Genomic DNA, 55,010 nt, shown 5'->3' with positions numbered 1-55,010 from the left:
GCGATCGCCTGCCGGCACATGAACTCGGCAGCATCTTGATCCGTCAGCCAGACGCCGCCCGCGACGGTGTCGTACATATGCCAGCGCCAGTCATCCTCGCCCATGTTCCCGAGCGCCGCGCTGATGCCGCCCTGCGCGGCGACGGTGTGGCTCCGGGTCGGGAACACCTTGCTGATGCAGGCGGTGGTGAGCCCACCCGCGACCATCCCCAACGTCGCGCGCAGCCCCGCGCCGCCGGCGCCGAGGACGACGACGTCGAATTCGTGGTCGATGATGTCATAAGCTGGGGTCACGACCCTCCTCCACCCGTGAAGACCTTCAAGATAGCGAGGACACCAGCGAGACCCAGGGCGAGCGCCAGCGCGAGAAGACCGATCTCGGCGAGGAACCTGTCCATGCGGCCATGCACGTAGTCCGCCATTATGGACCGCAGCCCGACCAGCGCGTGGAGCAGCATTGCTACGACGAATAGTAACATCACGAAGGCGTTGAACGGCCGTGTGAGCCAGCCAGCGGCGATGTCGTGCGGCGCTGCCGCCATGTGAAGAACCGAGGCGACAAAATACAACCCCAGCGGAATCAACGCCAGGGCGGTCAGTCGCTGCAGCCGCCATTCCGCCAGCCCGGTACCGGCGCTTCCCAAGCCGGCGACGCGGCGACGCCGAGAGTCGTCCCGCAAGGCGGTCGCACCCGCCGCAGCGTCATTGTCGCCCGCGCCCATCTAACCGGCAATCACGAAGAGCCAGGAGGCTGCGGTCAGCAGACCGGTCGCCGCCAGAACGGCGTATCCGCTCCGATACGCCGTCCGTAGCTCGAAGCCGAAGCCCGCATCCCAGGCGAGATGCCTGACGCCGTTGGTCAAATGGTAGAAGAACGCAACGGACCAGGCCGCCAGCGCGAGAGTTCCCATCGGGGACGCGATAGCCGTCCGCGTCGCGCGGTATGTCTCACCCCCCGCCCCGATTGCGACCAGCCACCAGACGACCAGGACGGACCCGACCGACAGGACGATGCCCGATGCCCGATGCGCGATCGAGAGCACCGACGTCAGCTGCGGCCTATACCATGTCAGGTGCGGGGAGAGCGGTCGTTCGATCGGCATAGTGAATGGCTTTCGTTGCTGAGCGCGACGATCAGGCGAACTTCAAGGCGATGGTGGCCGCGACGATGACGAGGATCAGTCCGATGCGGATCATGCCTGCAGGCTCCCCGAACCAGATCATCCCGGCAACGACGGTTCCGATCGCACCCGTCCCGGTCCAGATCGCATACGCCGTCCCGAGCGGAATCGAGCGGATCGCGAGCTGCAGAAAAAACAGGCTGCACAACAGGCACGCGAAGAACCCAATCGTTGGAACCAAGTGCCGAAAGTTCTCACTCAGCCGAAACGTGGTCGTGAACGCGACCTCGAAGGCGCTGGCGAATAGAAGGAACACCCAGTTCATGAAGCGCACAGTGTAGGCGGGTCCTCGCGCGGGTGCGGCTAAACCAGTATAGATTAGTCGGTACCGATTGAGCGAAGCAGCCCGAAAGAGCGCATCGAACGCTCGATCGACGTGGGGTCGAGGCCGCGGACGATGAACACCAGCTTCGATCGCCGGTCCATATCCGGCCACGCAGCCAAGTGGGTTGGAACGTGAACCAGCTGCTGCACGCCATGAACCGCGACGGGGCCCACGGCACCCTCGATGTTGAGCAGCCCCTTCACTCGCAGGATGCGGTCGCCGTGGCAGTGGAGCAGCATCGTCAGCCACAACCCGAACAGCGTCCAGTCGAGCGGATGGTCGATGATCAGCGACAGTGAGGCGGCTTGACCATGATGTCCTACCGGGCGGTCGATCGTGGCACATAGAGGACGCCCGTCGGCGAGCAGCGTTTCGGCGTCGAGCTCGTCCGTGGCGGCGACTACAAGTGCTGCATCAGGGTTGATCGCGCGCAGTTCGGCAATGAGTGCCGGAAGGCTTGCCGGCTCGGCGATATCGGTCTTGGTGATCACGAGCCGATCGGCCACGGCAACCTGCACCAAGTTCTCGGGCTGTCGCATCAGCGTGTCGCGTCCGGCAACCGCGTCGACCGTTGTGATCACCGCACCCATCCGAAAATGATGGCGAAGTACCGGGTCGGCGGCGATCGTAGTCATCACCGGCAGCGGGTCGGCCAGCCCGGTCGACTCGATCACCAGTCGCCGAAACGAGGGAACCTCGCCACGGTCGCGGCGCGAATGCAGCGTCCTAATCGCCTGGGACAGCTCTCCTCGGACCGTGCAACACACGCATCCGGACCGGAGCAGCACGACCGTCTCGTCGATGCGCTCCAATAGATGGTGGTCTAGCCCGACCTCGCCGAACTCGTTTATCAGGACCGCGGTGTCGGTAAGCGCTGGATGCCGGAGCAACCGGCCTAGAAGGCTCGTTTTGCCCGAGCCCAGAAACCCGGTCAGCAGGATCACCGGTGTCTTCATGCGTCAAGCAGCGTCGAATGCGTTGGCGAGAGGATCGGCGGGATGCCCGAGCAGCGTCTCCACCACGATCCACAGATGGCCTAACGTATCGACGATCTCGGTCCGTCCTGTGCGGGTCGACAGCAGAAACGCCGCGCCGTTCCAATCGGCGAGCTCGAGTCCGAATGGGCCGAGAATCCGCCGAGCGTGCGCGATCCGCCGCGCTCGTTCGCGACGGCGTTCGACAGGACCCGTGTTGCGGGTGAACGTCCCCGGCCGGTCATGGGCATCCGCCCAATGCTCCGCTCCGCCCAGCACCCCACACAGCGAACACATATTATCTGCGCGGCGAGCGGCGAGCGAAGTCGTCGGCTATCTCATCCATCGTCACGAAGTGCACGCCCGGCCGTGCCGTCATATACTCGTAAAGCCGTTCCAACATCAGCAGTACGTGCGGCCGCCCCGAGACGTCGGGATGGATCGTCATCGGGAACACCGCATAGTCGTATTCGCGATAGACCCAGTCGAACTGGTCGCGCCACATCTGCTCAATGTCGCGAGGATTGACGAAGCCGTGGCTATTCGGCGCTTTTTTTATGAACAGCATCGGCGGCAGGTCGTCCAGACACCAGTTGGCCGGAATTTCGATCAACTCGGTTTCGTGGCCCCGAACAAGCGGCTTCATCCAGTCGGACGGCTGCTTCGAATAGTCGATCTTGGTCCACGTATCGCCGACACGGACGTAATACGGCTGATAGTCGTTGTGCATCAGAGAGTGGTCGTACTTGATCCCACGTTCGAGAAGCAGCTCGTTGGTGACGGTCGAGAACTCCCACCAAGGCGCTGCATAACCGGTGGGCCGCTTACCCGACAACGCCGTGACCAAGTCGATCGACCGATCGAGCACCGCCACCTCCTGCTCACGGGTCATCGCGATCGGATTTTCGTGACTGTAGCCGTGGATACCGATCTCGTGGCCGGCGTCCGCGACCGCCTTCATCTGCTCGGGAAAGGTTTCGATCGAGTGGCCGGGAATGAACCATGTCGTCCTGATCCCCCAACGGTTGAACATCTTCAGGAGACGCAGGCTGCCGACTTCGCCGGCGAACAGACCGCGGGAGATGTCGTCCGGCGAGTCCTCGCCGCCATACGAGCCGAGCCAACCGGCAACTGCATCGACATCGACGCCGAAGCTACACAGGATTTCCTTGGTCATAATCGGGTCCTCAATGATTGAGAGCGGGTCGTATCAATGGCTCGGCGGCAAGCGCGGCGGCGAGCAGGTGATTGTCGCGCCCGGGGCCGCTCGACAGCATGAGCGCGGTCGGGAGCCCTCGCTGGTCGCTGCCGCTCGGGATCGACACACTGCACCAGTCGAGGAAATTGCCCAGGGCCGTGTTGCGCATCGTCCGCATGTTGGTGGCGGCGAATAGAGCGTCGTCGGTCTCGAGCGGAACGAGCAGCGGTGCGACGTGCGGAACGGTGGGGAACGCAAGCAGCGTGCCTCCATCAAACAACGCCTCAAGTTCCGCAGTCAAGCACAGCCGCGCCGCGCGTATCGCCGCCTCGGCCTCCGCATCGATATCCGCGCCACGGATCATACGCGCGAACACCTGCCGGTCGATGCACGCCGCGTCTGTCGCTAACCGGTGCGCATGCAGGCGGTACGCCTCGAGCGTGACGAGCGTGCCATACCGTTCGTTGAGCGCAAGCACCGCGTCGAGGGTCGGAATGGCACGATGCTCGACCTTCGCACCGGCATCGGCGAGACGGACGAGCGCGGCTTCGGCGTTCATCCGAACTGCGGTCTCGGTGCCATCCCATACCGCGTTGGACGGCACGACGATGTGAACCCCTTGGATCGTTCCACGGCGCAGTTCGGGGGCGCGGATCCCTCGCGCGGCGGCGTCGACGACGATGGCGTCCGAGAGCGTGCCGCAGATCACGCCCGCTGTATCGAGCGTCTCCGACAGCGGGAAGCAGCCATCGAGTGGCCAACGCTGACTCGATGGCTTGAAGCCGACGACCCCGTTGAAAGCCGCCGGCACACGTATCGACCCGCTCGTGTCGGTGCCGACCGCGATTGGCACCAGCCCTCGCGCGACTGCGGTGCCGCAGCCCGACGAAGAGCCGCCAGGGACACGCGGCTCGTCGGACCAGGGATTTCGGGGCGTTCCGAAGTGCGGGTTCAACCCGAGCACCGAGAACGCGAACTCCGTGAGATTGAGCTTGCCGACCGTCACTGCACCAGCCTGCGCGAGGCGATGCACAAGCAGCGCGTCCTCCTCGGACGGCGTGTTCCCGAGGGTGTGGGATCCGGCCCGCGTCACCTCGCCCTTGAGATCAAACAGATCCTTCCAGGCGATGGGAACGCCGTCCAACAGTCCGATATCGTGGCCATCTTGATAACGCGTTGCCGATGCAGCCGCCTCGTCGGCGGCACGACGCGCCGTCGTCAGGACGAAGATCGCTTCGTCAGGGGCGCTCGCGATGCCTTCCAGAACCCGGCCCGCGATATCGCGGGGGTCGTCTGATCCGGCGGTGAACCGCGCGATCTGCCGTGCGATGTCGACTTCCATCACGGATGTTCCGATCGGCTGCCGCCGGCGACCGCAAGACTGCTCTCGATGCCACGAAGCAGGCCGACCGACATCAAGCCGACCACGTTACTGTCTGTTTTGACGTCGACGACATGCTCGACCGACTTCCCGGCGCCGTCCCATCCACGAGAATGATCATCAGACTCTCGCAAAGCACCAGAGCGGCGCGGCCTTCAGGGTTGGAATGGGAGTGCATTCGCCCTTTTTAGGGGTCCCCATCAAATGAGCAGCGAAACCAGTTTAGTTTTTCCAATCGTCCGAGGTGGCTACGACCGACGCGTCCGACCGATGTGGACCTACCGGAACATCGCCGGACAATGTCCGAACCAATCGGGTCGGACGCGGACAAAATCCTCGCCGTTCGCCAGAGGAACGATGCACTGATCATCTTGTTCGGGGGCGTTCCGCGATGGCAGACGCGGTGCCGGAGCCGTCGCAACGGCGGCGGCGCGCGATGACGCATGTCGACCATCGCCGAATTCCTGAAATCCACTCCGAACGGTGGGTTCGCTGACGTCGAGATGGCCGCGAACGACGATCGCAACCTTTAGAGCCACGTCGCGCGCTTGAAACGTAAATACAGGGTGCCGCAGGCAACCGCCATGCCCGCAAGGACCACGAAGTAGCCGTAGTGCGTCTTCAACTCCGGCATGTAAACGAAATTCATCCCGTAGATACCAGCAACCGCCGTTGGAACGGCCAGTATGGCTGCCCAGGCAGCGAGTTTCCGCGTGATGTCGCCCGTCCGCTGCTGTTCCAGCAGGCTGCTGATCTCGAACACCGAAGTAAGGACCTCCCGTAGGCCGTCGACGGTCGCCAGGATGTGTCCGATGTGATCCAAGACATCGCGGAAGTAGGGGCGCACGGTCGGGTCGAGACAAGGCAAGTCGAGACTGACGAGTTTGCTCGCGATCTCGCCCATCGACCGCAGGACGCGGCTTAGGCGCGTGAGGTCGTGCCGCATGTCGAAGATGCGCAGCACATCGCGACGCTCGAGGAAACTGTCGAGCGTCCGCCGCTCCATCGCAATCACCTCCTCTTCCAGCATTTCGACCAGAGGCAGGTAGTCATCGACGATCGAGTCGAGAATCGCGTGGACGACATAGTGGACACCGTGGACTAGGAGAGAAGGTGCCGCCTCCAGGTGATCACGAACTCCCACCTGATCCTCGGTCAGTGCTCCGAGACGAACAGTTATGACATGACTGTGGCCGACGAATACCGCCGTCTCGCTGAAGTAGACCCGCCTGTCGTTAAGACCGGCGGCACAAGCGATGACGAACAGCTGATCGCCGTATACGTTTAGTTTCGGTGACTGGTGCGCTTTCAGGGCGTCGGCGACTGAAAGCGGATGGAGCCCGTAGCGAGCCGCAAGCGTCTGCATCTCCTGCGGGCTAGGGTCGGCGACGTCGATCCAGACAAAGCTGGAGCGATCGTCGGGGTAGTCGATCGTCTCGTCCAGCATGACCGAGCGCCCACGCGCGCCTCCTTGATACAGGCCCGCTGAAACGATCGCCACTCGGGAAACTCCTTGCCGGACATGCCGACGAACGAAATCGCGCGACACCTCTTCGTGCGCTCGATGCCATGCAGCCGACTGTCGGATTTTGGGCCGCCGCCGACGCAGCGGTCCTCCAGTCCGAAGATATCCGGCTGACAGCCAAACACTGCTTTCTTCATGACCGCGCCACGCCGCATGTGTGCCTCAGGCGTGGACGGCGCCTCGATCGACCTGAATGGACTGCCCGGTGATGCTCGCCGACAGATCGCTTGCCAGGAACAGAAAGGCGCCAGTTACGTCGGCCGGCTCGATGAACCCCGGCAGCGACTGTTGCGCAGTAATGCCGTCGAGGATCGAGTCCCTTGTCTGCCCGGTGGCCTCGACGAGGTGATCGAGCGAACGCAGCGCCGCCTCCGTGCGGACCCACCCGGGCGCCACCGCATTGACGCGAATGCCGCGCGGACCGAGTTCCTTGGCCCAGGTCCGCACAAGGCCGAGCGTAGCGTGCTTGGACGCGGCGTAGGCTGAGAACCCCGGCTCGGCGGTTCGCGACCAGATCGACGCGGTGCAGATTATCGACGCGCCGCGTGGCATGCGAGGCAGCAAAGCCTGCGTGATCGACCAGGTGCCGACAATATTTATCCGACTGATCCGCTCGACGAGTGCCAGGGTTTCGGGCGACGGGTCGGCGATCCAGGTGAGGCCCTCGAGCCCGGCGTTGTTGACCAGGATGTCGGGCGCCGGGACCTCGATCGCGAACCTCTCGACCGCGGCGCGGTCGGTGATGTCGCAACGATGACCGGTGACCCGCCCGCCCGTGGGTGACCGCATCCGGAGGGCCGCCTGGTCCACATCGTCGCTTTCAGCGACGATGTGGACCTTCGCTCCGGCGTCGGCGAAAGCCTTCGCAATCGCGTAGCCGATGCCCCGGCTTGCACCCGTGACAACGGCGGTCCGTCCCGACAGGTCGATGATCGGGATGGCCATGCTCAGCCCACCTTCGTCAAGACGCCGGCGATATCCGAGTTGCCGAGCGGCAGCACGCCGAGCTGGAAGAACAGCCCAAGCGTGTCTTCGTGATAGACGTACTCGACGACCTTGCCGGCTCTGAACCGGAATATCTCGGCACCGTAGATGTCGACGGCGCGCCCCGTGCCGGGTATTCCGTAAAAGTCGCCCGTGTGGGTGCCCTGCAGCCGGAAGCGACTCGCGACCTGGTCCCCTTCAGCGATCAGCTCGACGACGTCCTCACGGATATCGGGAAAGGCCGTGCGCCAGAAACGGACAAGCGTCTTGAACCCCTCACGCCCGGTCGGCCATCCGGGCAGGAAATGGCCATGCTTCACGTCGGATGCGAAGATCTCGTCCACGCTGTCCATATCGCCTTGGTTCCAACAGCTGGCGTAGATCCGCTTAACAGTGGCCTTATCGCGGTCTTGATCGGTCATCGAGGCTCTCCCGGGTTGAGGTTGCAGGACATGTTTCGAGGGAACCGGGTAACGGACGGGTGCCTCCGCCCAACCGAGGCCGCCCTGCGAAGTTCTCCATCATCGACTCTCGCGTTATGCGGGCAATTCGCAACGGCGTTAGCGTGCCGATCGAATGGTCCATCGACCGCCCCAGACAGGGTTGCGACGCACTTAGATCTCCCGGCAGCAGGAAGGTCTTGATCTGCCATCTGCCATCTGCCGTCGGGCAGGTCGCGATAGCGGATCGCCATCCCTTCCTTGACGGCGAACACCGAGCCGGGTGCATCGCCTTCGCTCGCCACGTCGATATCCGCTGCGAAGCATTCCTCGCCGGTCGTAAGCGTTTCCAGAAAATCCCGGTCGGATCGCGACAGCTTAGTGGAGTTCGACAGCTTGCGAGCCAGCGGATTGACAGCATCGTGCCGCGGCCACCCTCCATCGACTGCCCACAAGGCCGAAGACTGGCCACGAAGTCCTCCCTCGGCGAGTTCTAACGCCATTTGCGAAGTTGTTCCACCTGCCACGAAGCAACTAGACCGGTCCACCAGCGTTAAAACGCCATCCTGCTCGTCTTCTGTTCGACGCTCGTTTAAATATCCTACTACCGGGCGAGAACCCTTCTAAAACTGTGTGACGGGTGATTACAGCGCAGGAAACGCCAATTAGTGCTGCAAAAGGTGCGTTTCAGACGAGACTGCTGTCGTCTGCCTGAAGGAAATTCGTTGCCCACCGGGCATGGGATCCGTATCAGCGGGCTGCAGTGTCGGCAGGGACGCCACCTTGGCTGCCCTGAAGGTTGCGGACATCGGCGGATCTGGTCCGGAGCGCCGAACGCCGTGGCAAGCCCCAAATTTGTCGCCGTAAGATGTCCGACATCGGATGACCGGGGACGGACCTGCTTGACGATGGCGTCTCGGTCGACCCTGGGACTATGTCCGGCGAATGCAGGAAGCTGGCACCGAGGCTGACGAAGCATGACTGATTACGAACCTCGCGATGAGCTGAAGGCTCAGAGCCGATGAACGCAGATCCTCTGCCTTTGACCAGTTGGATCGGTGCCTTCCTCCTGGCCTTTCCCGCGTTGTTCTCGATCGTTAATCCGTTGGGCTCGGCGCTCATCTTTAACGACGTGACTGCGGACCGGTCGCAAGCCGAGCGGCATCATCTCGCCACCCGGATCGCGCTCTACTCGGCAGCCGTCCTGCTCGGGTCTCTGTGGCTCGGGGGCTACCTCCTCGCTTTCTTCGGCGTAAGCCTCGGAGCGTTGCGGATCGCGGGCGGCCTCGTCGTCGCCGTCCGGGCCTGGGAACTGCTCATGCAGCCTCAGGAGCACGAAATACGCAAGGCCGATGCCGCCGCGAGCGCGCAGGACTGCTTGGACGATGTCGCCTTTTTTCCGCTGACGATGCCGTTCACCACCGGACCGGGCTCGATCGCGGTGGCGATCGCACTGTCTTCACAACGGCCTGCCGAAGGGGTCGGCACTCTCTCCTTCTTCGGCGGGGTGAGCGCGGCGGCACTGTGCATCGCCGCCCTGATATGGCTCTGTTACCGCTGGTCGGACCGCGTGGGGCGGATCCTCGGCCCCAGCGGTGCAAGGGTCGTCTCCCGTCTCGTCGCCTTCCTGCTGCTCAGCGTCGGGGTGCAGATCATCGTCACGGGCGTGGAGAGCCTCGTTCCAATCATGATGAGAGTCACGTGATCCCCGACCCGGTACGGGATCATGATGTCGCAACGCACGCGAACAGTGCAGACCCTCGGACGACTCGCGGATCATCCCCTTCTCCGCCGCACGCGTCTTTGAGACGAGTCAAGCAGGGACGCATCGGGTATTCGGACCGCACGCCCCCGGGGGGGGCAAGGGCGCGCGGTCCGGCGGTTGTCAGCGCAGGCGCTGACGACTGCTAGCTTCCACCAAAGAACGGCCGGCCAACCAGAGGCAAGCCGCGAAGAGCACGATGTCCTTAACGAGGAACGACCCCGGTGCCGTGGACAGGTTCAGCGTGCCCTCATGGCCCGCCGCGATCACGCCGGGGGTGGTGAACATGCAACTTAAGGTGAGGATGAAGGACCAGGCACCCATCGCCCCGCCTAGAACCGAGGCACGGGGGTCGACGAAACGGGCTGCGATCAGCAGGCCCGTGACGATCTCGAATACGCCCAGGAACCTGGCACCGCCCTGTACGCCGAATAGCGCGTAGAGCCACGAGATCAGCGGATTATTGGAGATTATCGGTTCGAGCCCCGCCGCTTCGAAGGGTGTGAACTTCATGCCGCCGAACCAGAGGAAGATGATCGTAAGAGCGATCGTGATCGTCCAGCCTCCGGCCCTTTCGATCGTGGCACCGAGGCCGATGACGGCCCTCTCACTTCCGGGATCGGTCTGGGTGGCGGGTGCACCGTATTTGGTCGTGTCCATGGCGTGTTCCTCTGTGCTGCATGGTGCGAGGGCTCGACGCGGCGTTGATGCCCGACGACGGGACGGCGCCGCTCGAAACCAGGTCCGGACCTTCGTTCGGCGGGGAAAACTGCGGTAGGCCGCCGCGCCGGCGGTTCGTGCCGATCGCCGTAACGAACGGAATCCGATCGGGCGGCCGGGGAACCAGGCGCGTAAAGTGCATGGCCGATTCGATCACCATCATGGACAAAACACCCGCGGGAATCGTGATCGAGGTCGTTTCGACCGCAACGGCAGACTTTCAGGGTCGAACATCCTGGTGCCTCAAGCATTCGCTGCAAGGACCTCGGCCTCTCGATCCAGTACTTCGGTATCATGGCGAGGATGGGCTTGATCACGCAAAGCGTGCCAGGCGAAATTACGAAGCAGGATAGGCTCGAAAATGCCCGCAAAGCGCTCGATCGACGTGGAATCAATGCTTTAATCCGGTGCCGAAGGATTTCCGACAGCCGCCGCCGCATGTAGGAATGGAGTCGCGCATGGATTGAAGGCGCGCCCACCGCCGGTGGGCGGACAGTAGCGGAGCGCGTTCAGACCGTGGCCAGCACCGAGTTCGCCTTTACGAACGACGCCGGCATCGCGCTTGCTGGGATCCTCGAAACCGGAAACGTGCCCGTCCGTGCATATGCCGTCTTCGCGCATTGCTTTACCTGCGACAAGACCTCGCTCGCGGCGGTTAAGGTGAGCCGCAGGCTGGCGCAGGACGGGATCGGCGTCCTGCGTTTCGACTTCACCGGTCTTGGCGAAAGCGAGGGTGAATTCGGACGCGGGTTGTCGGGCGACGTCAAAGACATCGTCTCCGCCGTCGCGGCTATGGCAGGCGCAGGGATGGCGCCTCAGCTTCTTATCGGTCACAGTTTCGGGGGAGCGGCGGTACTTGCGGCGGCTGGGGCGCTCGGGGACGTGAAGGCGGTCGCGGTCATCGGCGCTCCTTTCGACGCCGGGCACATCCTCACCCATCTCGGCGACGCCCTGATCGACGTCTCGGGCGACGACCGCATCCCCGTCTCCATAGGTGGAAGGGAGTTCCTCCTCGGCTCCGAGTTCGTCGACGACATCCGAGCGCAGCGTCAGCACAGCCGTATCGCCGAGCTCGGCCGAGCCCTGCTGATCCTGCACTCGCCGCTGGACGAGGTCGTCTCGATCACCAACGCTTCCGAAATCTTCCAGGCGGCGCGTCACCCGAAGAGCTTCGTCTCGCTCGATCACGCCGATCATCTGCTCCGACAGGGAAGGGACGCCGTCTACGCCGCAGAGGTAATCGGGGCGTGGTCGCGCCGCTATCTCGACATCGCGGTGACCCAACCGGTGCCCCCCGTTCGTGGTCTACGCGTCGAGGAAACCGGCATTGGCAAGTTCCAGGTGAAGGTCGTTAGTCGTTCCGGAAGTTTCCTCGTCGACGAGCCGACGAGCGTCGGAGGGCTGGCGTCGGGACCGTCACCCTACGACCTGATCGCGGCCGGTCTCGCGGCGTGCACGGCGATGACGTGCCGGATGTATGCGGATCGCAAAGGTTGGCCCCTGGAACGGACGATCGTCGAAGTGGGGCATACCGGCAGAACCGTCACGTCGCGAGAGACTTTCACACGCCGGCTCCGATTCGAGGGTCGCATCGACGCGGCGCAGGAAGAACTTCTGCTTGAAATTGCCGATCGCTGTCCCGTCCACCGGACGCTTACCGAGGGAGCGGTGGTGGAGACGGGTCGGATCGTTGGCGAGCGCGACGATGGAGCACCGGACATTCCCGACGATCACGCCCGGCAGGTCGCGGAGGCCTGCACCGATGCCGACGCTCAGTGAGAGCCCGACGACCCTGCCGTCCGCGGGCAGCGATGCCAAGCGGACGATGCTTGGGGCAGGTTCTCAATTCGTTCCACGCCTCTTTGAAGGTCCGCGGAGCCCCATCTCCATCCGTCCAGCGGCCTGGTGCTGGCCACGACCGGACGTCTGCGCGGCCAGCGGGCCCGGCACGGCGGCGGCCTCGGCTGTCGTTCGGCGACCTGCCCTCGGACCGCGTGATCGCGATCGTCTGTCGGCGGTCCCGTCCATCGTCGGCTGGTCAACGCCGTCCGGACCGGACGGCCCGAACGATTTTCAAGGGGTGTGCCGGCCGATTTGGTGAAAAGGAGATCAACTCATGGACGAGAGCACCAGCGAAGACATCGGCGGTGATCCGCCACGCACTCACCCGAAGGCGCCAGAGCCCTGGAAGCCGATGTCGCCGCAATCCAACCTGGAGGGCAGTCTCCAGCGGGAGGATGCCCGTCGCTGCGGTGACGACGAGTTTGACAGCCGCGTGAACATCATAGCGGGAGACAGGGTCCCGAAACACACCCCCGAAGCGGATCGCGCACGGGTGGCGCGCGAGCGCGGACGGCCACCGACCGTTCCCAGAGAACCAGACCGATGATCGTGTGCGGTTCGATCGTCCCGCCCGCGTGATCATGCAGCGCCGGCGTCGGCGGCGACGAGTCCGGGCTCGGCGGGTCCGTCCTGCAGCTCTCTGACCGCAGGGCGTAGACCCGAATAGGGCTGGCCCGGACACTCCTGCTTGATGATACTGTTCGTCTGCCTGACGTCACCCTATCAGGTGCCATGCCGGTCACCTGGCGGTGTCGTCCGGTACCGGTTTCCCAATACGTTCGCCCACCATCTTCTCTTGGGAAACGGAAACCATGGCCACGATCCCGATCATCAGCTGATCTCCGGCAGTGCGGCTGCGGCCGAGCACGGGACGTTCCTCGGCAGGATGGTCAAAACCTGCATCGTCACCCGTGATCACTGTCGATGCATGGCAGGCCTGTAGCGCCTCGGTGTCGGCCCTTGGCGGGTCTTCACCTTCAGCCCGGAGAACACGACTGATCAAACCTACCACGGGATGCCGCAACCTTTCGGCGCCTGATGCACGTCCGCGTCGGCGACGGCGACGGCGACGGCGACCGCGACCGCATAGCAGATTCCCCGGCTGCCGCCCGTGACGATGGCGGTCCTTCCGGACAGCTCGACGGATGGCTTGGACATGTCACTGGTTGCTTACGGCCCTATGCGGGCCGGATCGGGTTCGAAGAAAGGAGAAAGGCCGGTATAGCCCGACTGCCTACGCTGCTCTGGTCAGGACACCAGCTATGTCGGAGTTGCCAAGTGGAAGGACGCCGAGCTGGAAGAACAAGCCGAGCGTGTCCTCATGGTACACGTACTCGACGACCATGCCGTCTTTGAACCGGAAGATTTCCGCGCCGTATATGTCCACCGTGCGCCCGGTTCCGGGAATGCCGTAGAAGTCGCCCTGGTGGGTACCCTGCAACCGAAAACGACTGGCGACCTGATTGCCTTCGGAAAGAATCTCCACGACGTCTTCGCGGATGTCCGGAAAGGCGTTGCGCCAGAACTGCACGAGCGCCTTGAAACCCTCCCGACCCTTCGGCCAGCCCGGTAGGAAGTGACCGTGCTCGACGTCGACCGCGAAAATGTCGTCGATGCTCGCCATGTCGCCCATGTTCCAGCAGTTCGCGTAGATGCGTCGGACGGTCTCCTTTTGGCGATCCTGGTCGGTCATGCTGCTTCTCCTAAGCCGCGGATGCGGCCATTCTCGTTTGAAACCGTGCTTTTCCGCTCGCATCGACTGCTTACGTCGATTCGACGGCTAGCATTGCTTAACTGGTTTGCCTCGCCGACCGGGCGACCGGGGCACCCGGAGATGCGTGTCCGATGCTCGCGCGTGCAGCAGATGGCTCGCGTCTCTCGAGTTCGTCGCAATATCGAACCACGTCGGCGGTCGCACCGCGTAGTTGCAGATAGCTCTGATCGAAGCAGGCGATGCCTTGAAGACCCTGGACATCCAGAAGATGGACGACCCGTCGCTCCATCGAGATCAGACCGCGTAATCGATACTCCTTCAGGATGCGGTTCACGTGGACAGGAGTGATCCCGAGAGTGTCACCGAGTTGGGTCTGGGTCAGCGGGAACTGGAACCGCCCTCCTTCCGCGAGGCCGATCGCCGCGTTGCGCCAGAGCAGCTCGCAAAACAGATAGGCGATGCGTGCTCGGGCGTCGCGGCGCCCGAGCGAGACGATACGCTCGCGCAGCATCGCCTCCTCCTGCATCGAACTCCACCAGAGCGCTGCGGAGATACGCGGTCGGCGCGCATAGGTCTCCATCATGCCGTCCCGGGAGATCGGCGAGATCCGGACGGGGGTCAGGGTGCCGATCGAATGATCCATGGAACGCAGCAAGAACGCGTGTGAATCGCACAGATCCCCGGGAAGGAGGAACGTCATGATCTGCCGTCCTCCGTCGGGCAGCATGCGATAACGGATCGCCATGCCCTCCTTCATCATGAACACCGATCGCGGCACGTCGCCCTCGCCCGCGATGTCGACATGAGCCGGAAAGCATTCCTCCGGCCCCGCGAGTGCGTCTAGAACATCGTGGTCAGATTGCGTCAGCTGCGCGAACTGCGACAGCTTGCGGATCAGCGGGTTGGAGTCCTCCCGTCGGGGGGGGCTTGCGGGCAGAGTCCGCAAAGCGTCCGACCGCACTGCCAGTGCTTCAGTCATCGACCGGCTCCGCCGCCGGCTGCGGCCCGTAAACCCACGCGGGCGCGGGACGCCTACTGTCCGCGCCGCGCTGGGCCAGACTGATCGAGAGCATCAGCACCGACGTGGCCAATAGGACGATGTCCTTGAGGAGGAAAAGGCCGTCTGCCGACATCACCGGGGCGGCGTCGGGAGCGAACACGCCTGGAGTGGTCAGGAGGAAGCTAAGCGTAGTGAGGAAGGTCAGGCAGGACCCGGCAGCGCCGGCCAATGCGAACTTCGATCCAGCTCGCCAGAATCCGACCGCGAGCAGGGCGCCGAAGGTGAGTTCGGAGGCGCCGACCACCATACTGGCACCCTCGACGCCCAGAACGTTGAGCCATGAGGTTAACGGGCTGTTGCTCACAAGCGGCGCAATGCCTCTAGCTTCGATCGGCGAGAACTTCTGTAGGCCGAACACGATGAACACCGTGACGAGAGCGCTCCGCAACAGGTGCTCGGCGAAGCGCTTGAAGGGTGACGAGGGCACTACGACATTCGGCATCATGATCGTTCCTTCGTCGACGGATCGAATGCGGTTCGACGGGTTCCGAACCTCCTTGCCGCCAGCCCGGGCCCGGCTATTGCAGCCAGACGTGAATAGCGCCGGCGGTTCCTCGGAAGCCGCCGTCTAGGACTGGAGAGACGCCGAAGGCAGCGAGCCTGGATTTTCGGACCGCGTGCCGAGGGGAAGGGGCACGCGGTCCGGCGACCGTCAGCGCGAGCGCCGACGCGCGCTAGCTTCGACAAGCGACTGGCCAAGCAACCAGAGACATGCCGCGAAGAGGCCGATGTCCTTGAGCAGGAAGGCACCGGGCGCCGTCGAGAGTTCGAGCGTTCCTTCGTGCCCCATGGCGATGACCCCTGGCGTGGTGAAGAAGCAGCTCATGGTGAGGACGAACGACCAAGCGCCCATGGCTCCACCCAATGCGGACGCCCGCGGGTCCACGACGCGCGCTGCGATCAAAAGGGCCGTAGTGATTTCGAATACGCCAAGGAACTTCGCGCCACCGTGCACCCCGAATAGGTCGTACAGCCAAGATATCAGAGGGTTGTTGGAGATGATCGGGACCAGCCCCTCTGCCTCGAACGGCACGAACTTCAAGCTGCCGAACCATAAGAAGATGATCGCGAGCGTGACGGTGATCGTCCACCCCCCGACCCTCGCAATCGTCGCGCCCAGAACAGGCGAGTCCATCTGACGCTTCGGATCCTCAATCGTGGCGGCACCGGGGCTGATCATGGTCAAGACGTTCTCCTATGAAATTCGCCGTCGGCGCGGTGTCCGGCCCGATGGTCAAGCGATCAGGAAAGGGCCTGGCAGAAGTGCAGACGCCGCCCGAGACGGCCGCACCGACCGGAGTGAAACGGTTGTAAAGTCGGATCGGACGGACCGTGAAGTTGCGACCCCGCGCCGGCAGCAGGCGTCAATGCTTTAGCGGTACCTCGAAGTCGGTCGACGCCCGAACCGCCCGATACCCGTTCCAAGCTCGCGACTGCAGCGGCGCCCGGAGCCGTGAAGTGGCCCTCGAAACTTCGCCTGGGCCTCGTCGTTCCTACTGACATCATCCGAACCTCTCGACGTCGAGATTTCCGCCACTCAGTGATTTCGCCGAACACGGCACTCGCTGAGCGATTTCATGCGGTCGGTACCATACCGGTTGGCTGATCAGGCGCGGAAAGGGCGATGCAGATGATTACGGCGCAGGATACGCTCCATATCGCCGGCAATGGGCGAAGTCGTAACCAGCGCCGGCGACGGGCTCGAAGAAGCGCCGTCCGGCCGCCAAGGGCGCCGACGATGGCGAGGCTGCGAGTCGACCGTCGGCAGCCAGCTGACAACGCGCTTTGCTCATCGTCATCGACATGACTTAGCTCAAAGGCAACCGGTGGTCCTCAGGGTTGGCGGACGTCCCGTTGCGGGCGGATCGATCTCACGGGTCCGCCTGACCGGATTCGTTCACTCCCCGGGCGATAGGCACTCGGCTGGTTCGCGCGGACCGCAGGCAGCGGGGTGACGTACGATAGGCGCACATACGATCCCGGCGGCGATTGCGAAGGGCAGGCCCTGCAATCGGCCGACGCTGCTTAACTGGTTAAGCCTGGAAGATTGCGATCGCTGATAATGCTTTTCAGCAAGTGGAAGGCGCGACCTGAATTTCGCAGATCGGTCGTGAGATCAGTCGATCCAACGGCGGCGCCGACCTGCATTCCGCCTTTCACCCGTTAGGAAGCCGATCCGATGGCGCACGATCCTCGAGAACAGGCAGATCCTGCAATGCCTGGAATACAGACAGGAGTGACATCCTTCCTGGGCAGGATGGTCGAGACGTGCATCGTCACCCGGGACCATCGTCGCACAATGGAGGGCCTTTGCCGGCTCGGCATAGGCCCATGGCGGATCTTCACGTTCAGTCCCGAGAACACGGCCAATCAGACGTACCGTGGCCGACCAGCCGAATTCGTTCTTACTGTCTGCTTCGCCGAGGTCGGCGACATGATCTGGGAACTTATAGAGCCAGTTTCCGGCGACACGATCTTCAGGGACCACCTCGACTGGCACGGTGAGGGTGTTCATCACACGGCTCATGACTGCAACAACATCCCGTTCGAGGCCCGACTGGAGGAGTTCGCCCGGAGGGGCTTCAAGCTGATTCAATCCGGCAGCTGGATGGGCCGAAACCATTTCGCGTTCTTCGGAACCGAGGACGCGACGACAACGTGCTTCGAGACCTACGTCTTCCCCGACGACTGGGCCTACCCCGAACCCGACAGCTGGTACCCGGCGAAACCCTAGCCGAACCGGTGCCGGGATCGGGCGCTTGCGGTCCGCTCAAAGCTCGAGGAGCAGATATGGCCCATGATCCCGACCCAGTCATCATCGCGCTCGGCTCGCCGTGACGACGATCAACGACCTGACCGGGTATGATGAAGACGGGTCGATCACGGACGTCGATACCAAGCTCAAGAAGGGGCGGCTGAACACTTACGACGTGACACTGGCCGCATTCGCCTTCAACGCTCCAGGCTACATCGCGGCCTCCGCGATACCGCTCATCTATGGGGTCGTCGGGCACGCTGCGCCGCTGTCGATCCTCGTCGCCTTCCTGTTCCCAATGTGCGTCCTGGCGTTCTGCCTGATCCGTCTCGTCCGCGAGGCTCCGTCCGCCGGAGGCGTGTTCACCTTCACCGAACGCTTCGTACATCCCGGCGCCGCGACCGTACTCGGATGGACGTATACGGTCATGGCCGCCACGACCGCCCCACTGACCGCGGTGATTGGAGCCCGATACATCCAAGCGCTGTTTCCCGCCCTTCAGGGGGACTACCAGGCGAGGATCATCGGCACGGTGATGCTCGTGGTGTTCTCGGTGGTGAGCAACCGCGGCGTCGAGTTGACGGCGAAGATCGCCGGCGTCCTGCTCGCGTTCGAGATCGTGGTGGTTGCGGGACTTGGCCTCTGTGGCATCGTCGCTCCCCAGGTCCACGACGTGCCGATCCTGTCCCTCTATTCGGTCAGCGCCGCCGGCGGACTGATGGCCGTCGGTCAGGGCGTCCTCTTCGGCGTCTTCATGCTCGCCAACTTCGACTCGGCGATCAACTTCATCGAGGAATCGAAGGTGCCCGTGCGGACAGTGCAACGCTCGCTCATGCTCGTTCTAGGCCTCGCGCTGATCGTGTACAGCCTCGCAGCCATCGGCTGGCAGTTCGCAGTTCCCATCCCGGAACTCACCAGGGCGAGCGCCGCTCCGGGTGGAAGCCCTATCGCCACCGTGGCCGACGTCTATCTTCCGGGCTGGCTGACCTGGATTGCCCCCCTTGTCGTCGTGACGTCCAGTTTCGCGGGCATGCAGGCATCGCTTAACTCGGGGGCGCGGACCCTTTACCGTATGGGGCAGGATGGACACCTGCCGGCGAGGGTCTGTCGCACCAACCGCCATCAGGCGCCATCGACGGCGATCTTCGGGCTCGCCGTCGCAGGCGTACTCGCCGTCTGGCTACGGCCCTTCGCAGACCTCGTCTGGTACATTGACACCTTCACGATTACCCTGGTTCTCTCCTACGTCGCGATGCTCGCGGCCTACATCCGGCTGGTCTGGTCGAAACATCCCGCCGGCACGGCGACAATGCTTTCTGTGCTTCCGGCGTTGGCGCTCGTAATGCTCGTGTACGTCGCGTATTCGGCGGGCATTTCGGCATCCGATCCAAGCGCCAAGTACAACGCCTGGTACATCGGAACAGCGGTTTTGCTGACGGGATGGTTTCTGGTCGTCCTGAACCGCCGACGACGGAGGGCGCACCAGTCCCGGCGCGCCGAAGTCGACGTCGGCGTTTCCAACGTCACGCCTGCAGCCGTCGCTTCGTCGACCTGACGCAAACTCCCTTCATCCATCTCGGAAGCCTTCCATGCACCAGCCCCCTCTCGATGCGTTCGTTCGTCGGCGATCTGTGCGGAACCGAGCGGCAGTGCCGCGCATCCGCGATTCTAAATTTTCGATTGACGGTGGACCACCGTGAATCTGGGGGAACCCGCATTGCCGGATTGCCGCAGCCGCCAGGGGCGGCGACGTTGTCGAGATTTTGCAGGATCAGTGAGACCGGCATCGAGACGGGCTCGAGGCGCCTGAGCGAGAGGAACCAAATTGTCCAAGTACCGGATCGGCATCATAGGTCTCGGCAAGATCGCGCGCGATCAGCACCTACCCGCAATCTCCGCGTCAGGCGCGTTCGAGCTAGCGGCGGTATCCAACATCGGCGGCTCGACAGCGCTGGTGGGCGTTCCCGCCTTTCCCGACTACGTCGAAATGCTAGAAGCCGTCTCGGATCTCGACGCGGTGTCGATCTGCACTCCTCCCGGACCCCGCCGCTCGATCGCCGCAGCGTGCCTGGCGGCCGGCAAGCATGTACTGCTCGAGAAGCCGCCGGCGGCGACGGTGGCGGAGGTCGGCGACATCGCGCGCCGTGCCGCAGCGATCGGCAAGGTGGCCTTCGCCACCTACCACGCGCAGCACAATGCCGCCGTCAAGCGAGCGGCCGACCTCCTCGCAGGCAAGACGGTGAAGTCTCTCGGCGTGATCTGGAAGGAGGACCTGCGGCAATGGCATCCCGGACAGGACTGGATACTGGAGGCGGGCGGCTTCGGCATCTTCGATCCCGGTATCAACGCGTTGTCGATCTTGACCCGCATCCTTCCCGAACCGGTGTTCGTAAGTGCGGCAGAGCTGTTCTTTCCAGCCAACCGCCAAGCGCCCATTGCGGCCAAGCTGACGTTCAGCACCGGGCTCGCCCCGGATGGGCAGCTGACCGGCGACTTCGACTGGCGTGAGACCGGGCCGCAGACATGGTCGATCGCCGTCGAGACCGTCGATGGGACCAAGCTCAAGCTGACTGACGGCGGATCGCGACTTGAGACCGAAGGCGCGCCACCATTCGTCGGTCCGGCCGACGAATACCTCGATATCTATAGGGAGTTCGCCGAACGGCTGGAGGATCGTCGCTCGAACGTCGATGCGGCACCCCTTCAGCTTGTCGCGGACGCCTTTATGATCGCGACCCGGACCGAGGTCGCGGCTTTTGACTTCGCCGGATCGTCGCAGGCGCTGCCCGCGCCGGATCGCCAGAAACCGGACTGACGACGCGCTTCGCGCCCGGCGACGCCGGGCCCAGCAACCACACAGCGCTGCCCAGGAGGTCATCCGATCTGGAACGCACAGCCGCTTCCCCACGCCTGACATGGTGACGTGGCATAGCCGGGGTTTCCCGGGGGAGCCGCGTTTAGCCTTCCGCGAACGGTCCCAAGGCGTGTTAGGTTGGTTCGTCGATGATCGAATAGGACATAATGAGTTCATCGGCCTCCTAGGCGGGAGGGAGATGGCAATCGTTGCCCAACGAATGCGAGGACCATCCAGTAAACCAGAAACCAAGTCGACTATAGTGCAACATAGGGTCGACCAAGGCAGTCAATTGATTTTTTGTGATATAGCCTGTGACGTTCACCAGGATCCGCCGTCTTGCTGGCGCTGCCGGCATTGGAGGGCTGCAGTAAAAGGCCGCCCGACTTTAGATAGGCGGCCCTTTACCTCACTCAAGTGTTCACTGTTTAGGCATGATTGATGCGCGTCGCGAGCTTGTTGCGGCTGCGGAGCGAGCCGCCGATTGCGCCGAAACCGATGATCATCATGGCCCACGTTGCCGGCTCTGGGACGTCACCTGCGACCGGTGTCGTAAAGCTGAAGTTGTCGAAGATTACGCCACCCGGATCGTCCGAGAAGACGATCAGCTGCGTGATGTTCGGCACGATGGACAGGTTGAACACGTCCTGGGTGAGAGGGTCTCCATCCGCGAAAAGTCGGCCAGTAAAGGACGCCGTCGTTGAAGAGCCCTGAAATCCTAGCGTGCTCGTCGTGTCATCATCGGAGTAATTGAAGGTAAGATTCGACACCGGCTTTAAGAAATCGATAATAAGAGTACCGCTGCAATCGGTCTGGAATGCGCAAAGCGCCAGGCCGGTGCTGCCGGAAACAGCGCTGAACCCTCCCGACGACGAGCTGAACGTCACCCCTGGGTAGCTAATCGAACCCTCAGCCTGCACGCCTACCGTCAGATTTTCAAAGTCAATCGTCTCGGCGAGCGCTGGAGAGTTGGCCAAGAGCAGCGAACTTACCGCTGCGATTAACTTCTGCAATGTCTTCATTCGTCACTCCTGAACTCGCGCCGCGCTGCATCTGCGCGGACGCGCGAGGACGCTATGGTAAACGTCAGCGCAGAGGTCAACGGCGCGAGTCGCGGTCCATTTCAGCGCTGGCCAGCGACCAGTACCGCAATCGTGATGGCGACAGCGTTAGGGCACAAATGATCGCAGCGTGTCTGTGACAATGTCCTCTATCCCCTCCGGATTCCAGGGCTTTTCGCCGCAAATGATCCGAAATGGAATTCTGGCTGTCATGCACGCCATCATCGAGTGATTGTGCTACGGAATCGTCATGGGGTTCCGCCCCTACCTTCTCGAAACACTTGTCATCGAGTGTCAACTCCCGGCACGTCAATGCGTCGGGCGGCACCGCGGGGCCGGCAACCGCCGGAGCGACGAGGATGGCAAAGGCGTGCATGTGAGCCGCTCCGTATCTCGCAACGGCTCGCGTATCGCGTATCGTTTTATATCAGGTCAGCATGTGTTTGGCCGTGCCACGACTATTCCGTCCAAGTTCGATGTCGTCGCGCGTTGTTGCATCCGCGACGCCATTCTGAGCAGTCGCTGCTCCGCCGTGCTCATGAGCACCTCATCGGACGGTTGATGACAAGGGAAAAGACCGTGTCACCACAAGCGGTGAGGCGCATCATCGTATCGCGCTGCGACCTGCGGGTCCGCTTGCGTCCGGCCTCTGCTGATCGTGTCTAGATGTTTGATTCCAGGCTTTGATGGCGCATTATTCACGGCCAGCTGGAAGGAAGCGCTATGGCCCGTTTCAGGCTGGTCAAGGATCGCACCGCTGCGAAGAACCGCGAACATTGTCTGCCGCTCGCCGCTGGTGAAGCGGCACGCCGCGCAGCGGTTTTCCCAGATCGACCGTCAGATCGCCGCGATTGACGCTGAACTGAAAACCAGCCTCTTCCGCGAGCCGGAACTCGCCGCACGCTTCAACGTCCTTGTCTCGATCCCGGGCATATCGACGAGCTTACGGCGATCGCCATGCTCATCGATATGCCCGAACTCGACACTCTCGATTACAAGCAGTTCGCGTCGCTGGCCGGTCTTGCACCGATCGCTCGCGATAGCGGGCAGCATCGCGGAAAATGCCATATCCCGGGCGGCCGCGCGGAACTGCGAGGCGCTCTTTACATGCCCGCGCACGTCGCCATCCGGTTTAACCCCGACATGAAAGCCAAGTACACAGCACTCGTCGCCGCCGGAAGAAACCGCCAAAGGTCGCGAACACAGCCGTCACGCGGAAGCTCGTTATCCTGGCAAACTCGCTGCTCAAGGCCGAACGAGTGTGGACGCCAGAACCCGCTTGATCACAACGGATACTCTAAACTCAGTCAGCGACTGGGTAGGCTGATTTCTCGGCATCATCGATCGATAGGCGCTCGACCAGCGTGCCGATCGCCGCTCCGTTGAACGACGCGGTCGAAACGCCGTCGATCTGAATCGCGAATTCGGGCGTCAGGGTTGCCTTTGATCGATGATCGAGGTCGAGTTGCTGCCACGCTTGCACGGCGCTGCGCAGGTTCGTCACCTCGGCGAGTTCGATGTCGCCACGATGGACGTTCTCAAGCGCAGCGCTCATGCGCCAGTCGATCGTCGGTGTCATTGCGTGATCGCCCCACGTCGCTTCGGTCATGATCACCCCACGTCCTGTCGTTGCAACGACCTCTACAGCCGAGCTGCTCGACGCGACAAGGGTGACATGATCAAAATTAGTGTGGAAGAACCCTCGTAGTTCGAAGCCTCGCTCGTGGACATCCATGTAAGGGGCGATTGAGGGCCAGCCTCTCCGGCCGGCTGATGTGCAGAAGGGTGTGGATGGGTATTCGCCGACGACAACTCGACGCGCCCTTCGCGGCAAGCGGCGTCGGGATGCCGTACCGGTCGCCCTGTTCCTCGACGAGTCGCGCCACTTTCTTGCCATGGATTGCCCTTTGATATGAATTGGGCAAGCGCCATCATTGGCGGCGTGTCGGTGGAGGTGCAATTCGATCCTTTCGGCAAGTCATTGACCGCTTAGAATAAAATTCGCCAATGATCTAAATATGCCCCGAAGGTGCCACTCCTTTCTTTCAAGGTACCGCGGCTGGCCCCTTCCGCAAGCCTGCCCGTCGCCTTGGGGTTGTTTCAGCGATTGTCATTCCGTTGCGAATCGAATGGTGTCTCCAGTCCGATCTCCAGCAGCAGCATCCGGCCGAGATGAGAAATCTCCAGATTATGCTTGAAGTCGCCGGTGCGCGTGTCGAATTCGGGAGTTTCACCCGCCTTCACGTTCCCGAAGTTCTTTTTGAGCAGCCCCAGGTTGAACAACCGCGTCTTGCCGATTTCGTAGAGCACGTTCCGATCGATCGCCGACGGCGGGGACTGCATGTGCGGCGGATCCGGTCGGTTGACCTTTTCAAACGCCATCCGGTCTGCTCCGCCGTATGTCCTGCCGTAGGCGTTCAGAATGTTGACCTCGTCCTCGTCCAGCGCGCCCAAAGTGTGCAGGAGCCGCTTGCGCCGGACGACCTCGGCGTCATCCTCGTTTATCCCACGGACGACCGCCTCGACGATCTGATCGATCCTCTCCCGCGAAGTCGCCCGGGCCGACTGGAAGCCGCCTTCCTCGATTAGATCGATCTTCTCGGGGTTTTCCATCAGCTCCGTCCTGACGTCGGCAGTCAGATCGTCAAGGCGAGACGTGAGCGTCCGCAGGTAGACGGCGACGCGGTCGGCTCGTTGACCAGGGATCACCATGCCGACGATCTCCGCCACGAGACCGCCGGCGACTGGCACCGCCCCCACCACGCCCTTGCCGATCGCGATTAACCGGTCACGCCAGTCATCGTCGAGACCGTCTCGTAGGGGTCCGTCATTTGTCATCCTCGCCTCCTTAATTGTCCTCGTAGGTTCAAACATGCTTGACGGATTAATTCTCCAAGCCGCGGCACCATCTTTCGGGGCATCGTCGGTACAATAGGCGCGTCTATCCGCCGCACGTCCATCTTCCGCTGCATACTCACATCGCAGCCGCCTGCCCGGAAATCCTTTATCTGCGTATTTCGTAGCGCCACGACGCCGACTGTCTCCACCTCATTCTTCTCACCAGACCAGAAATCTTGAAAGGCGAGGTTTGGCAACGAGTGGTCGCTGACGCGGCCAATCGAATGCGCCACCAGTCTTTGGATCCGTCCTACAAAAATCACCGTGCTCATTGCCCTGATGACCGCGGTGGCGCCGGCCGGAGCGACCGCCGGGCCGCCGCCCTACGACATTGTCATTCGCCACGGGCAGGTGTTCGACGGGTGATCACTGCTTCAACCACCAAGGCGACCTGATAGCACGATGCCGATGCACGTCGAGCCGTCGACATGGTCGATGCAGCGACCGAATGCCTCTCGGCAAGTGGCTACGCTGGCGTTAGCAGAGGCGAATGGGCGCATGTGATATTTTGGAGAGCGGACTGACGCAGCTTTCCGCAATGGGTCGACGTCGGTCTTTGATGCCTCGGACCGGTTTAGACTTCTCCTCCAATGATTATCTAGGTTTGGCTGCATCTAGCCGCCTGCGAGCCGCCGTCGTGGCGGCCTTGGCGCGTGGAGTTCCGATCGGTTCGGGAGGATCGCGCCTGCTGCGCGGCAACTGCGAAGAGCATGAGTTGCTCGAGGAAGAAGCCGCCCAATTCTTTGGATCCGAAGCCGCCCTTTTCGTGGGGTCCGGTTACGGTGCGAACGCCTTGCTCTTCTCGACGCTGCCGCAGCGCGGCGATCTCGTCGTCTATGACGAGCTAATCCACGCGAGCGCGCATGAAGGAATGCGACTTGGCCGAGCGGAGACAAGGGGCTTTGCACACAACGACGTGGACGCTGCTGCCGACGTGATTGCCGCGTGGCGCAATCGTGGTGGATCGGGAACGCCATGGCTCGCGATGGAAAGCCTGTACAGCATGGACGGCGACCGCGCGCCGCTAACCGACGCTGCCTTGCTCGCCGAACGGCAAGGCGCAATGCTTCTGATCGACGAAGCGCATGCCACCGGCGTGTTCGGCCCTGATGGTCGCGGCTTAGCCGCGGATCTCGACGGGGGAGCCAATGTCGTCGTGCTACGCACGTGCGGAAAGGCGTTGGGGTGCGAAGGGGCCTTAATCCTCGCGCCAGTCACGGTGCGCGACTTCCTGATCAATCGAGGTCGAGGCTTTATTTTCTCGACCGCGCCGTCGCCGCTAATCGCGGCCGTGGTCCGCGACGCGCTGCGCTGCCTGCGCGATGAGCCAGAGCGCCGAGACCGGCTTCACGCGCTTCTCCACTCAGCGGCGCGCGAGTTGTGCCGCATCGGGATGCCCGTGTCAGGATCGCCGATCCAACCAGTTGTCATCGGTGACGACCGCCGGACGATGGAGATCGCCGCCGTGTTGCAGGCGACAGGGTTCGATGTGCGTGGCGTGCGTCCGCCCACCGTCCCGCCCGGTACCGCGCGGCTGCGACTGTCGTTCACGCTCAACGTCGATGAGGCGTCGATTGCGGCGCTCGTGACCGCCCTGCAGGAGCATTTGTGACCACGATCGTCGTAACCGGCACCGACACCGACGTCGGCAAGACTATCTTCGCTGCCGCTTTGACCACAGCGTTGGGTGCTATGTACTGGAAGCCAATCCAGGCCGGGTTGGCCGACGGCAGCGATGCCTCAACCGTTGCCTCGCTCGGGGTGCCGCAACGAGATATCCTGCCTGAGGCCTATCGCCTGACGACGCCTTGTTCACCGCACCGCGCCGCCGAGCTCGACGGTATCGAGATTAATGCTGACCTTCTGACGCCTTTACCTATGCGCGAAACGCTGGTGGTCGAAGGGGCCGGTGGCGTGCTCGTGCCGGTCACGAGGCGGCTGCTCTATGCCGACCTGTTCGCCCGTTGGGGCCATCCAGTCGTGATCGTCGCGCGTACCGAACTGGGCACGATCAACCATAGCTTGCTGTCGATCGAAGCCCTGCGCGCCCGCGCCGTCCCGATCCTCGGCATCGCGTTTATTGGCGATCCAAACGAAGACAGCGAAGCGATCGTCGTCGAACTTGGCAAAGTCAGGCACCTGGGCCGGCTCCCGCGCCTTACCTCGCTGACGGCGACCAGCTTACGGGCAGCGTTCCACGCCAACTTCAGACTGGAGGATTTCCGTTGAGCGAATCCTCGATATGGCACCCCTTCACGCAGCACGGCCTCGCCGAGCCGATCCCGCTTGTCGAACGCGCCGAAGGCGCCGCGCTTTTTACCGCCGATGGCCGGCGGATCGTTGACGCGATCTCGTCCTGGTGGGTGACGACCCACGGCCATGCCCACCCACGCATCGCCGCCGCAATCGCCGAACAGGTCGGTAAGCTCGATCAGATTATCTTCGCGGGGTGGACGCACGAACCAGCAGAGACGCTGGCAGCCGGACTACGCGCGATAATGCCGCCGGCTCTCACACGTGTCTTCTTCTCCGATTCGGGCTCGACCAGCGTTGAAGTCGCGCTGAAGATGGCGCTGGGCTATTGGTTGAACCGTGGCGAACCGCGGCATCGCATCCTGGTGCTCGAGCACGGCTATCATGGCGACACGATCGGCGCGATGTCGGTCGGTGCGCGCGGCGTCTTTAACCGTGCCTACGCACCGCTGCTATTTGACGTGGAGACGATCCCTTTTCCAACCATGGGCCGCGAGCAAACGACGTTGGACGCGCTTGATCAGGCCTGCGCTGAGGGAGCGGCAGCGTTGATCATCGAGCCGTTGCTGCTCGGTGCCGGTGGCATGCTGGTCTATTCGGCGGCAACGCTTGCCGAGATGCGCCGCATCTGTGCGCACCACGGCGTGCTGTTCATCGCCGATGAGGTGATGACGGCGTGGGGACGGACCGGCACGCTGCTGGCCTGCGAGCAAGCGGGCATCGTGCCCGACATCCTGTGCCTCTCGAAGGGACTGACAGGGGGCGCTATTCCACTAGCGGTGACGATGGCGATCGAGCCCATCTTCGCCGCTCACTACGGCACCGACCGGTCGAGCATGTTCTTCCACTCGTCGAGCTACACCGCCAACCCGATCGCCTGCGCCGCCGCGAACGCCAACCTCGCGATCTGGCGGGAAGAGCCGGTGCTTGAACGCGTCGGCAATCTTGCGCGACGCCAGTCAGAGGGGCTCATTATGCTTCAGTCGCAGCCCGGCGCGATTAATGGACGCCAGCTCGGCACCGTCACGGCGATCGAAATTGGGGATAGCAACGGCTACCTGTCTGCTCTTGCGCCGCGCCTGATGTCTTTCTTTCGGGAGCGCGACGTGCTGCTGAGGCCCCTCGGCAACACTGTCTATGTCATGCCGCCTTACTGTATATCGGACGAAGATCTCGACGTTATCTACGACAGCATCGCGGAAGCCGTAACCTCAAGGTGAAGAGCGATCCGTTTTTAAACGCTCGCGCCGCCGTTCGTGCCGTCGACCAAACAGTCATGCAGCTACCAAATTTCAGCTAAAGAACGCGAACGTTGGTAGTTCTTTCTCGCCGGACTAGTAGCGCCGGAGGGTCAGTCCGACCCAGGCACCGACCGATCACGACCGCTTGAAATTGGTCGGATCTTCGATCGCGGTTTTGAACGAAGTCGCAGTCGCCACGCCGCCACGCCGACGCAGGGGATGGTCATGAGCAGCTGGCATGGGTCGACGCCGATCTACCCGCCTGTCGACAGCTTTTTTCAAGCCTGTTTCACCGGTTACGCAGTGGAACAGGGGCATCACGCTTCGACGCTTAGTTAACACCCTGGAGTCCCATGAGACACCTTATTTCGGTGTCTCGGTGTTCACGGGGCCGGCAGCGAGCTCAATCAGTGAATGGGTCAGCCGACGAGGTAAGGACAGCCCTAGTCTGCCCACCTGCCTCAACCCACTTGCGATACGGTGCCACGATCTCCGTTTTGGCGAGGCTTGGGTTACCTGTAACATTTGCTGCCGCCCGTCGGAACTGAGGCTCGAGTTCAGCCATCGCACCCTTCACGTCGCCACGGATAAAGTAGTGCGATGATGGGGGACGTGCAGAAAATTCATCAAGAATTAGGCCCGCCCTCGCGCCCACTCGCTGAATGGCAAAATCGGCACGGTCTTTCGTGGTGAACTCGAAGTCGGGGTGCTTGATTTCGCCCTCAATAAGCGCGCGTAAAACGGGGCGACGCTCCCAGATCTGAAAGACAGTTGGCACGTCAAATATTTCTGAATCAAGCACGAATGCATTGCTTTTCACCGTTTCGTCGTGAATTAGGTGGAAGTTAGGGTCGAGACGATTGATAATTGAGATCTTCCGGAACGACATTGGCAGGATGAATGCAATAAAGACTGCTTGCTTAGCGGCATGGTTGAAAAAGCGAATAGCAATGCTTGCATTTCTTCCAAAGGGGACATTGCCAATGAATACGATCCCCCGTTCGCTCTGGATTTCCGTCTCGAAGAAATCTGACTTGGTGATGCCCTCACCTTTCGGTTCGAGGTCAAAAGCCAACCTGCATGGCGGCATTAAATCCGAAAAAGACCCTGTACCAGCGCTCGGCTCCACGGTTTGATACAAACTTAGATTCATAAACCGATGACAATTGTGGTATAATTGTGCCGCCACATCTTTATCGGTGTAATATTGATCTAGCTGGAATGCTGGTTTCGATCTGTCCTTGCGCAGCGATCGCTTCGTCGCGGCCTCACGGCGGGTTGAAGTTAGACGACCGCGTATCGCGGCATCGGCATCGGGCTTGAGGTTGCTCATCCAAGCGTTTAGGACGGGCCGCCAATCGATGTGCATCAACGTCACATAATCGCTGGAACACAAGTCATGCCGTCACGCAGCAGACAGCGGCTTCCCTCGGGCTACGCGCAACTCAGGCCCGATCTCGGCGCGTTCCTTCGGAGGGAGCGTAAGGAACACGAACTCAAGCAGCAGTCTGTGGCCGACGACATCGGGCTTTCGCGGGAAAATCTGTCACGCATTGAATGCGGTCATTCGTGGCCTGGATACGACACACTTCTAGGTTTGATGATGATCTTCAGTCTTGACTGGCCGCAAATCGCCGTCGAGGGCAATACCGATCGCGTACCCCGGCCATTTCAAGACAGTCGGCGCGCGTTATCTCGGCTGAGGCTCGGCAGTTGTTTACGCGAAGGGCGTCAAAGCGAAGGTTTATCGCTTAAGGGGTTGGCGGAACGCTGTGGTATGTCGGCGGCACAACTTTCGCGGATCGAGCGCGGCGAGGCGTCGAGGAGCCGGGCCTTTGAGGATGATCCCGCCGACGCCGGTTGGCCAAAGGATGACCGCTGTGAGCGATTTGTGCATCTCGAACTGCGGCGCCTTGCCGGCTAGCGAGCTAAGGGGTCGAGATCGTCCTGCCACACCAACTGATCAAGGTTACAGCGGCGCTGCTACTCGACGTGACCTCGAGGGCAATTTGTAGCGCTTCGGCGGTTTGATCCTTGGGCAGGATGACGAATAAGTCAGCGAACACACGCCACGCAAGATTCATTGAAGTTCCGTCGTGACCTTTGACGCGGTGACAGACTGTCAGATATCTTTTCACTACCGCTTTACTAGCGGTAATGCCGGACGTCACCTATGTTCTCGATCGAGTCGTAAATAAGCTGCATGGAGATGCGTCGCGGAGTAGCCGCGTGACGACGCTGAATGTCTACAGCTTGCCACCTGTCCAGTTATCCATAAGCCAACGTCAACACCCACTGTATTTTTAATCAGTGGGATGCTCTTCTTCCATGGCGAGCCCTCGCAGAGTGTCAAACAGTGCATCACCGTCCATCTTTGCGGGATCAAAACCGCTGCCGTTGACGAGAACTCCGTAGCGAGCGGCGTCGCCGATCGAAGCTCCAACGAACCCCATCGACCAGTTCTCGAAAGCTCGGACAGCTACGGGATCGAACGCTAGGAGCGATACATCGCTGTGACGATCGTCCTGCTGAATGCGCTCGAACACGTCCTCAACGGCGGAACGCGGACCTTCAAGGACCTGAGCGAAGCAGCCGGAGTTGAACATTAGCGCGCCGGTAACATCGACACGCTGATTGTTCACCTGACTTTTTGCCAAGATTGAGATTATCGCCGCCTCAACCGCGTCCGCATCGCCGGTCACGGTATTGTGGCTATAATAGACCAGACGATAAAGCTCGTCCGACATGACATATCTCCCCTAAGCAGCTTCTGCTGAGCATGTGGTTGCAAGAAGCGCCATTGTGGCTTCTGCCGAAATCGGCCGACCGGTTAGGTAACCCTGCACTTCATCACAACCGGCAGCGCCGACGCAGGCAAGCTCGCCTTCAGTCTCGACACCTTCCGCAATTGTCTTCATGCGCAGCGCCGCGGCAAGGCCAGTGACGGCACGAAAAATCGCCTGCCGTTCGACGTGAGAATCGATATCGCGAACGAAGCACTGGTCGATCTTGATTTTATCGAACGGAAACTTCTGAAGGTAACCGAGCGACGAATATCCGGTCCCGAAATCGTCCATCGTCACGGCGACACCGACTTCCCGTAGCCGATTGAGCGTTTTCAGGACATCATTGGTATCGTTAAGCAGTGCACCTTCCGTGATCTCAAGCTCCAATCGGTGCGCGTCAAGCTGCGATTGAGCGAGAGCCGACGTCACCGTCTCGGCGAGTTTTCCACCCCGAAATTGTACCGGCGAGAGGTTGACGGCAATCGTGACCGGGACCGGCCACGCGGCGGCTTGCTTGCACGCCGTACGAAGCACCCATTCTCCGATTGCTCCGATGATACTGATCTCTTCGGCGAGCGGAATAAACTCCTCAGGCGGTACGACGCCACGTGTGGGATGGTGCCACCTGATGAGCGCTTCGAAGCCGATGATCAGCTTCGATGCGAGATTATACTGTGGCTGATACAAAAGCTGCAGCTGCTTGAGAGCTAAAGCGCGACGAAGATCGGTTTCCAGCGCTCGTCGCGCCGGCAGATGGTCGGCCATCTCCGGCGCGAACATGCGGTAGCAGCCGCGGCCCTCTGCCTTGGCTCGGTAGAGCGCGAGATCAGCGTTCTTGAGCAATACATCGGGCTCGCGACCATCGATCGGCGCAATCGCGACCCCGACACTTGCTCCGATGTGCAGGAGGTGACCGTCGATCGCATAGGCCCGGCCGATTAGGTCGACCAAGCGTGTCGCAAGCGCTTGCGCACCAGCTGGCTGCGGCGTGTCCGATTGAATGACTGCAAATTCATCACCGCCGAGGCGCGCCACGATATCGCCGTCGCGCGTCGCGCTCTTGAAACGCTCGGCTACCTTCCGGAGCAGTGTGTCGCCGATCGGATGTCCAAGCGTATCATTGACCGCCTTGAAGCGATCGAGATCGATATACAGCAACGCCGCTGCCTGACCCGTCCGTGCTACGTTGGTAAGCCGCTCCACCAAGCGATCCCGTAACGCCTTACGGTTGGCTAGCCCGGTCAATGCGTCACGTCGGGCGCGGTGCAGTTCCGCTTCGAAAGGCAATCACTGCCGCGTCACCATATAGCGCCGGCCCTGCAGCCGTGCCCGGCTCCACGACGGTGAGCGGGACGTCTTGATAAGGGCCAGCGATCGTTGGAGGATTGGCAAGCTGGGCGTGAAAGCGCCGGCCGCCGTCGATGTGCGTCTCGCTCCAGACCAACTTCTTCATCCCGTCAACCGGGGTGACCCAGGGGCCTCCGGTGGCGCTCCATCCGGGTGAGGCGGCGATCGTCAGATCAAGCCCTAGCATTTTCGCTGTTGTGGCGCTGGTGCGCAAAGCCGCCGTCCATTCGGAAGACATGAACGGTGCGGGCTGGGCGACCACGAGCGGGGTACCTAGGCCGGCCTCGAACATTTGTACGCCGCCGACGCCGGCTTCGCACAACCATTCAAGATCGAGCTTGGCTCCTTCGGCCGACACGTTCCCGTTCATCCAGTGCCACCACGCCAGCGGACGCGCGCTTTTGGGCGGGTGAAGGAACCCGTCAGAGAGCAAATCGGCAGCCAAAGTCGGGGTTGGGTCGGAAACCGCGAGAATCGCCAACAATGTGAGTCGAACGAGCATGCCTATCCGTGTAAGCCCAATAGAATGTCAGTTCTAGTTCGATCGACAGACGGATCGCGATCCTCCTTCGTTCCACTGCGTAGCATTCCGGAACCAGGCCGGCGGCCGCAAGCTTAAGCGTGAAAGTAAATGTTAGACAGTATATGACGACACTCGGCATCGACCACGTCAACATTATCGTCCGCGATCTGGCTATATCGGCGCGGTATTACGCCGATGTGCTGGGGCTCGACCCGAACGATCCACCGGCGCCGCACAGGCCGGACGAACTTCAGTGGCTTCACGACGCAACCGGGCGGCCGGTCATTCACCTTCGAGCGCGGCCGGGCAGTTACAGTGTCGGCACCGGAGCGATCGACCATATCGCCTTCACCTGCCGCGATTATCCTGCGGCAATCGCCCGGCTCGAGCGGCACAGCTTGCCTTATACAACCGACGAAGTCGCCTCGATTGGCCTGCGCCAGATTCGTGTGATCGATCCCGATGGCGTCGAACTCGAGCTTAATTTCTCTGACGCCTAGCCGCCTGCCTGTCGCGCCAAGTGTATTGCCTGATATGAGGTTCACGATCTCTGCAGTTTCGATCCATCGTTTAAACCTGCGGCGGTGACAGCGGGTCAGTCGCTGCCATCAAGGATGGCTTTGGACATAGGTGTGCGCAGTATCAATCGGAGTGGCTCATCTCGGTAGTTTGTTAAAAGACAGTATGAGGCAGGTTTCCCGCATCCATGGCGACCATGTTTACATCAATTAGTCCACTCGTCGGTCCACCTTCCGCCGAAGACCGTCTTAGCTGCATGAGATGACGTCGAGCGCGTATGGCACCCGCATCGGTTGCCAGGATCGCCGATCTCGCATCCCAAAAATCCTGTGAACCGAGTGCCTCCTGCGCTACTTCGATCATCGGCTCGTCTTTTTCGACGAAAACTTTCCTCGCTAAAATAGAACAGCCGCTCTAGTCATAAATGAAGTTTGGGGAGGATTACCGATGCGTCGGCTGCGACAGTTGCTGTTCAGCGCCGCAACCTTGGTCGCGGCATGCGGTGCACGGGCCGGCGACCTCCCGGTTATCAAGAACAGGCAGTTGCTTGTCGAGGGCAAGCCATTCCTTGCGCTCGGCGGCGAGTTGCATAACTCAAGTGCTTCCAGCCCGCAGTATATGGAGCTCATCTGGGACAAGCTTCAGCGGATGCATGTCCGCACTGTCATCGGAACGGTCAGCTGGGAAGACGTCGAGGCTATCGAGGGCAAGTATGATTTCGCCGCGGTAGATGCCCAGATCGCTCAGGCCCATCGACGTGACATGCGCCTTGTCCTGATTTGGTTTGGCGCATTCAAGAATGCCAGTTCGACCTACGCGCCCAGCTGGGTACGCCGTGACCTCGCCCGGTTCCCGCGTGCCGTCGCGAACGGGCAGGCAAAGGAGGCGTTCACCTATAAGGGCGCCATGCCGAAGCCCGTTCTATCGGTCTTCTCCCCGGACCTCATGAAGGCCGACTGTGCCGCGTTCGTAGCTTTGATGACGCACCTCGCGCGGGTGGATGCCGACCACCGTGTCATCATGGTGCAGGTGAACAACGAGGTCGGACTGCTCCGCGACAGCCGCGATCGGTCGCCCTTGGCAGAAGCGGCATGGCGGCAGCCGGTGCCGTCGTCGCTAACCCGGTATCTCGCCGCCCATAGTTCCCAGCTAAAGCCTGAACTGGCCGAGGTATGGACCCGGCAGGGTCGTCGTATGACGGGGACCTGGGCGGAGGTCTTCGGCACCGACTGGCAAGCCGACGAAATCTTTATGGCCTGGCACTTCGGGCGATACATGGAAGCGTTGGCAGCAGACGGCAAGAAAGCACTCGCGTTGCCGATGTACACCAACGCGTGGCTCGGCCCTCAGCCGGGCCAGCCAACGGCCGGCCTCTACCCCAGCGGCGGTCCCGCCAAACGCGTGCTCGACATCTGGAAGGCGGCAGCGCCGTCACTCGACCTGCTGGCTCCCGATATCTACCTTCCGGACGCTAAGGTGCCGCTTGCCGACTATGATCATGCGGGCAACCCGCTGTTCGTTCCGGAGAGCTAGTTCAAGACCGGCGACATGTTCTGGGCGCTGGGGCAGCATGCCGCTCTCGGCTATGCGATATTCGGCATTGAGGATGGGCGTGCCGACGGGCAGCTTTCGCAAGCGTTGGCTATACTAAACCCGATGACGGCGGTGATCGCCTCAGCCCAGGCCGAGGGGCGCATTGCGGCAATCCTGCTGGATGACGGGAAACCCGCCGAGTTGAAGCTTGGGGGCTACACGGTCGCGATCCAGCAATCGCAAGCGCTCCTGAAGCAGATGTTGCTGGACGTAGGCTTGCAGGCTCCGCCGCCGCCTGCGCCGCTGCCCAGCGAGACGGACGGACCCGGCAGCCGCCCAGCTCCGGGTGACGGTCGACCGTTTGGGCTCATTATATACGAGGGCCACGACACTTTTCTGCTGCTCGGCAAAGGGTTCACTGCTGACTTTTCCAAGAACGGCCGCTTGGCCGAGGTGGACCGGGTCGAAGAGGGGAAAATTGACGATGCGAACTGGAAGACGACACGGGTCCTGAACGGCGATGAGCGCCTGAGTGTCATCCCCGATGACCACATCGTTCTTGTGCGCATTCGGTTGCTGCCAGGCTGACGCCACGACGGCATGGCTCCACTTCTCCGTTATCATCCTTAAAAAAGCGGCCGCCTAATTCGCGAGGGACGCGATAAGGGGTTCGCCTTCATTGCGGAGCACCGGTGTCATGGCTTTGTGAGGCGCTCGGTGTCTCGCTCAGTGGCTTCCATGCCTTGCTGGTCAGTCGAGCCGCGGCTTTTCTCGGCAACGCGGTGCCGCTGATCACTTTCCGCCTGCGGCTTTGCCGCCACAACACCGGTCGGAAGGCTCGGCGATGCGCGCCGGTAGCGTTGACGTCGGCCCCAGTCCGGCTAGGGATGCCCCCGTGACAACCCTGCCCCACCGCGACCCCGACGAGCACGACCCGAACGACGCGCGGCGCTTGCGCGATGCGTTCGGCGCCTTTGCCACCGGCGTGACTGTCGTCACGACGCGCGGGCCCGACGGCAACCGGGTCGGGTTGACTGCGAACAGCCTAACATCAGTGTCGCTCGATCCGCCGTTGCTGCTGTTCTGTCCGGCGCGGACGGCGTCGGCGCTGCCGACCGTCGAGGCGTCGCAGCGTTTTGCGATCAATGTCCTCGCGGCGGACCAGCAGGCGGTTGCCGACCGGTTTGCCCGACGCGACGTCGACCGCTTTGCCGAGGCGACGTGGGAGGATTGGGACGGGTTGCCGATCCTGACCGGGGCGCTGGCGAACTTCGCCTGCACGATGTTCGCCGATCACGACGGCGGCGATCACCGCGTCATCATCGGCCGGGTCGAACGCCTGCGGATGAACGCGGAGCGCGATCCGCTTCTGTATTTTCGCGGAGCGTATCGACGGGTCCACGTGCCGACGTGAAGCCGGGCGTCATCGCCGATCCCCCGGGCAGTACCGCCGTCGCGGCCGACGACACCGCGGTCCTCGCGAGCGGCGGCCGAACCAGCTTCGGCGGCTTCGTGCTGCGTCTCCTCGCGCGGATGCCGTTCCTGTTCATTGCCGGGCGGCTGTACGGCAGCGGCGAGGTCGGGCGTTTCGGCTATGCGATCCTCGTCGTCGAGCTGACCGCACAGCTGGCGACGCTCGGACTGAAGCGCGGGCTTGCCGAGGAACTCGCGCAGGAAAAGGATCCGCACGCCAACACCGTCGCCGACGCGCTGCTCCTCGGCGCGGTGCTTGCGGCCGCCGGGGCGGTGCTGTTGATGGCGCTGCCGGCGCTCGTCTTTCCGGCGGGCGAGGTCAGCGCGCTCGACCATTTCTTTCCGCTGATAGCGCTCGCGGTCGCGGCGTCGGACATCAGCCTCGCCGGCCTCGCCTTCCGCCACGACATCGCTGCGCAGGTCCGGGCGCGGTCGATCATCGAGCCGTGGACTTTGACCCTGATGGCGGTGCCGGCATGGTATCTTGTCGGGAAGAGCGACGGGCTGCTCGTTGCCTATGCGGCGTCGATGCTCGCGGCGGTGGCGGCGTCGCTGATCCCGTGTATCCGCACCTTCGGCTGGCCGCACCGCTGGCGGCCGTCGTTCGCGCGGTTGATCGCGCTTGCACGGGCGAACGCCCCTCTCGCGGGGGCCGACGTCGCCGACTGGGGATCGCGGCGGCTCGACTTCTTCCTCCTCGGGCGCTTCGCCAGCGCCGAGGTCACCGGCATCTATTTCGTCGCGCAGAACATCGCCTCGCTCGCCGCTAAGCTCAAGAACAGCTTCGACCCGATCCTCGCGCCGCTGCTGACGACGAGCCTCGCGCGCGGTGACACCGAGGCCGTCGCGGGGCATGTCCGCCAGGTCGCGTTCTGGATCCTCGCTGCGCAGTTCGCCGTCGTCCTCGCGCTCGGGCTGACTGCGCGGGCGTCGATGGGGCTGTTCGGTCCGGCGTTCGCCAAAGGTGCGGCGGTGCTCGCGGTGCTGCTGACGGTCGAGCTTCTCGCCAGCCAGGGCGCGGTCGCCGAGGCGGCGCTGATCTATGTCCGGCGGCGGACCAACCTCGCGATCGCGGTCGCCGGGCTCGTCGTCCAGGCGGGGGTGACGCTGGTGTTCGTCCAGCGCTATGGCGCGCTTGCGGCGGCAGGCGGGCTCGCGGTGTCGGTCCTGCTCGTGTCGATGACCAAGTCGTGGCTCTTGCGGCGCGAACTCGGCAGCCCGGTGTCGGGGTGGCGGATTGCGCTGATCCTCGCGGCGGTGCCCGCATTCGGCGTCGGACTCGGCGTCCAGCATCTGCCCGAATGGGCGCAGCTCTCGGTCGGGCTGGTCGCGATCCTTGGCACCTTCGGCGGGCTGGTCTGGTGGCTCGGCTTCGGACCGAGCGACCGCCTGTTGTTCAAGCGGCAGCGCGCCGACTAGGCACTGTCGCTAATCAGGACGGCATGGCGACTGCGGTTCCCGACCGGATCAGCCGCTGCCCGCGGACGAACATCTCGATCCGCCCGCCGACGATCAGGCCAACCGCGAACAGCAGGAAACCGTCGGAGATCGTCCCCGCGTCGATCCCGGTCGCCGACCCCACCAGCGCCATGCGGAGCAGGCTGCGCCCGGCGAACAGCGCGACAAGGACGACGATCGCGACGATCGACGGCTCGGTGACGACGGTGCCGCTGGCGGCGTCGAAGCTCATCGGCACCGTCCGCGCGCGGAACCACCCGGCGATCAAGCCCACCGCGAGGGCGATGGCAAAGGCGGCATAGGTCAGCGGGTGGAATGCGGCATGCGGGGTGTAATACAGCCCCGAGCCGATGAATGCGGTCATCAGCACCGGCATGATCCACAGCCGCTCGATGCGGATGCGCTGCGGCTTGCGGCGGCGGATCACGAGCACGCCGATGATCACCAGCGGGATCAGGATCGGGAAGACCTGGTTCGGGTCGAAGTGCATAGCGTGGCCCCCTTTAGTGCCGGAAGTGCCGCATCCCGGTAAAGACCATCGCGATCCCGCGCTCGTCGGCGGCAGCGACCACCTCGGCATCGCGGATCGAGCCTCCCGGCTGGATCACCGCCGTCGCCCCGGCCTCGGCAACCGCGATCAGGCCGTCGGCGAAGGGGAAGAAGGCGTCCGACGCGACCGCGCTGCCGATCGTCCGTGGCTCGGGCCAGCCCGCGGTGGCGGCGGCGTCGCGGGCCTTCGATGCCGCGATCCGGGTCGAATCGACCCGGCTCATCTGGCCCGCGCCGATCCCGGCGGTGCTCCCGTCCTTGGCGTAGACGACGGCGTTCGACTTGACGTGCTTGGCGACGGTCCAGGCGAACTTGAGGTCGGCGAGCTCGGCGGCGGTCGGCTGGCGCTGGGTGACGACCTTGAGCATATCGTCGGTCAGGGCACCCGCGTCGCGCTCCTGCACCAGCACACCCCCGGCGATGATCTTCGTCGTCAGGCCACGCCGCGCCGGGTCGGGCAGGTCGCCGGTCAGCAACAGGCGGAGGTTCTTCTTGGCGGCGAACACCGCCCGCGCCGCATCGTCGGCCCCGGGGGCAGCGACGACCTCGGTGAAGATGTCGGTCATCGCCCGCGCGGTCGCCTCGTCGAGCGGACGGTTGACCGCGATCACCCCGCCGAACGCCGACACCGGGTCGGTCGCCAGCGCTGCATGATATGCCTCGAGCAGGGTGTCGCCGGTGGCGACGCCGCACGGGTTGGCGTGCTTGACGATGACCACCGTCGGCGGGCCGTCGCGGAACTCGGCGACGAGCTCGAGCGCGGCATCGGCGTCGTTGAGGTTGTTGTAGCTCAGCTCCTTGCCCTGGACCTGCTCGGCCTGGCCGATGCCGCGTGCTGCCGGTCCGACGGGCACGTACAGCGCCGCCGACTGGTGGGGGTTCTCGCCGTAGCGGAGCGTCGTCACCAGCCGGCTCGCCATGATGCGGACCGCCGGGAAGGTCTCACCCTGGTCGACCGTGCTGAACCAGTCGGCGATCATCGCATCGTACGCGCCGGTCGCGGCGAAGGCGGTCGCGGCGAGGCGCTTGCGCGTGACGAGGCTGGTGCTGCCGCCGGTCGTGTCGAGCTCGGTGACCAGCGCGGCATAGTCCTGCGGGTCGGTGACGCAGGCGACAAAGCCATGGTTCTTCGCTGCCGAGCGAATCATCGCCGGGCCGCCGATGTCGATATTCTCGATGACCGTGTCGCGGTCGGCCCCCTTCGCCACCGTCGCGGCGAACGGGTACAGGTTGACCACCGCAAGGTCGATCGGGGCGATGCCGTGGGCCGCCATCGCCGTGAGATGATCGGGGGCGTCGCGCAGCGCGAGCAGGCCGCCATGGACCGTCGGGTGGAGCGTCTTGACCCGCCCGTCCATCATCTCGGGGAAGCCGGTCAGGTCGGCGACCTCGGTTACGGTCAGCCCTGCCGCGCGCAGTGCCGCCGCCGTGCCGCCGGTCGAGACGAGCTCGACGCCGTGGCGGGCGAGCGCGGTGCCGAGGTCGACGAGCCCGGTCTTGTCGCTGACCGACAGCAGGGCGCGGGTGATCTTGATCGTGTCCATAAATTCCTTGCTCAGCGTCCGGCGCGCTTGAACGACCAGTTGATGCTCGCCGCGCCCGTCGCCGTGGTCGTGCCGCTGATGACGAGTTGCCGCGTCGTTCGCGGTGCGCCGTCATGGTCGATCCAGACGCTTTCGTCGACCGTCAACGGGCCGCCGCGGGCACGGACCTGCCAGACGCGGCCGTCGGTGAGCTTGAGCAAGGCCGCCTGGCCGTCGGCGGTCGGGGTCACTTCGATGCCCGGGCCGAGGTGGAAGCGGACGTCGAACGCGGCGCGCGCCCCGCGTCGCCGCAACCGCCGACCGGGGGCGGGCTCGATGATGTCCTCGCCGCGCAGGTCGCTGCCGTTCGCCGACAGGAACAGCCGCCGCCGGTGATGGACGCCGAAGCGGCGGACATAGCCGTCGTGGGCGAGGTCGAGCCAGATGCCTTCCTCGCTCTCCTGCCGGTTGACGACGACCTCCTCGACCCCGCGGCCGAGTGCACCGTCGGGGCGGATCCGCGTCGAATTGCTGTCGGCGAGGACCAGCGTCGAATGCGCCGATGTGGTCCGCAAGGCGGCGGCAAGCGCGACCGGAAGCGGAAGGGGAACGCTGCTGCCGCCGCAGTTGACGATCAGGCGGCTGGCCCCGTCGGACAGCTCGAAGGCGAGAGTCCCGGCATGCGCCCCCGCGGCGGCGCGGGCCTGTGGCGGCGGCGCGGCATCGACGACGATCAGCGTCTTGCCGGCCGAAAGGCGTTGGTAGCCGCCGAAGCTCGTCGACCGGCTTGGGCGCGGCATGATCCCCGATCGCGCCATCGCATGGTCGATGCGCCCCGGTTTCGCCGCCGCGCCGCCGTGCCAGGCGCCGACGCCGCCGTCGCCCATGACGATCGACTTGAGCGCCGGGACCAGCCGCTCGAACCCGGCGAGGACGGCGGCGGGGGGCTTGCGGCCGCGCGCGGCGTAGGTCGACTGGACGAACAGCAAGAGTTCGAGCAGCTCGAGCTGGGTGATCGGGGAACGGTCGGCGGTCGCGCCATCGGGCAGGACGACCGCATCCAGCGCGCGCTCGAACAGCGCCTCTGCGCGTGCGAGCCGCGCCTCGACCCCGGGAATGACGAGCCCGGCGACGATCAGCCCCGCCGCCGCCGTCACGCGCGCCGGTCCCTCGGGCAGCCGGTCGATCGCGCGGTCGAGGTGGCGGGCCCAGCGGGCGAGGGCGTTCAAAACCGCCGAGCGGTAGACGAGGTCGGGCGACGACAGGATGTATGGCGCGTAAGCGGTCCAGAACATCAGCCGCAGCGCGAGCAGATCGGGGCGCCACGCGGTCGCATTGAAGTCGTTGTGATCGGCGAGCCAGCGCGCGACGAGCGGCTCGGCGACGGCGGACCCGGTCCGGCGATCGGCGACAGCGGCGAGATCGCGGAGCCAGACGAAGCTGTGTGCCCAGTCGCGCCACGCCGCGGGGGCTCCCGGATCGGCGAAGTGGACGGTTTTCGCCGGGGCGTTATGGCCGGCGAAGGCAAGCCGCCCGCGGACGATGCGCTCCCCGGCGGCGACGTCGCCCGGGACCGGGTCGGCGGGAACCGCGAGCAGTTTCAAGGGGAAGCGCCCGCGCAGGCGGATGCGGTGGAGCGCGGTGCGGTAGCTCAGGCGGTGCAGCCCGGCGGTGACGCGCTCGGCGAGCGAGACGCCCTTGTCGCCGTCGACGCGGACCAGCCGCTCGCTCGGTGTCGGCTCGGCGTTGGGGGTGAATAGGTCGGGTTCGCCGGGCGGCGCGTCGGGCGGCGGCTTCGCCTCCGTCGTCATGCGGCGCGGAGCCGGGCGATGTTCGCCGCATACTCGCCCGGGCCGCCGCGGAAGGTCGCGGTCCCGGCGACGAGGACATCGGCGCCGGCGGCGATCGCCTGCGCGGCGGTGACCGGGTCGATGCCGCCGTCGACCTCGAGGTCGATCGTCCGCCCGGTCTTGTCGATCATCTTGCGGATCGCCTCGATCTTGCGGAGCTGGTTGCTGATGAAGCTCTGCCCGCCGAAGCCGGGGTTGACGCTCATGACGAGGACGAGGTCGATGTCGTCGATGACATAGTCGAGCATCTTCGCCGGGGTCGCCGGGTTCAACGAGACCCCGGCGCGCTTACCGAGGCCCTTGATCCGCTGGATCGTCCGGTGGAGGTGCGGCCCGGCTTCGGGGTGGACGGTCAATATGTCGGCCCCGGCTTCGGCGAAGGCGTCGAGATACGGGTCGGCGGGGGAGATCATCAAATGGACGTCGAACGTCAATTTAGTGTGTGATCTTAAGGCCTTGACCACAAGCGGCCCGATCGTGATATTGGGCACGAAATGGCCGTCCATGACGTCGACATGGATGTAATCGGCCCCCGCGGCGTCGAGCGCGCGGACTTCTTCGCCGAGCCGCGCGAAGTCGGCGGATAGAATCGAGGGGGCAATACGCACCGGTTGCTGCATGATTTCCTCTAGCAGCGCCGTGGCTTAGCTGAAAGGGTACGCTATCGTTTCGGAACCGTTTATTTCTCCTTCCTTAGCCGGGCGATGAAAAAGCCGTCGGCGCCGCCCGCATCGGCGAGCGTGCCGGGGAGGAGCCGGACCTGTCCGCGCGCATCGGGAGCAATTCCGTCGGGCAGTTCGTCGGCCGCGATCGGATCGAGCACGACACCGCGGGTCCGCCTGAGCAGCGCATCGACCTGCGCCTCGCCCTCGGCGGCTTCGAGGCTGCATGTCGAGAAGACGAGGGTTCCCCCGGGCGCGAGCCAGTCGACCGCGCGGTCGAGCAGCGCCGCCTGGATCGTCAGCAACGGCGCGAGATCGCGCGCGCCCTTGAGGTAGAGGACGTCGGGGTGACGGCGGAACACGCCCGATGCCGAGCACGGAGCATCGAGCAGGATCGCGTCGAACGGCGCGGGCGGTGCCCAGACGAGCGCGTCGACCGTGACGATCCTGGCGTCGAGCCGGGTCCGCGCAAGGTTCTCGCGCACCCGGTCGAGCCGCGCCTCCGAACTGTCGAGCGCGGTGACGTCGGCCCCCATCGCCGCAAGCTGGAGGGTCTTGCCTCCCGGGGCTGCACACAGGTCGAGCGTCGGCGTCCCCGATGCCGGGCGGAGTAGCCTGGCCGGCAGGCTCGCGGCGAGGTCCTGCACCCACCACGCGCCATCCTCGAAGCCGGGCAAATCGGGGATCGAGCCTGGGCGGATCAGGCGGACATGCCCCGGGGCGAGCGATACGCCGCCGAGGGTTTCGGCCCAGTAAGCGGTTTCCTTGGTGTCACGCAGCGTCAGGTCGATCGGCGGCTCGGTGGCGAAGGCGCGGGCGGCGGCGGCGGCGACGTCGGCCCCCCATGCCGCCGTCCAGCGCTCGCCATATGGCTCGGGCAGGGCCGGAACCTCGGGCAGCGCGGCGTTTTCGCGGAGCAGCCGCGAGAGGACCGCGTGGGTCAGCCGCCGCGGCCCGCCCTCGGTCAGGGCGAGCGTCGTCGACACGACCGCGTGCGGCGGCGTGTCGAGCAGCAGCCGCCCGGCAAGGCCGATGCGGAGTGCCATCCGCGCGCGCGCGTCGGAGGGCAGCGGCTTCGGCGTCGCGCTGTCGATCAGCGCATCGAGGTCGGTCAGCCAGCGCAACACGCCGCTGGCGAGGCTGCGGGCAAGGGCGCGGTCGTCAGGGCGCTCGACCCCGTGGAAGGCGTTGGCGATCGATCCGTCGAGGGGTTTGCCCTGCGCGAGAACGCTCGTCAGCAGGCGCAGTGCGGCACGCCGCGACGCGGTGCCAGGGGGATCGGGATCGTGCTTCACGACGGGTTTCCGGGGGAAGCGGATGCTAAGTTCAAAATAAGTTCACACAAAAGCGTGTGGTTTTTCGGTTTCATTCTGCGTCCGACGCGGTTCGGCGGCCATGATCTGCGACCCAGACGCCGTGCGCCCGGCTATCGCCGTCTCTGTCGACTATTGTTCCGCGATCGATCAACCAATGTTCCTCCGGCTCGACCTGCAAGGGTACATTGTCGCCGGGGGTGTAGGACAGCGGAAAGCGACCGCTCATTTGCTGTCATCCCGGCCTACGCCGGGATGACAATCGGATCGGTGACCGCCCGCCTACAGAACGTGGAACAGATACAGCAGGATGATGACCGGGATCGGCACGCCCACCGCCCAAAGAATGCAACCCTTGCCCATGTCTCGTATCCCTGTCTGCTTACACGCGTGAAACGAGATGCGCGTGTCGCAGTTCCGTCATGCAGCGACCGCCGCCGGAACGAACAGCTTCTTGAGCTCCGACTTGAGGATTTTGCCGTTGGCGTTGCGCGGCAGCGGACCGGTCCAGAAGCGCACCTCGACCGGCACCTTGAACCCCGCCAGCCGCGCCGCGACGAAGGCGCGAAGCTCGTCGGCGGTGGCGTGGCCGCCGTCCTTGAGCGTGACAACCGCCGCCGGTTCCTCGCCGAGGCTGTGGTGCGGGCGCGCGACGATCGCCGCGTCCATCACCGCCGGATGGTCGTAGAGCGCGTTCTCGACTTCGACACAGTAGATGTTCTCGCCGCCGCGGATCAGCATGTCCTTGGCGCGATCGATGATGAAGACGAAGCCCTCGTCGTCGATCCGCGCGAGGTCGCCGGTGCGGACCCAGCCGTCGATGAAGGTTTCGGCGGTGGCCTGCGGCTTGCGCCAGTATTCCTTGACGATGTTCGGCCCGCGTCCCCACAATTCACCGACCTCGCCCGGCGGCAGCTCGCGCCCGTCGGGGTCGGTCACCTTGACGTCGCACACCGGCACCGGCGGCCCGGCGCTGTCGGGGCGGTTCTGGTAGTCCTCGCCCATGTGGTGGGTGAAGGTCGCCGACGTCTCGGTCATGCCCCAGCCGTTGCCCGCGCTCGCGCCGCCGAACTGCGCCTTGATCTGGCGGACGAGCTCGGGGGCCGACGGGGCGCCGCCATACGCGACGCTTTCGAGGCTCGACAGGTCGTAGTTGTGGCGGTTGGGGTGCTCGATGATCTGCCACGCGATCGTCGGGACGCCGCCGCAGCCGGTCAGCCGCTCGCGCTCGATCAGCGCCATCGCGGTCTCGGGGTCCCATTTGCGCATCATCACCAGCTTCGCCCCGGCGAAGAGCGACGGCGACAGGATCGCGTGGCAGCCGGTCGCGTGGAAGAACGGCACCGACAACAGGGTGCCCTTTTGCGGCGCGAGCGGGTCGGGCGCGGGCGGGGCCTCGCCGCGGCGGAGGTAGGTCCGTGCGGCCGACAGCGCGCTCGCCATGATGTTCGAGACGATGTTGCGGTGGGTGCCGAGCGCACCCTTCGGCTTGCCGGTCGTGCCGCTGGTGTAGAAGATCGTCGCGTCGTCCTCGGGATCGATCGCAACTGCGGGCATCGTGCCTTCGGGCAGGGCGGCCCAGGTCTCGGGAGTGCCGATGACGTCCTTGAGGCGGCGGACGAGCGGGTTACCCGATTCCTCGTCGTTGCTGCGCGTGACGTAGATGCGCGTCAGGTCGCGGCATTCGGGGAGGTGCGCGGTCAGGCGGGCGAGGCGCTCGGCATCGACGAGGAGCATTTTCGCGCCTGAATCGACGAGGCCGTATTCGAGCTCGGCCCCGGTCCACCACGCATTGAGCGGCGTGACGATCGCGCCGCACAACTGAGCTGCGAAGAACGCCACCGGCCATTCGGGAATGTTGCGCATGACGATCGCGACGCGGTCGCCCTTGGCCACGCCGTCGGCGGCAAGCTGCGCGGCGAGCGCGAGGACCGCGCGCGAAAACGCCTCGAAGGTGATGCGCTCGTCGTCGTGGACGAGGAACACCTTGTCGCCGTGCGCTCGCCCGGCGAGAAAGACGTGCGCAAGGGTCGGCGGTGCATTCTTCCACGTCCGTGTCGGAATACCGCGAATATCGCGGGTCTCCATCTCGAGCGGCTGCCCCGGCGCAGTGAGCATGCCGTGGGCAGCAGCGATCGACATCGCGGGCCAGTCGGTCATCATCGTCCCCAGAATTTGCGTTATTTTGAGAAAGTGTACGCCGATCGCGGCGGCTTTGCCCAGCCGGAATCAATCGACCGGCGCGGCACCCATCTCGCGGCGCAGGACCGGGGTGAACAGCGCGTAGCCGAGCAGGACGACCTGCGCCGCTGCGCCGAGGAGATATGGGTACGACCCGCCGATCTCGTACAGCCCGATGCCGACCGTCGGAGCGACGATGAAGCATGCGCCGTTGATCGCGGTGACCGCCCCAGCGACCGCGCCCTGCTCGTCCTCGCCGACCATCAGCGACGCTCCCGCGACGAAGCCGGGGCGGGCGAAGCCGTAGCCAAGGCTGGTCAGCGCGAACGCGGCGAGGATCGCCGAATAGTCGTGCGCGAGGGCGATGCCGAGGCACCCTGCCGCCGCCAGCCCCGCGCCCCAGCGCATCAGCGATGACGCGCTCATCCGCAGCATCCCGATCAGCCCCCATTGCGCGAGCAATGTCGCGCCCGCGCCGACCATGAAGGCGATGCCGACCGACTTTGCCGCCTCGGCGGGGGTGCCGCCGACCGAATCGATGATGAGGAAGCCGAGCGCCTGCCCGGTCGCCGCCTGGACGCTGCCGCTGGCGAAGCCGTAGATCATGAACGGCATGATGCGGGGATCGCGCAGCCGAAGGCGAGGCCGCCGCCCGACCTCCGCCGCGCGCGCCGAGCCGCCGGTCGGGCCGCCGAGGATCGTCGGCATCGACGACGGTGCGCCGTGGTGGCCGTGGTCGAGGGCGGCGACGTCGTGCCCCGGGCTGTCGTCGGGGAGGAGCCGCCACAGCCCGATGCCGACGCCGAGCGCGATCGCGGCGAAGCCGAACATCGGACCCGACAGGCCGAGCCCGGCGATCTGGAGGTATGGTGCGACGCCCGGCCCGAGGATCGTGCCGAGGCCGACCGCCGAGGTCAGCGCGGCGAGCGCGCCGGTCCGTTCGAACGCCGTCGTCCGCGCCGCGACATACGCCTGCGCCGCCGGGTTCGACGCCGAGCCGAACAGCCCGAAGATGCTCCGCAGCGCAGCGAAAACGACGAACACTGCGACGGGCACGAGCGCGCCGCGCAGGCCGGCGAGGATCGCGCAGGCGCACCCCAGGAACGACACGCCGAAGCCGGCGATGCCGATCATCATCAGCGTCTTGCGCCCGCGAATGTCCGACTGGCGCGCCCAGAACGGCGCCGATACCGTCCACAGCAGCGCCGAGAATGAGAAGATCAGCGCCACCTGCCACGGTGGAATCCCGATCGTCCGCGCGATCGACGGCAGCACCGATTGGAGCGCCGTATTCCCCGCCGCGACGGTCAGCAGGACGACGAACAGCACGGCGAAGTGGCGGCGGGGGACGGCGGTCATGCTGCGGCTTCGGCCAGCGCCAGGTCTTTGCCAACCCCGGAATTGGCGGTGCCGAACTCGGCGGCGAGGAAGTCGGCGAGCGCGCGGACCTTGACCGGCTGGCTCCGCGTCGTCGGGTAGATCAGCCGCAACGTCCCCGCCTCGAAGCGGTGCGCGGGGAGCAATTGCTCCAGCCGGCCGTCGGCGAGCGCGGCGCGGACGAAGAAGTCGGGCAGGATCGTCAGCCCGAGCCCGGCGATCGCGGCGGCGCACAGGATCTCGCCGCTCCGCGACCGCAGCCGCTCGGGTCCGCGGCACAGGCGGGTGCCGCCCGCCGCGGGAAAGCGCCACGGCTCGTCGGCGCGGGTGATCGTCGAGGTCAGGCTGGGAAAGGCGATCAAGTCCTCGGGCACTTCGGGGCGGCCGAGCCGGTCGAGCAGCACGGGCGCCCCGACAAGGTACATCTCGACCGTCCCGAGCGAGCGCGCGATCAGCCCCGAATCGGGGAGCTGCGTGCCGATCCGCACCGCGATGTCGATCCCCTCGCCGATCAGGTCGGTGATGCGGTCGTCGAGGATCAGCTCGATCCGAACCCCCGGGTGGAGCTCCATGAAGCGGAACAGCGCCGGGCCGACGCGCTCGACCCCGAACAGCATCGGCGCCGCCATGCGGATAACGCCGCTCAGCGTGAGGGTCGAGCTGGCGACCGATTCCTCGGCGGCGCGGACGTCTTCGATCAGCCGCGTCGTGGCGTCGAGATACGCCGACCCCGCCTCGGTCAGTGCGAGTGCCCGCGTCGTCCGGTGGAATAGCCGCGCGCCGAGGCGGGCCTCGAGGTCGCCGATCGTCCGCGACAGGCGCGAGGTCGACGTCCCCAGACGCCGCGCCGCCGCGCTGAAGCCGCCTGCGCTTGCGACCGCGGCGAACGCCTCCATCTCCTCGATCCGTCCCGCCATCGTTGCGCCTGCTGCAAAGGACAATCGCGAAGACGGGTCATTATCACGGCGATCGAAAAGGCCCAAATGGCAGCCTGCGCGTTATCGTTCGCGCTTGCGACTTAAGGAGTCCGACCGATGACCAAGGTTCTGGTGCTATATTATTCGAGCTGGGGACATGTCGAAAAGCTCGCCACCGCAATCGCCGAGGGTGCCGGCGGCGTTGCGGGCGTCGAAGTCACCGTGAAGCGCGTCCCCGAACTCGTTCCGGCTGAAGTCGCAGCGGGCGCGCACTACAAGACCGATCAGGCCGCCCCGATCGCGACCCCGGGCGAGCTGGCCGACTATGACGCGATCATCATCGGCACCCCGACCCGCTTCGGCAACATGGCGGCGCAGATGAAGAACTTCCTCGATCAGACCGGACCGCTGTGGTTCACCGGTGCGCTCGTCGGCAAGGTCGGCGGCGTGTTCACCTCGACCGCGTCGCAGCACGGCGGGCAGGAGACGACATTGTTCACCGCGATGACCGTCCTCATCCACCACGGCATGCTCGTCGCCGGGCTGCCGTACACCTTCCAGGCGCAGATGGGCCTCGACGAAATCCACGGCGGGTCACCGTATGGCGCGACGACGATCTCGGGCGGCGACGGCTCGCAGCAGCCGAAGGCGGTCGATCTCGACGGTGCGCGCTTCCAGGGCAAGCACATCGCCGAGACCGCGGTAGCGCTGAAGAAGGGTCGCGCCGCCTAAAGCTCGATCAGGCGGTTCGGGAGCTCGTCGGGGTTGTCGGCGTCGGGCGGAAAATGCTCGGCGAGGACCGCCCCGGCGAGCCCGATCGCGGCGACGAAGCCCTTCGCCGGCGCCCCCGCCTTGATCCCTTCGACCAATGCATGGACCGTCGTCGCCCAGTGCGACGGCGGCACCTTGGCGTAGATCCCGGTGTCGGCGACGACCTCGGCAATGCGGTCGGGGAGCGAAACGAAAATCAACACGCCGGTGTTCGCGCGCGTCGCGCCGATGCCGCGCGCCTTGAACTGCGACCGCGCTTCGCGGTGGACGCGCTCGCGCCGGACCCCGCGCGGGGTCAGCTTCGCACCGAGGCCGGTCCGCGTCAGCACCAGCGCAGCGACGCCGAACAAAGCCACCTGGACCGCAGCATAGGCCTCGACCGCGCGCCGCAGGTCGACCGCCGGATCGCCGCTGCTCCAGTCGTTCAACGCCGCGATCTGGTCGGGGCCATAACCGAACATCGTCGCCGCGAGCGGCAGGGCGAAGGCAATCAGCGCGGCGATCGTCAGCCCGGTTGCGGCGTATCGGTCGGTACGGTCGCTGACGACAGCAACGATCTCGCCCGAGGTGGTCGCCTCAGCGGCAGTGATCGCCCCGGCGATCGCAGTCCGGTCGGCGTCGGTGAATGCCATGACCAGCTGCCCCCTCTACCAACTACCCGACGAGCCGCCGCCGCCGAACGAGCCGCCGCCACCGCCGAAGCTGTCGCCGCCACCGCCGCCACCGCCGCCGCCTCCGCCCCAGTCGCTACCGCCGCCGCCGCCACGGCTGAGCATGCTCGACGCCGCACCCCACAGGATCGCCGAGCCGATGCCCGACGGGCGTCCGCGTCCGCCGCGGGCAAGCGAGAAGACACCCCAGACGACGACGATGGCGAGCCAGAACAACGCGCCCGGGCCGACCGACGGGCGGTGGCGGGCCTGGGCATGCTGCGCCGTAGCATCGACCACCGCCGCGTGCGCGACCTCGGGCGATGCACTCAATTGCGCGATGATTGCGTCGGTCCCGGCGGTGACGCCAGCCGCGATGTCGTTCTTGCGGAATTCGGGGATGATCTGGTTCTGGATGATGACCGAGGTCAGCGCATCGGTCAGGACGGGTTCGAGCCCGTAGCCGACTTCGATCCGCACCTTGCGGTCGGTCGGCGCGACGATCAGGATCGCGCCGGTGTTCTTGCCCTTCTGGCCGATGCCCCACGCGCGGCCGAGCTGGTAGCCATAATCCTCGATCGGCGTGTCGCCGAGTGCGGGGACGGTGGCGACGACAAGCTGGATGCCGGTCGATTTCTCGAGAGCGGCGAGCTTGTCGGTCAGCGCCGCGACGGTCACCGGCGGCAACACGTTCGCGGTATCGACGACCCGCCCCGACAACGGCGGAAACGCCGGGGCGGCGGCATGTGCCACCGCCGCCCACAACGCGACCAGCATCAGGAGCGCGAACGCTCCGAAGCGAAAGCGGGGAAGGGTCAGAACTTCACCGTCGGTGCGACCTGCGCGTTGACCGTCGTCGCCTTGAACGGCGTCAGCGGCTTCGAACCGTAGATCACCTTTGCGCCGATCAGCGCCGGGAAGGTGCGGATCGTCGTATTATAGTCCTGCACGGCGGTATTATAGTCCTGCCGCGCGATCGTGATGCGGTTCTCGGTGCCCTCGAGCTGCGACTGGAGCGCCATGAAGTTGGTGTTCGACTTGAGATCGGGATATTGCTCCTGGAGCGGACGCAGCTGCATCAGCGCGGTCGAGACGTGGTTCTGCGCCTGCTCGTATGCCGCAACCTTGCCGGGATCCTTGAGATCTTCGTCCGATAGATGGATCGCGTTTGCCGAGGCGCGCGCCTGCGTCACACCGATCAGGACGTCCTTTTCCTGCTTGGCATAGCCCTGGACGGTAGCGACAAGATTGGGAATCAGGTCGGCGCGGCGCTGATACTGGTTCTCGACCTGCGCCCAGGCGGCCTTGGCAGCCTCCTCCTTGGTCGGGATCGTGTTCACCCCGCAGCCGGCAAGGCCGACGGTCAGGGCCAGCGGAAGCGCGAGACGGGCGGCGGTGCGGCGGGTCGACTGCATCGATAACTCCCTTGGGTTCCGGGTATATCCGCCGCCAGTACCCAAGGTGGCGACGAACCGCTATAAGATAAGGTGTATTGCACAGGCGTAACAGAGGGGTGCCAGATGTTTGCCGAATTCAAGACTTTTATCGCGCGCGGTAACGTTCTCGACCTCGCGGTTGCGGTCGTCATTGGTGCCGCGTTCGGCGCGATCGTCGCGTCGCTGACCGAAGATCTGATCATGCCGCTGATCGGCTTCCTTACCGGCGGCGTCGATTTCTCGTCGCACTTCATCCGCCTCGGGGCGATCCCGGCGAACTACACCGGCAGCCTCGAGGATTATGCCGCGCTCAAGAAGGCCGGCGTCGCGCTGTTCGGCTACGGCAAGTTCCTGACCGCAGTGATCAACTTTGTGATCATCGCGTTCGCGATTTTCATGCTTGTCCGCGCGGCGAACAAGTTCCTGGCGAAGACGCTTGCGGGGATGACCGCGAAGGCGGCGGTTCCAGCCGATGTCGTCGTGCTCAACGAGATCCTTGCCGAGCTGAAGAAGCGCCCGCTGGTTTAGCGGGGTCTAGACTAAATCTCGTTGTCATCCCCGCGTAGGCGGGGACCCAAAGTCACTGCATTTGGTGACCTTGGGTCCCCGCCTACGCGGGGATGACAGAAAATTCGGAGATCACTCAGGGTAGGCGCGGACCGTCGTCGGGACGAGCGATACCGCGTCGCCGGGGGCCAGCCCGACCGGAACCACATCGAGTGCCACCTCGACCGTCTTCCCTGCGGCGACACACTCGATCGCGGCAAGCGCGCCGGTCCGGGCGATCCGCCGGACGGTGGCGGCGATCCCGTCGGTCCGGGCAGTCGCGATCTCGAATTCATGCGGGCGGACGAACGCCACCCCGCGTCCGTCGGGAGCTGTTGGCGCAGTGTTCGCCAGCCGCAACTCGCCGATCACGACCGCGCCGCCGTCGAGGCTGCAGTCGAAGCGGTTCGCGTTGCCGATGAAGTCGGCGACAAATGCGGTCGTCGGGCGGTTGTAGACCGCGTCGGGGGTGTCGACCTGCTCGATCCGCCCGGCGTTCATCACCGCGACGCGGTCGGCGAGATCGAGCGCCTCGTCCTGATCGTGCGTGACGAAGATCGACGTCAGCCCCATCGTCTCGTGGACGCCGCGCAGCCAGCGGCGGAGGTCGTTGCGCACCTTCGCGTCCAACGCCCCGAACGGCTCGTCGAGCAGCAGGACGCTCGGCTCGACCGCGAGTGCGCGGGCGAGTGCGACGCGCTGGCGCTGGCCGCCCGATAGCTGCGCCGGGAAGCGCTTGCCCATGCCGGGAAGCTGGATCAGCGTCAGCAGTTCCTCGACCCGCGCGGCGATATCCTTGGCGGCAGGCCGCTCGCGGCGGGGCTTGACCGTCAGCCCGAAGCCGATGTTGTCGGCGACGCTCATGTGGCGGAACAGCGCGTAATGCTGGAAGACGAAGCCGACCTTGCGCTCGCGCGCCGGGCGGTTGCCGACGTCCACCCCGTCGAAGGCGATGCTCCCGGAGTCGGGGAAATCGAGGCCGCCGATGACGCGGAGCAAGGTCGTCTTGCCCGACCCCGACGGCCCCAGCAGCGCGAGGAACTCGCCGGGGCGGACGTCGAGGCTGACCTCGTTCAAGGCCGCGAACGCGCCGAAGCGCTTGACCAGACTGTCGACCGAAACCGTCAATGCCCGGCTCCCGCCAGTTGGTCGCGGAAGCGCCATTCGAGGAGCGACTTCGCCACCAATGTCACCAGCGCGAGACCGGCGAGGAGCGAGGCGACAGCGAAAGCGGCGACATAATTATATTCATTGTACAGGATCTCGATGTGGAGCGGCAGGGTGTTGGTCAGCCCGCGAATATGCCCGCTGACGACCGATACCGCGCCGAATTCGCCCATCGCCCGGGCGTTGCATAGCAGCACACCGTACAGCAATCCCCAGCGGATATTCGGCAGCGTGACGTGCCAGAAGGTCTGCAGCCCCGACGCGCCGAGCGACCGCGCCGCCTCCTCGTCGGTCCGGCCCTGCTCCTGCATCAGCGGGATCAGTTCGCGCGCCACAAAGGGAAAGGTGACGAACACCGTCGCCAGCACGATGCCGGGGACCGCGAAGACGATCTGGATGTCGTGCTCGCGCAGCCACGGCCCGAGCCAGCCCTGGAGCCCGAACAGCAGGACGTAGATCAGCCCCGACACGACCGGCGACACCGACAGCGGCAGGTCGATCAGCGTGATCAGGACGCTTTTGTAGCGAAAATCGAACTTGGTGATCGCCCACGACGCCGCGAGGCCGAAGACGATGTTGAGCGGAACCGCGATCGCGGCGACGATCAGCGTCAGGCGCATCGCCGCGAGCGCGTCCTTCTCGCCGATCGCGATCTGGAACGCGGCGATCCCCTTGGCGAACGCTCCGGCGAACACCGCCGCGAGCGGCAGCGCTAGGTTGACCAGCAGAAACGCGAGGGCGACGCCGATCAGCGCCCACCGCACCCACGCCGGTTCGGAGACGCCCGGCTTCATTCCGGCGCCATCCGTTTGCGGTCCCACGCCTGGAGCAGGTTGATCGCGAACAGCACCGCGAACGACGCCGTCAGCATCGTTGCGGCGATCGCCGTTGCCCCGGCATAATTATATTGCTCGAGCTGCTGGACGATCAGCAGCGGCGCGATCTCCGAGCGGTAGGGGAGGTTCCCGGCGATGAAGATCACCGAGCCATATTCGCCGACACCGCGCGCGAAGGCGAGCGCGAAGCCGGTCGCGAGCGATGGCAGGATCGCGGGTAGGATGACGCGGAGAAAGGTCTGGCGGCGGCCCGCGCCAAGGCTCGCGGCGGCCTCCTCGACGTCGTGGCCGAGGTCGGCGAGGACCGGCTCGACGGTGCGGACGACGAACGGCAGGCCGATGAAGGTCAGCGCGACGACGACGCCCAGTGGCTCGAAGGCGACCTTGATCCCGAGCGGCGCGAGCAGGCCGCCGATCCAGCCGTTCGGCGCGTACAGCGCGGTTAGCGCGATCCCCGCCACCGCGGTCGGCAGCGCGAACGGCAGGTCGACGAGCGCGCCGACGACGCGCTTGCCGGGGAAGTCGTAGCGGACGAGCACCCACGCGACGATCAGCCCGAAGATGCTGTTGATCGCCGCCGCGATCGCCGCCGCGCCGAAACTCAGCCGGTACGCGAGCAACGCGCGCCGTGACAACGCCACCGCGACATACTCGTCCCAGCCCAATCCGGCGGTCTTGATAAAGATCGCCGACAGTGGAATCAGGACGATGATGCACAGATAGAAGACGGTAAAGCCGAAGGTCAGGCCGAAGCCCGGAATGATCGACCGCCGCCGGATCATTTTCAGCGTTTGGCCGCTTCGAAGATCTGGTCGAACATCCCGCCGTCGGCGAAATGGACCGCCTGCGTCTTCGCCCAGCCGCCGAAGTTGCGGTCGATCGTAAACATCTGGACGGGCTTGAACGCGGCGGCGTATTTCGCCGCGACCGCCGGGTCGCGCGGCCGGTAGAAGTCCTTGGCGATGATCTCCTGCGCGGCGGGGGTGTAGAGATAGTTCAGATACGCCTCGGCGACCTTGCGGGTGCCGTGCTTGTCGACGTTCTTGTCGATCACCGCGACGGGGGGCTCGGCGAGGACGCTGACCGACGGCGTGACGATCTCGAAGGCGTCGCCGCCGGCTTCGCGCGTCGCGAGATACGCCTCGTTCTCCCACGCGAGGAGGACGTCGCCCTGCCCGCGCTGGACGAAGGTCGTCGTCGACCCGCGCGCGCCCGAATCGAGCACCGGGACATTATGGTAGAGCTTCGTCACGAAGTCCTTCGCCTTGGCCGCACCCAGCGTCTTCGTCGCATAGCCCCACGCCGCGAGATAGTTCCACCGCGCCCCGCCGCTCGACTTGGGGTTCGGCGTAATCACCGCGATGCCGGGCTTCACGAGGTCGTTCCAGTCGTGGATGCCTTTCGGATTGCCCTTCCGCACGAGGAA

58 protein-coding genes and 1 pseudogene (2 of these 59 only partly in view) are annotated in these 55,010 nt (G+C 64.5%); 18 read left to right on the top strand and 41 right to left on the bottom strand.

The window, feature by feature from the left end; all coding sequences use genetic code 11:
* The 11 genes from sdhA to KZX46_RS06500 form a co-directional block, all read right to left on the bottom strand.
* Window positions 1-293, bottom strand: partial view of a succinate dehydrogenase flavoprotein subunit gene (gene sdhA, locus KZX46_RS06550; protein ID WP_216710056.1) — the start only. It extends 1,501 nt beyond the left edge of the window; 293 of the gene's 1,794 nt are visible here — the first part of the coding sequence; its start codon is at window positions 291-293; the stop codon falls past the left edge of the window.
* The gene (gene sdhD / locus KZX46_RS06545; protein WP_216710055.1) at window positions 290-721 is read right to left on the bottom strand and encodes a succinate dehydrogenase, hydrophobic membrane anchor protein; all 432 of its coding nucleotides are present in this window, start codon (window positions 719-721) and stop codon (window positions 290-292) included. Before sdhD ends, sdhA begins: the two co-directional genes overlap by 4 nt.
* Complete coding sequence (gene sdhC / locus KZX46_RS06540; protein WP_216710054.1) at window positions 722-1,102, bottom strand: succinate dehydrogenase, cytochrome b556 subunit; 381 nt, start codon at window positions 1,100-1,102, stop codon at window positions 722-724.
* Window positions 1,103-1,133: 31 nt separating this feature from the next.
* Window positions 1,134-1,445 carry a multidrug efflux SMR transporter gene (locus KZX46_RS06535; RefSeq protein ID WP_216710099.1) on the bottom strand — a complete coding sequence of 104 codons (312 nt, stop codon included), beginning with the start codon at window positions 1,443-1,445 and terminating at the stop codon, window positions 1,134-1,136.
* 53 nt (window positions 1,446-1,498) lie between these two features.
* On the bottom strand, window positions 1,499-2,461 hold the full coding sequence (locus KZX46_RS06530) for a GTP-binding protein (protein WP_216710053.1): 963 nt from the start codon (window positions 2,459-2,461) through the stop codon (window positions 1,499-1,501).
* Between the two features lie 3 nt (window positions 2,462-2,464).
* On the bottom strand, window positions 2,465-2,776 hold the full coding sequence (locus tag KZX46_RS06525) for a hypothetical protein (protein WP_216710052.1): 312 nt from the start codon (window positions 2,774-2,776) through the stop codon (window positions 2,465-2,467).
* Between the two features lies 1 nt (window position 2,777).
* Window positions 2,778-3,656, bottom strand: a complete 879-nt coding sequence (locus tag KZX46_RS06520) for a polysaccharide deacetylase (protein ID WP_216710051.1) — start codon at window positions 3,654-3,656, stop codon at window positions 2,778-2,780.
* A gap of 10 nt (window positions 3,657-3,666) precedes the next feature.
* Window positions 3,667-5,019, bottom strand: a complete 1,353-nt coding sequence (locus tag KZX46_RS06515) for an amidase family protein (RefSeq protein WP_219775959.1) — start codon at window positions 5,017-5,019, stop codon at window positions 3,667-3,669.
* Window positions 5,020-5,587: 568 nt separating this feature from the next.
* Window positions 5,588-6,559, bottom strand: a complete 972-nt coding sequence (locus KZX46_RS06510) for a magnesium and cobalt transport protein CorA (protein WP_219775958.1) — start codon at window positions 6,557-6,559, stop codon at window positions 5,588-5,590.
* A 186-nt stretch (window positions 6,560-6,745) separates the two neighbouring features.
* Entirely contained in the window at window positions 6,746-7,528 is a 783-nt protein-coding gene (locus KZX46_RS06505) for an SDR family NAD(P)-dependent oxidoreductase (protein ID WP_216710048.1), read from the bottom strand.
* 2 nt (window positions 7,529-7,530) lie between these two features.
* On the bottom strand, window positions 7,531-7,989 hold the full coding sequence (locus KZX46_RS06500; RefSeq protein ID WP_216710047.1) for an ester cyclase: 459 nt from the start codon (window positions 7,987-7,989) through the stop codon (window positions 7,531-7,533).
* Window positions 7,990-9,028: 1,039 nt separating this feature from the next.
* On the opposite strand from KZX46_RS06500, the gene KZX46_RS06495 reads away from it, so the two are divergent.
* Window positions 9,029-9,712 carry a MarC family protein gene (locus KZX46_RS06495; RefSeq protein WP_219775957.1) on the top strand — a complete coding sequence of 228 codons (684 nt, stop codon included), beginning with the start codon at window positions 9,029-9,031 and terminating at the stop codon, window positions 9,710-9,712.
* 180 nt (window positions 9,713-9,892) lie between these two features.
* On the opposite strand, the gene KZX46_RS06490 is transcribed toward KZX46_RS06495, so the two are convergent.
* Entirely contained in the window at window positions 9,893-10,429 is a 537-nt protein-coding gene (locus KZX46_RS06490; RefSeq protein ID WP_219775956.1) for a YkgB family protein, read from the bottom strand.
* A gap of 576 nt (window positions 10,430-11,005) precedes the next feature.
* On the opposite strand from KZX46_RS06490, the gene KZX46_RS06485 reads away from it, so the two are divergent.
* Entirely contained in the window at window positions 11,006-12,268 is a 1,263-nt protein-coding gene (locus tag KZX46_RS06485) for a bifunctional alpha/beta hydrolase/OsmC family protein (RefSeq protein ID WP_219775955.1), read from the top strand.
* Between the two features lie 802 nt (window positions 12,269-13,070).
* On the opposite strand, the gene KZX46_RS06480 is transcribed toward KZX46_RS06485, so the two are convergent.
* The 6 genes from KZX46_RS06480 to KZX46_RS06455 form a co-directional block, all read right to left on the bottom strand.
* A complete protein-coding gene (locus KZX46_RS06480; protein WP_219775954.1) occupies window positions 13,071-13,343 on the bottom strand; it encodes a hypothetical protein in 273 nt (90 codons plus the stop codon).
* Window positions 13,337-13,489, bottom strand: a complete 153-nt coding sequence (locus KZX46_RS06475; RefSeq protein WP_216710041.1) for a hypothetical protein — start codon at window positions 13,487-13,489, stop codon at window positions 13,337-13,339. The genes KZX46_RS06480 and KZX46_RS06475 overlap by 7 nt, the downstream gene beginning before the upstream one ends.
* Window positions 13,490-13,565: 76 nt before the next feature.
* On the bottom strand, window positions 13,566-14,024 hold the full coding sequence (locus KZX46_RS06470; RefSeq protein WP_216710040.1) for an ester cyclase: 459 nt from the start codon (window positions 14,022-14,024) through the stop codon (window positions 13,566-13,568).
* A gap of 97 nt (window positions 14,025-14,121) precedes the next feature.
* Window positions 14,122-15,024 carry a Crp/Fnr family transcriptional regulator gene (locus KZX46_RS06465; protein WP_219775953.1) on the bottom strand — a complete coding sequence of 301 codons (903 nt, stop codon included), beginning with the start codon at window positions 15,022-15,024 and terminating at the stop codon, window positions 14,122-14,124.
* Window positions 15,017-15,550: a DUF417 family protein gene (locus KZX46_RS06460; RefSeq protein ID WP_219775952.1), complete on the bottom strand. Its 534-nt coding sequence runs from the start codon at window positions 15,548-15,550 to the stop codon at window positions 15,017-15,019. Before KZX46_RS06460 ends, KZX46_RS06465 begins: the two co-directional genes overlap by 8 nt.
* A gap of 207 nt (window positions 15,551-15,757) precedes the next feature.
* Entirely contained in the window at window positions 15,758-16,285 is a 528-nt protein-coding gene (locus KZX46_RS06455) for a YkgB family protein (RefSeq protein ID WP_226896257.1), read from the bottom strand.
* Between the two features lie 999 nt (window positions 16,286-17,284).
* Here KZX46_RS06455 and KZX46_RS06450 point away from each other — a divergent pair.
* From KZX46_RS06450 to KZX46_RS06440, 3 genes are all read left to right on the top strand, one after another.
* The gene (locus KZX46_RS06450) at window positions 17,285-17,839 is read left to right on the top strand and encodes a VOC family protein (protein WP_219775951.1); all 555 of its coding nucleotides are present in this window, start codon (window positions 17,285-17,287) and stop codon (window positions 17,837-17,839) included.
* A 100-nt stretch (window positions 17,840-17,939) separates the two neighbouring features.
* Window positions 17,940-19,415 carry an APC family permease gene (locus tag KZX46_RS06445; protein WP_219775950.1) on the top strand — a complete coding sequence of 492 codons (1,476 nt, stop codon included), beginning with the start codon at window positions 17,940-17,942 and terminating at the stop codon, window positions 19,413-19,415.
* A 270-nt stretch (window positions 19,416-19,685) separates the two neighbouring features.
* Window positions 19,686-20,675: a Gfo/Idh/MocA family protein gene (locus KZX46_RS06440; RefSeq protein ID WP_219775949.1), complete on the top strand. Its 990-nt coding sequence runs from the start codon at window positions 19,686-19,688 to the stop codon at window positions 20,673-20,675.
* 467 nt (window positions 20,676-21,142) lie between these two features.
* Here KZX46_RS06440 and KZX46_RS06435 read toward each other — a convergent pair whose 3' ends face one another.
* Entirely contained in the window at window positions 21,143-21,736 is a 594-nt protein-coding gene (locus tag KZX46_RS06435) for a PEPxxWA-CTERM sorting domain-containing protein (RefSeq protein ID WP_216710033.1), read from the bottom strand.
* A 996-nt stretch (window positions 21,737-22,732) separates the two neighbouring features.
* Here KZX46_RS06435 and KZX46_RS23450 point away from each other — a divergent pair.
* A complete protein-coding gene (locus tag KZX46_RS23450; RefSeq protein ID WP_216710032.1) occupies window positions 22,733-23,161 on the top strand; it encodes a transposase in 429 nt (142 codons plus the stop codon).
* On the opposite strand, the gene KZX46_RS06425 is transcribed toward KZX46_RS23450, so the two are convergent.
* Window positions 23,079-23,384 carry a hypothetical protein gene (locus KZX46_RS06425; RefSeq protein WP_216710031.1) on the bottom strand — a complete coding sequence of 102 codons (306 nt, stop codon included), beginning with the start codon at window positions 23,382-23,384 and terminating at the stop codon, window positions 23,079-23,081. The genes KZX46_RS23450 and KZX46_RS06425 overlap by 83 nt on opposite strands.
* A 491-nt stretch (window positions 23,385-23,875) precedes the next feature.
* Window positions 23,876-24,613 carry a hypothetical protein gene (locus KZX46_RS06420; protein ID WP_219775948.1) on the bottom strand — a complete coding sequence of 246 codons (738 nt, stop codon included), beginning with the start codon at window positions 24,611-24,613 and terminating at the stop codon, window positions 23,876-23,878.
* Between the two features lie 550 nt (window positions 24,614-25,163).
* On the opposite strand from KZX46_RS06420, the gene KZX46_RS06415 reads away from it, so the two are divergent.
* From KZX46_RS06415 to KZX46_RS06405, 3 genes are read left to right on the top strand one after another with little or no spacing between them, the layout of a single operon-like run.
* Window positions 25,164-26,285 carry an 8-amino-7-oxononanoate synthase gene (locus tag KZX46_RS06415; protein ID WP_216710029.1) on the top strand — a complete coding sequence of 374 codons (1,122 nt, stop codon included), beginning with the start codon at window positions 25,164-25,166 and terminating at the stop codon, window positions 26,283-26,285.
* Entirely contained in the window at window positions 26,282-26,902 is a 621-nt protein-coding gene (gene bioD / locus KZX46_RS06410; RefSeq protein WP_216710028.1) for a dethiobiotin synthase, read from the top strand. The genes KZX46_RS06415 and bioD overlap by 4 nt, the downstream gene beginning before the upstream one ends.
* On the top strand, window positions 26,899-28,146 hold the full coding sequence (locus KZX46_RS06405) for an adenosylmethionine--8-amino-7-oxononanoate transaminase (protein WP_219775947.1): 1,248 nt from the start codon (window positions 26,899-26,901) through the stop codon (window positions 28,144-28,146). Before bioD ends, KZX46_RS06405 begins: the two co-directional genes overlap by 4 nt.
* A 424-nt stretch (window positions 28,147-28,570) precedes the next feature.
* On the opposite strand, the gene KZX46_RS06400 is transcribed toward KZX46_RS06405, so the two are convergent.
* Entirely contained in the window at window positions 28,571-29,500 is a 930-nt protein-coding gene (locus tag KZX46_RS06400) for an SAM-dependent methyltransferase (RefSeq protein ID WP_216710026.1), read from the bottom strand.
* Between the two features lie 177 nt (window positions 29,501-29,677).
* On the opposite strand from KZX46_RS06400, the gene KZX46_RS06395 reads away from it, so the two are divergent.
* Window positions 29,678-30,091, top strand: a complete 414-nt coding sequence (locus KZX46_RS06395; protein ID WP_255615303.1) for a helix-turn-helix domain-containing protein — start codon at window positions 29,678-29,680, stop codon at window positions 30,089-30,091.
* A gap of 379 nt (window positions 30,092-30,470) precedes the next feature.
* On the opposite strand, the gene KZX46_RS06390 is transcribed toward KZX46_RS06395, so the two are convergent.
* Genes KZX46_RS06390 through KZX46_RS06380 form a run of 3 tightly spaced genes read right to left on the bottom strand, consistent with a single transcriptional unit; the run spans window position 30,471 to window position 32,802 of the window.
* On the bottom strand, window positions 30,471-30,914 hold the full coding sequence (locus KZX46_RS06390; protein WP_216710024.1) for a BLUF domain-containing protein: 444 nt from the start codon (window positions 30,912-30,914) through the stop codon (window positions 30,471-30,473).
* Between the two features lie 12 nt (window positions 30,915-30,926).
* Window positions 30,927-32,156: a bifunctional diguanylate cyclase/phosphodiesterase gene (locus tag KZX46_RS06385; protein WP_255615302.1), complete on the bottom strand. Its 1,230-nt coding sequence runs from the start codon at window positions 32,154-32,156 to the stop codon at window positions 30,927-30,929.
* A gap of 46 nt (window positions 32,157-32,202) precedes the next feature.
* On the bottom strand, window positions 32,203-32,802 hold the full coding sequence (locus tag KZX46_RS06380; protein WP_219775944.1) for a glycosyl hydrolase: 600 nt from the start codon (window positions 32,800-32,802) through the stop codon (window positions 32,203-32,205).
* 143 nt (window positions 32,803-32,945) lie between these two features.
* Between KZX46_RS06380 and KZX46_RS06375 the strand changes: the two genes are divergently transcribed.
* Window positions 32,946-33,323 carry a VOC family protein gene (locus KZX46_RS06375; RefSeq protein WP_219775943.1) on the top strand — a complete coding sequence of 126 codons (378 nt, stop codon included), beginning with the start codon at window positions 32,946-32,948 and terminating at the stop codon, window positions 33,321-33,323.
* A 172-nt stretch (window positions 33,324-33,495) separates the two neighbouring features.
* On the opposite strand, the gene KZX46_RS06370 is transcribed toward KZX46_RS06375, so the two are convergent.
* Window positions 33,496-33,705, bottom strand: a complete 210-nt coding sequence (locus KZX46_RS06370) for a hypothetical protein (RefSeq protein ID WP_219775942.1) — start codon at window positions 33,703-33,705, stop codon at window positions 33,496-33,498.
* 84 nt (window positions 33,706-33,789) lie between these two features.
* Here KZX46_RS06370 and KZX46_RS06365 point away from each other — a divergent pair, with 84 nt between their 5' ends.
* From KZX46_RS06365 to KZX46_RS06350, 5 genes and pseudogenes are all read left to right on the top strand, one after another.
* Entirely contained in the window at window positions 33,790-34,875 is a 1,086-nt protein-coding gene (locus KZX46_RS06365; RefSeq protein WP_219775941.1) for a beta-galactosidase, read from the top strand.
* A gap of 15 nt (window positions 34,876-34,890) precedes the next feature.
* Window positions 34,891-35,463 (top strand): DUF5597 domain-containing protein, encoded by a 573-nt coding sequence (locus tag KZX46_RS06360; RefSeq protein ID WP_219775940.1) that lies wholly within the window; start codon window positions 34,891-34,893, stop codon window positions 35,461-35,463.
* A 42-nt stretch (window positions 35,464-35,505) separates the two neighbouring features.
* Window positions 35,506-35,618, top strand: a pseudogene (locus KZX46_RS23445) (IS3 family transposase); the annotation flags it as partial.
* A 152-nt stretch (window positions 35,619-35,770) separates the two neighbouring features.
* On the top strand, window positions 35,771-36,289 hold the full coding sequence (locus KZX46_RS06355; RefSeq protein WP_226896132.1) for a flavin reductase family protein: 519 nt from the start codon (window positions 35,771-35,773) through the stop codon (window positions 36,287-36,289).
* A complete protein-coding gene (locus KZX46_RS06350; protein WP_226896131.1) occupies window positions 36,286-37,767 on the top strand; it encodes a lipopolysaccharide biosynthesis protein in 1,482 nt (493 codons plus the stop codon). Before KZX46_RS06355 ends, KZX46_RS06350 begins: the two co-directional genes overlap by 4 nt.
* Before the next feature lie 13 nt (window positions 37,768-37,780).
* On the opposite strand, the gene KZX46_RS06345 is transcribed toward KZX46_RS06350, so the two are convergent.
* The 8 genes from KZX46_RS06345 to KZX46_RS06310 all read right to left on the bottom strand — a co-directional run bounded on the left by KZX46_RS06345 (window position 37,781) and on the right by KZX46_RS06310 (window position 48,178).
* Complete coding sequence (locus KZX46_RS06345; RefSeq protein WP_219775938.1) at window positions 37,781-38,296, bottom strand: CcdC protein domain-containing protein; 516 nt, start codon at window positions 38,294-38,296, stop codon at window positions 37,781-37,783.
* A gap of 13 nt (window positions 38,297-38,309) precedes the next feature.
* Window positions 38,310-39,899 (bottom strand): bifunctional phosphoribosylaminoimidazolecarboxamide formyltransferase/IMP cyclohydrolase, encoded by a 1,590-nt coding sequence (gene purH, locus KZX46_RS06340; protein WP_219775937.1) that lies wholly within the window; start codon window positions 39,897-39,899, stop codon window positions 38,310-38,312.
* An 11-nt stretch (window positions 39,900-39,910) separates the two neighbouring features.
* Complete coding sequence (locus KZX46_RS06335) at window positions 39,911-41,689, bottom strand: heparinase II/III family protein (protein ID WP_219775936.1); 1,779 nt, start codon at window positions 41,687-41,689, stop codon at window positions 39,911-39,913.
* Window positions 41,686-42,348: a ribulose-phosphate 3-epimerase gene (gene rpe, locus KZX46_RS06330; protein WP_216710568.1), complete on the bottom strand. Its 663-nt coding sequence runs from the start codon at window positions 42,346-42,348 to the stop codon at window positions 41,686-41,688. Before rpe ends, KZX46_RS06335 begins: the two co-directional genes overlap by 4 nt.
* Before the next feature lie 59 nt (window positions 42,349-42,407).
* Window positions 42,408-43,685, bottom strand: coding sequence for an RsmB/NOP family class I SAM-dependent RNA methyltransferase (locus KZX46_RS06325; RefSeq protein ID WP_219775935.1), 1,278 nt, complete (start codon window positions 43,683-43,685; stop codon window positions 42,408-42,410).
* Window positions 43,686-44,123: 438 nt separating this feature from the next.
* Window positions 44,124-45,863 (bottom strand): class I adenylate-forming enzyme family protein, encoded by a 1,740-nt coding sequence (locus KZX46_RS06320; protein WP_219775934.1) that lies wholly within the window; start codon window positions 45,861-45,863, stop codon window positions 44,124-44,126.
* Window positions 45,864-45,932: 69 nt separating this feature from the next.
* Complete coding sequence (locus KZX46_RS06315) at window positions 45,933-47,243, bottom strand: MFS transporter (protein ID WP_219775933.1); 1,311 nt, start codon at window positions 47,241-47,243, stop codon at window positions 45,933-45,935.
* Window positions 47,240-48,178, bottom strand: coding sequence for a LysR family transcriptional regulator (locus KZX46_RS06310; protein WP_219775932.1), 939 nt, complete (start codon window positions 48,176-48,178; stop codon window positions 47,240-47,242). The genes KZX46_RS06315 and KZX46_RS06310 overlap by 4 nt, the downstream gene beginning before the upstream one ends.
* Before the next feature lie 117 nt (window positions 48,179-48,295).
* On the opposite strand from KZX46_RS06310, the gene wrbA reads away from it, so the two are divergent.
* A complete protein-coding gene (wrbA, locus tag KZX46_RS06305) occupies window positions 48,296-48,910 on the top strand; it encodes an NAD(P)H:quinone oxidoreductase (protein ID WP_219775931.1) in 615 nt (204 codons plus the stop codon).
* Here wrbA and KZX46_RS06300 read toward each other — a convergent pair.
* From KZX46_RS06300 to KZX46_RS06290, 3 genes are read right to left on the bottom strand one after another with little or no spacing between them, the layout of a single operon-like run.
* Window positions 48,907-49,581 (bottom strand): TPM domain-containing protein, encoded by a 675-nt coding sequence (locus tag KZX46_RS06300; protein ID WP_219775930.1) that lies wholly within the window; start codon window positions 49,579-49,581, stop codon window positions 48,907-48,909. The two genes, wrbA and KZX46_RS06300, sit on opposite strands and share 4 nt — an antisense overlap.
* A gap of 15 nt (window positions 49,582-49,596) precedes the next feature.
* Window positions 49,597-50,376, bottom strand: coding sequence for a YgcG family protein (locus KZX46_RS06295; RefSeq protein ID WP_219775929.1), 780 nt, complete (start codon window positions 50,374-50,376; stop codon window positions 49,597-49,599).
* A gap of 38 nt (window positions 50,377-50,414) precedes the next feature.
* On the bottom strand, window positions 50,415-51,014 hold the full coding sequence (locus KZX46_RS06290) for a LemA family protein (RefSeq protein ID WP_216710561.1): 600 nt from the start codon (window positions 51,012-51,014) through the stop codon (window positions 50,415-50,417).
* Window positions 51,015-51,119: 105 nt separating this feature from the next.
* Here KZX46_RS06290 and mscL point away from each other — a divergent pair, with 105 nt between their 5' ends.
* A complete protein-coding gene (mscL, locus tag KZX46_RS06285) occupies window positions 51,120-51,563 on the top strand; it encodes a large conductance mechanosensitive channel protein MscL (RefSeq protein ID WP_216710560.1) in 444 nt (147 codons plus the stop codon).
* 111 nt (window positions 51,564-51,674) lie between these two features.
* Here the strand turns inward: mscL and KZX46_RS06280 are convergent, their stop codons facing one another.
* The 4 genes in view from KZX46_RS06280 to KZX46_RS06265 are tightly spaced (at most 2 nt apart) and all read right to left on the bottom strand, a layout consistent with a single transcriptional unit that may run on beyond the window.
* Entirely contained in the window at window positions 51,675-52,709 is a 1,035-nt protein-coding gene (locus KZX46_RS06280; protein ID WP_219775928.1) for a sulfate/molybdate ABC transporter ATP-binding protein, read from the bottom strand.
* Window positions 52,706-53,542, bottom strand: coding sequence for a sulfate ABC transporter permease subunit CysW (cysW, locus tag KZX46_RS06275; protein WP_219775927.1), 837 nt, complete (start codon window positions 53,540-53,542; stop codon window positions 52,706-52,708). Before cysW ends, KZX46_RS06280 begins: the two co-directional genes overlap by 4 nt.
* Window positions 53,539-54,366 carry a sulfate ABC transporter permease subunit CysT gene (gene cysT / locus KZX46_RS06270; protein ID WP_219775926.1) on the bottom strand — a complete coding sequence of 276 codons (828 nt, stop codon included), beginning with the start codon at window positions 54,364-54,366 and terminating at the stop codon, window positions 53,539-53,541. The genes cysW and cysT overlap by 4 nt, the downstream gene beginning before the upstream one ends.
* Before the next feature lie 2 nt (window positions 54,367-54,368).
* Window positions 54,369-55,010 carry the 3' portion of a sulfate ABC transporter substrate-binding protein gene (locus KZX46_RS06265; RefSeq protein WP_219775925.1) on the bottom strand. 363 nt of this gene lie beyond the right edge of the window, so only the last 642 of its 1,005 coding nucleotides appear in the window; the start codon falls outside the window, past its right edge; its stop codon occupies window positions 54,369-54,371.

Source organism: Polymorphobacter sp. PAMC 29334, assembly GCF_019431245.1.
Lineage (GTDB): Bacteria > Pseudomonadota > Alphaproteobacteria > Sphingomonadales > Sphingomonadaceae > Polymorphobacter_B > Polymorphobacter_B megasporae.
This window is presented reverse-complemented; position numbering and strand designations above follow the sequence as displayed.

What these genes read in the sequence shown, in the direction of transcription:
- sdhD (WP_216710055.1), bottom strand. Translation starts at nt 721, where the DNA reads ATGGGCGCGGGCGACAATGACGCTGCGGCGGGTGCGACCGCCTTGCGG.
- sdhC (WP_216710054.1), bottom strand. Translation starts at nt 1,102, where the DNA reads ATGCCGATCGAACGACCGCTCTCCCCGCACCTGACATGGTATAGGCCG.
- KZX46_RS06535 (WP_216710099.1), bottom strand. Translation starts at nt 1,445, where the DNA reads ATGAACTGGGTGTTCCTTCTATTCGCCAGCGCCTTCGAGGTCGCGTTC.
- KZX46_RS06530 (WP_216710053.1), bottom strand. Translation starts at nt 2,461, where the DNA reads ATGAAGACACCGGTGATCCTGCTGACCGGGTTTCTGGGCTCGGGCAAA.
- KZX46_RS06525 (WP_216710052.1), bottom strand. Translation starts at nt 2,776, where the DNA reads ATGTGTTCGCTGTGTGGGGTGCTGGGCGGAGCGGAGCATTGGGCGGAT.
- KZX46_RS06520 (WP_216710051.1), bottom strand. Translation starts at nt 3,656, where the DNA reads ATGACCAAGGAAATCCTGTGTAGCTTCGGCGTCGATGTCGATGCAGTT.
- KZX46_RS06515 (WP_219775959.1), bottom strand. Translation starts at nt 5,019, where the DNA reads ATGGAAGTCGACATCGCACGGCAGATCGCGCGGTTCACCGCCGGATCA.
- KZX46_RS06505 (WP_216710048.1), bottom strand. Translation starts at nt 7,528, where the DNA reads ATGGCCATCCCGATCATCGACCTGTCGGGACGGACCGCCGTTGTCACG.
- KZX46_RS06500 (WP_216710047.1), bottom strand. Translation starts at nt 7,989, where the DNA reads ATGACCGATCAAGACCGCGATAAGGCCACTGTTAAGCGGATCTACGCC.
- KZX46_RS06495 (WP_219775957.1), top strand. Translation starts at nt 9,029, where the DNA reads ATGAACGCAGATCCTCTGCCTTTGACCAGTTGGATCGGTGCCTTCCTC.
- KZX46_RS06490 (WP_219775956.1), bottom strand. Translation starts at nt 10,429, where the DNA reads ATGGACACGACCAAATACGGTGCACCCGCCACCCAGACCGATCCCGGA.
- KZX46_RS06475 (WP_216710041.1), bottom strand. Translation starts at nt 13,489, where the DNA reads ATGTCCAAGCCATCCGTCGAGCTGTCCGGAAGGACCGCCATCGTCACG.
- KZX46_RS06470 (WP_216710040.1), bottom strand. Translation starts at nt 14,024, where the DNA reads ATGACCGACCAGGATCGCCAAAAGGAGACCGTCCGACGCATCTACGCG.
- KZX46_RS06465 (WP_219775953.1), bottom strand. Translation starts at nt 15,024, where the DNA reads ATGACTGAAGCACTGGCAGTGCGGTCGGACGCTTTGCGGACTCTGCCC.
- KZX46_RS06460 (WP_219775952.1), bottom strand. Translation starts at nt 15,550, where the DNA reads ATGATGCCGAATGTCGTAGTGCCCTCGTCACCCTTCAAGCGCTTCGCC.
- KZX46_RS06455 (WP_226896257.1), bottom strand. Translation starts at nt 16,285, where the DNA reads ATGATCAGCCCCGGTGCCGCCACGATTGAGGATCCGAAGCGTCAGATG.
- KZX46_RS06450 (WP_219775951.1), top strand. Translation starts at nt 17,285, where the DNA reads ATGGCGCACGATCCTCGAGAACAGGCAGATCCTGCAATGCCTGGAATA.
- KZX46_RS06435 (WP_216710033.1), bottom strand. Translation starts at nt 21,736, where the DNA reads ATGAAGACATTGCAGAAGTTAATCGCAGCGGTAAGTTCGCTGCTCTTG.
- KZX46_RS23450 (WP_216710032.1), top strand. Translation starts at nt 22,733, where the DNA reads ATGCTCATCGATATGCCCGAACTCGACACTCTCGATTACAAGCAGTTC.
- KZX46_RS06425 (WP_216710031.1), bottom strand. Translation starts at nt 23,384, where the DNA reads ATGACCGAAGCGACGTGGGGCGATCACGCAATGACACCGACGATCGAC.
- KZX46_RS06420 (WP_219775948.1), bottom strand. Translation starts at nt 24,613, where the DNA reads ATGACAAATGACGGACCCCTACGAGACGGTCTCGACGATGACTGGCGT.
- KZX46_RS06415 (WP_216710029.1), top strand. Translation starts at nt 25,164, where the DNA reads ATGGGCGCATGTGATATTTTGGAGAGCGGACTGACGCAGCTTTCCGCA.
- KZX46_RS06400 (WP_216710026.1), bottom strand. Translation starts at nt 29,500, where the DNA reads ATGAGCAACCTCAAGCCCGATGCCGATGCCGCGATACGCGGTCGTCTA.
- KZX46_RS06390 (WP_216710024.1), bottom strand. Translation starts at nt 30,914, where the DNA reads ATGTCGGACGAGCTTTATCGTCTGGTCTATTATAGCCACAATACCGTG.
- KZX46_RS06380 (WP_219775944.1), bottom strand. Translation starts at nt 32,802, where the DNA reads ATGCTCGTTCGACTCACATTGTTGGCGATTCTCGCGGTTTCCGACCCA.
- KZX46_RS06375 (WP_219775943.1), top strand. Translation starts at nt 32,946, where the DNA reads ATGACGACACTCGGCATCGACCACGTCAACATTATCGTCCGCGATCTG.
- KZX46_RS06370 (WP_219775942.1), bottom strand. Translation starts at nt 33,705, where the DNA reads ATGATCGAAGTAGCGCAGGAGGCACTCGGTTCACAGGATTTTTGGGAT.
- KZX46_RS06365 (WP_219775941.1), top strand. Translation starts at nt 33,790, where the DNA reads ATGCGTCGGCTGCGACAGTTGCTGTTCAGCGCCGCAACCTTGGTCGCG.
- KZX46_RS06360 (WP_219775940.1), top strand. Translation starts at nt 34,891, where the DNA reads ATGTTCTGGGCGCTGGGGCAGCATGCCGCTCTCGGCTATGCGATATTC.
- KZX46_RS06345 (WP_219775938.1), bottom strand. Translation starts at nt 38,296, where the DNA reads ATGCACTTCGACCCGAACCAGGTCTTCCCGATCCTGATCCCGCTGGTG.
- purH (WP_219775937.1), bottom strand. Translation starts at nt 39,899, where the DNA reads ATGGACACGATCAAGATCACCCGCGCCCTGCTGTCGGTCAGCGACAAG.
- KZX46_RS06335 (WP_219775936.1), bottom strand. Translation starts at nt 41,689, where the DNA reads ATGACGACGGAGGCGAAGCCGCCGCCCGACGCGCCGCCCGGCGAACCC.
- rpe (WP_216710568.1), bottom strand. Translation starts at nt 42,348, where the DNA reads ATGCAGCAACCGGTGCGTATTGCCCCCTCGATTCTATCCGCCGACTTC.
- KZX46_RS06320 (WP_219775934.1), bottom strand. Translation starts at nt 45,863, where the DNA reads ATGACCGACTGGCCCGCGATGTCGATCGCTGCTGCCCACGGCATGCTC.
- KZX46_RS06315 (WP_219775933.1), bottom strand. Translation starts at nt 47,243, where the DNA reads ATGACCGCCGTCCCCCGCCGCCACTTCGCCGTGCTGTTCGTCGTCCTG.
- KZX46_RS06310 (WP_219775932.1), bottom strand. Translation starts at nt 48,178, where the DNA reads ATGGCGGGACGGATCGAGGAGATGGAGGCGTTCGCCGCGGTCGCAAGC.
- wrbA (WP_219775931.1), top strand. Translation starts at nt 48,296, where the DNA reads ATGACCAAGGTTCTGGTGCTATATTATTCGAGCTGGGGACATGTCGAA.
- KZX46_RS06300 (WP_219775930.1), bottom strand. Translation starts at nt 49,581, where the DNA reads ATGGCATTCACCGACGCCGACCGGACTGCGATCGCCGGGGCGATCACT.
- KZX46_RS06295 (WP_219775929.1), bottom strand. Translation starts at nt 50,376, where the DNA reads ATGCTGGTCGCGTTGTGGGCGGCGGTGGCACATGCCGCCGCCCCGGCG.
- KZX46_RS06290 (WP_216710561.1), bottom strand. Translation starts at nt 51,014, where the DNA reads ATGCAGTCGACCCGCCGCACCGCCGCCCGTCTCGCGCTTCCGCTGGCC.
- mscL (WP_216710560.1), top strand. Translation starts at nt 51,120, where the DNA reads ATGTTTGCCGAATTCAAGACTTTTATCGCGCGCGGTAACGTTCTCGAC.
- cysW (WP_219775927.1), bottom strand. Translation starts at nt 53,542, where the DNA reads ATGAAGCCGGGCGTCTCCGAACCGGCGTGGGTGCGGTGGGCGCTGATC.
- cysT (WP_219775926.1), bottom strand. Translation starts at nt 54,366, where the DNA reads ATGATCCGGCGGCGGTCGATCATTCCGGGCTTCGGCCTGACCTTCGGC.